Annotated in this window: 52 protein-coding genes (2 of these 52 cut by a window edge); 30 read left to right on the top strand and 22 right to left on the bottom strand. The window is 71.8% G+C overall.

Features of this window, described 5'->3' with window-relative positions; all coding sequences use genetic code 11:
- Positions 1–2408 carry the 3' portion of a PKD domain-containing protein gene (locus ACZ6JT_RS13285; protein ID WP_469209455.1) on the top strand. The gene continues 334 nt to the left of window position 1, outside the view, so the window shows 2408 of its 2742 coding nt (coding positions 335–2742); its start codon lies beyond the left edge, outside the window; the stop codon is at positions 2406–2408.
- A 228-nt stretch (positions 2409–2636) separates the two neighbouring features.
- Positions 2637–4298, top strand: a complete 1662-nt coding sequence (locus ACZ6JT_RS13280; RefSeq protein ID WP_469209454.1) for a lytic transglycosylase domain-containing protein — start codon at positions 2637–2639, stop codon at positions 4296–4298.
- 321 nt (positions 4299–4619) lie between these two features.
- On the opposite strand, the gene ACZ6JT_RS13275 is transcribed toward ACZ6JT_RS13280, so the two are convergent.
- Entirely contained in the window at positions 4620–4823 is a 204-nt protein-coding gene (locus tag ACZ6JT_RS13275) for a cold-shock protein (protein ID WP_030012116.1), read from the bottom strand.
- Between the two features lie 237 nt (positions 4824–5060).
- Between ACZ6JT_RS13275 and ACZ6JT_RS13270 the strand changes: the two genes are divergently transcribed.
- The 4 genes from ACZ6JT_RS13270 to ACZ6JT_RS13255 all read left to right on the top strand — a co-directional run bounded on the left by ACZ6JT_RS13270 (position 5061) and on the right by ACZ6JT_RS13255 (position 9868).
- The gene (locus tag ACZ6JT_RS13270) at positions 5061–5924 is read left to right on the top strand and encodes a menaquinone biosynthetic enzyme MqnA/MqnD family protein (RefSeq protein WP_469209453.1); all 864 of its coding nucleotides are present in this window, start codon (positions 5061–5063) and stop codon (positions 5922–5924) included.
- A gap of 199 nt (positions 5925–6123) precedes the next feature.
- Positions 6124–7932: a serine/threonine-protein kinase gene (locus ACZ6JT_RS13265; protein ID WP_469209452.1), complete on the top strand. Its 1809-nt coding sequence runs from the start codon at positions 6124–6126 to the stop codon at positions 7930–7932.
- Between the two features lie 78 nt (positions 7933–8010).
- Entirely contained in the window at positions 8011–9210 is a 1200-nt protein-coding gene (mqnC, locus tag ACZ6JT_RS13260; RefSeq protein ID WP_376620479.1) for a cyclic dehypoxanthinyl futalosine synthase, read from the top strand.
- Positions 9211–9223: 13 nt separating this feature from the next.
- Positions 9224–9868: an imidazolonepropionase-like domain-containing protein gene (locus ACZ6JT_RS13255; RefSeq protein WP_469209451.1), complete on the top strand. Its 645-nt coding sequence runs from the start codon at positions 9224–9226 to the stop codon at positions 9866–9868.
- Here the strand turns inward: ACZ6JT_RS13255 and ACZ6JT_RS13250 are convergent.
- Both ACZ6JT_RS13250 and ACZ6JT_RS13245 read right to left on the bottom strand, forming a co-directional pair.
- Positions 9834–10199 (bottom strand): response regulator transcription factor, encoded by a 366-nt coding sequence (locus ACZ6JT_RS13250; RefSeq protein ID WP_469209450.1) that lies wholly within the window; start codon positions 10197–10199, stop codon positions 9834–9836. The genes ACZ6JT_RS13255 and ACZ6JT_RS13250 overlap by 35 nt on opposite strands.
- 46 nt (positions 10200–10245) lie before the next feature.
- A complete protein-coding gene (locus ACZ6JT_RS13245) occupies positions 10246–11142 on the bottom strand; it encodes a DUF3152 domain-containing protein (protein ID WP_469209449.1) in 897 nt (298 codons plus the stop codon).
- 265 nt (positions 11143–11407) lie between these two features.
- Here ACZ6JT_RS13245 and ACZ6JT_RS13240 point away from each other — a divergent pair, with 265 nt between their 5' ends.
- Positions 11408–12100, top strand: coding sequence for a demethylmenaquinone methyltransferase (locus tag ACZ6JT_RS13240; protein ID WP_469209448.1), 693 nt, complete (start codon positions 11408–11410; stop codon positions 12098–12100).
- 32 nt (positions 12101–12132) lie between these two features.
- Positions 12133–13029 carry a glutaminase gene (locus tag ACZ6JT_RS13235; RefSeq protein WP_469209664.1) on the top strand — a complete coding sequence of 299 codons (897 nt, stop codon included), beginning with the start codon at positions 12133–12135 and terminating at the stop codon, positions 13027–13029.
- Between the two features lie 110 nt (positions 13030–13139).
- On the opposite strand, the gene ACZ6JT_RS13230 is transcribed toward ACZ6JT_RS13235, so the two are convergent.
- Positions 13140–13670 (bottom strand): GNAT family N-acetyltransferase, encoded by a 531-nt coding sequence (locus tag ACZ6JT_RS13230; protein WP_469209447.1) that lies wholly within the window; start codon positions 13668–13670, stop codon positions 13140–13142.
- 97 nt (positions 13671–13767) lie between these two features.
- On the opposite strand from ACZ6JT_RS13230, the gene ACZ6JT_RS13225 reads away from it, so the two are divergent.
- Positions 13768–15051, top strand: coding sequence for a geranylgeranyl reductase family protein (locus ACZ6JT_RS13225; protein ID WP_469209446.1), 1284 nt, complete (start codon positions 13768–13770; stop codon positions 15049–15051).
- 41 nt (positions 15052–15092) lie between these two features.
- Here the strand turns inward: ACZ6JT_RS13225 and ACZ6JT_RS13220 are convergent, their stop codons facing one another.
- The 5 genes from ACZ6JT_RS13220 to ACZ6JT_RS13200 form a co-directional block, all read right to left on the bottom strand.
- Positions 15093–15374 carry a hypothetical protein gene (locus ACZ6JT_RS13220; protein WP_469209445.1) on the bottom strand — a complete coding sequence of 94 codons (282 nt, stop codon included), beginning with the start codon at positions 15372–15374 and terminating at the stop codon, positions 15093–15095.
- A gap of 49 nt (positions 15375–15423) precedes the next feature.
- Entirely contained in the window at positions 15424–16644 is a 1221-nt protein-coding gene (locus ACZ6JT_RS13215; RefSeq protein WP_469209444.1) for an ABC transporter permease, read from the bottom strand.
- The gene (locus ACZ6JT_RS13210) at positions 16641–17300 is read right to left on the bottom strand and encodes an ABC transporter ATP-binding protein (RefSeq protein ID WP_365482463.1); all 660 of its coding nucleotides are present in this window, start codon (positions 17298–17300) and stop codon (positions 16641–16643) included. The genes ACZ6JT_RS13215 and ACZ6JT_RS13210 overlap by 4 nt, the downstream gene beginning before the upstream one ends.
- A 248-nt stretch (positions 17301–17548) precedes the next feature.
- The gene (locus ACZ6JT_RS13205) at positions 17549–19141 is read right to left on the bottom strand and encodes an efflux RND transporter periplasmic adaptor subunit (protein WP_469209443.1); all 1593 of its coding nucleotides are present in this window, start codon (positions 19139–19141) and stop codon (positions 17549–17551) included.
- A complete protein-coding gene (locus tag ACZ6JT_RS13200) occupies positions 19138–19590 on the bottom strand; it encodes a hypothetical protein (protein ID WP_469209442.1) in 453 nt (150 codons plus the stop codon). Before ACZ6JT_RS13200 ends, ACZ6JT_RS13205 begins: the two co-directional genes overlap by 4 nt.
- A 251-nt stretch (positions 19591–19841) precedes the next feature.
- On the opposite strand from ACZ6JT_RS13200, the gene ACZ6JT_RS13195 reads away from it, so the two are divergent.
- Together ACZ6JT_RS13195 and ACZ6JT_RS13190 are read left to right on the top strand one after the other, a co-directional pair.
- Positions 19842–20252, top strand: coding sequence for a hypothetical protein (locus ACZ6JT_RS13195; protein ID WP_469209441.1), 411 nt, complete (start codon positions 19842–19844; stop codon positions 20250–20252).
- Between the two features lie 23 nt (positions 20253–20275).
- Complete coding sequence (locus ACZ6JT_RS13190) at positions 20276–21235, top strand: hypothetical protein (RefSeq protein WP_469209440.1); 960 nt, start codon at positions 20276–20278, stop codon at positions 21233–21235.
- A 78-nt stretch (positions 21236–21313) separates the two neighbouring features.
- On the opposite strand, the gene ACZ6JT_RS13185 is transcribed toward ACZ6JT_RS13190, so the two are convergent.
- Positions 21314–22153 carry a C40 family peptidase gene (locus ACZ6JT_RS13185; protein ID WP_469209439.1) on the bottom strand — a complete coding sequence of 280 codons (840 nt, stop codon included), beginning with the start codon at positions 22151–22153 and terminating at the stop codon, positions 21314–21316.
- A 779-nt stretch (positions 22154–22932) separates the two neighbouring features.
- Between ACZ6JT_RS13185 and ACZ6JT_RS13180 the strand changes: the two genes are divergently transcribed.
- From ACZ6JT_RS13180 to nuoN, 14 genes are read left to right on the top strand one after another with little or no spacing between them, the layout of a single operon-like run.
- Positions 22933–23292: an NADH-quinone oxidoreductase subunit A gene (locus ACZ6JT_RS13180; protein ID WP_030010013.1), complete on the top strand. Its 360-nt coding sequence runs from the start codon at positions 22933–22935 to the stop codon at positions 23290–23292.
- A gap of 15 nt (positions 23293–23307) precedes the next feature.
- Positions 23308–23862, top strand: coding sequence for a NuoB/complex I 20 kDa subunit family protein (locus ACZ6JT_RS13175; RefSeq protein ID WP_030162005.1), 555 nt, complete (start codon positions 23308–23310; stop codon positions 23860–23862).
- Positions 23859–24611 carry an NADH-quinone oxidoreductase subunit C gene (locus ACZ6JT_RS13170; protein ID WP_469209438.1) on the top strand — a complete coding sequence of 251 codons (753 nt, stop codon included), beginning with the start codon at positions 23859–23861 and terminating at the stop codon, positions 24609–24611. The genes ACZ6JT_RS13175 and ACZ6JT_RS13170 overlap by 4 nt, the downstream gene beginning before the upstream one ends.
- Positions 24611–25951, top strand: a complete 1341-nt coding sequence (locus ACZ6JT_RS13165; RefSeq protein ID WP_469209437.1) for an NADH-quinone oxidoreductase subunit D — start codon at positions 24611–24613, stop codon at positions 25949–25951. The genes ACZ6JT_RS13170 and ACZ6JT_RS13165 overlap by 1 nt, the downstream gene beginning before the upstream one ends.
- A complete protein-coding gene (gene nuoE, locus ACZ6JT_RS13160; protein ID WP_469209436.1) occupies positions 25948–26730 on the top strand; it encodes an NADH-quinone oxidoreductase subunit NuoE in 783 nt (260 codons plus the stop codon). The genes ACZ6JT_RS13165 and nuoE overlap by 4 nt, the downstream gene beginning before the upstream one ends.
- On the top strand, positions 26727–28106 hold the full coding sequence (gene nuoF, locus ACZ6JT_RS13155; protein WP_319722239.1) for an NADH-quinone oxidoreductase subunit NuoF: 1380 nt from the start codon (positions 26727–26729) through the stop codon (positions 28104–28106). Before nuoE ends, nuoF begins: the two co-directional genes overlap by 4 nt.
- On the top strand, positions 28103–30607 hold the full coding sequence (locus ACZ6JT_RS13150; RefSeq protein ID WP_469209435.1) for an NADH-quinone oxidoreductase subunit G: 2505 nt from the start codon (positions 28103–28105) through the stop codon (positions 30605–30607). The genes nuoF and ACZ6JT_RS13150 overlap by 4 nt, the downstream gene beginning before the upstream one ends.
- A complete protein-coding gene (gene nuoH, locus ACZ6JT_RS13145) occupies positions 30604–31971 on the top strand; it encodes an NADH-quinone oxidoreductase subunit NuoH (RefSeq protein ID WP_469209434.1) in 1368 nt (455 codons plus the stop codon). Before ACZ6JT_RS13150 ends, nuoH begins: the two co-directional genes overlap by 4 nt.
- Before the next feature lie 3 nt (positions 31972–31974).
- Positions 31975–32586, top strand: coding sequence for an NADH-quinone oxidoreductase subunit NuoI (gene nuoI, locus ACZ6JT_RS13140; protein WP_469209433.1), 612 nt, complete (start codon positions 31975–31977; stop codon positions 32584–32586).
- Positions 32583–33389, top strand: coding sequence for an NADH-quinone oxidoreductase subunit J (locus ACZ6JT_RS13135; protein WP_365482390.1), 807 nt, complete (start codon positions 32583–32585; stop codon positions 33387–33389). Before nuoI ends, ACZ6JT_RS13135 begins: the two co-directional genes overlap by 4 nt.
- On the top strand, positions 33386–33685 hold the full coding sequence (gene nuoK, locus ACZ6JT_RS13130) for an NADH-quinone oxidoreductase subunit NuoK (RefSeq protein ID WP_008738417.1): 300 nt from the start codon (positions 33386–33388) through the stop codon (positions 33683–33685). The genes ACZ6JT_RS13135 and nuoK overlap by 4 nt, the downstream gene beginning before the upstream one ends.
- Before the next feature lie 9 nt (positions 33686–33694).
- Positions 33695–35614, top strand: a complete 1920-nt coding sequence (nuoL, locus tag ACZ6JT_RS13125) for an NADH-quinone oxidoreductase subunit L (RefSeq protein ID WP_469209432.1) — start codon at positions 33695–33697, stop codon at positions 35612–35614.
- Position 35615: 1 nt separating this feature from the next.
- Positions 35616–37208, top strand: coding sequence for an NADH-quinone oxidoreductase subunit M (locus tag ACZ6JT_RS13120; protein ID WP_469209431.1), 1593 nt, complete (start codon positions 35616–35618; stop codon positions 37206–37208).
- Between the two features lie 5 nt (positions 37209–37213).
- Positions 37214–38860, top strand: coding sequence for an NADH-quinone oxidoreductase subunit NuoN (gene nuoN / locus ACZ6JT_RS13115; protein ID WP_469209663.1), 1647 nt, complete (start codon positions 37214–37216; stop codon positions 38858–38860).
- Positions 38861–38925: 65 nt separating this feature from the next.
- Here nuoN and ACZ6JT_RS13110 read toward each other — a convergent pair whose 3' ends face one another.
- From ACZ6JT_RS13110 to fahA, 9 genes are all read right to left on the bottom strand, one after another.
- On the bottom strand, positions 38926–39546 hold the full coding sequence (locus tag ACZ6JT_RS13110; RefSeq protein ID WP_469209661.1) for a Uma2 family endonuclease: 621 nt from the start codon (positions 39544–39546) through the stop codon (positions 38926–38928).
- 122 nt (positions 39547–39668) lie between these two features.
- Positions 39669–40274 carry a hypothetical protein gene (locus ACZ6JT_RS13105; RefSeq protein WP_469209430.1) on the bottom strand — a complete coding sequence of 202 codons (606 nt, stop codon included), beginning with the start codon at positions 40272–40274 and terminating at the stop codon, positions 39669–39671.
- A 119-nt stretch (positions 40275–40393) separates the two neighbouring features.
- Entirely contained in the window at positions 40394–43153 is a 2760-nt protein-coding gene (locus ACZ6JT_RS13100) for a fumarate reductase/succinate dehydrogenase flavoprotein subunit (protein ID WP_469209429.1), read from the bottom strand.
- 11 nt (positions 43154–43164) lie between these two features.
- Positions 43165–43926, bottom strand: coding sequence for an ABC transporter ATP-binding protein (locus tag ACZ6JT_RS13095; RefSeq protein WP_469209428.1), 762 nt, complete (start codon positions 43924–43926; stop codon positions 43165–43167).
- Positions 43923–44783 (bottom strand): ABC transporter permease, encoded by an 861-nt coding sequence (locus tag ACZ6JT_RS13090; protein WP_469209427.1) that lies wholly within the window; start codon positions 44781–44783, stop codon positions 43923–43925. Before ACZ6JT_RS13090 ends, ACZ6JT_RS13095 begins: the two co-directional genes overlap by 4 nt.
- A complete protein-coding gene (locus tag ACZ6JT_RS13085; RefSeq protein ID WP_469209426.1) occupies positions 44780–46126 on the bottom strand; it encodes an ABC transporter substrate-binding protein in 1347 nt (448 codons plus the stop codon). Before ACZ6JT_RS13085 ends, ACZ6JT_RS13090 begins: the two co-directional genes overlap by 4 nt.
- A gap of 14 nt (positions 46127–46140) precedes the next feature.
- Positions 46141–46368: a 4Fe-4S dicluster domain-containing protein gene (locus ACZ6JT_RS13080; protein ID WP_030710222.1), complete on the bottom strand. Its 228-nt coding sequence runs from the start codon at positions 46366–46368 to the stop codon at positions 46141–46143.
- Between the two features lie 34 nt (positions 46369–46402).
- A complete protein-coding gene (locus tag ACZ6JT_RS13075) occupies positions 46403–47173 on the bottom strand; it encodes a GntR family transcriptional regulator (RefSeq protein WP_469209425.1) in 771 nt (256 codons plus the stop codon).
- Positions 47174–47312: 139 nt separating this feature from the next.
- A complete protein-coding gene (fahA, locus tag ACZ6JT_RS13070) occupies positions 47313–48536 on the bottom strand; it encodes a fumarylacetoacetase (protein WP_469209424.1) in 1224 nt (407 codons plus the stop codon).
- 141 nt (positions 48537–48677) lie between these two features.
- Here fahA and ACZ6JT_RS13065 point away from each other — a divergent pair, with 141 nt between their 5' ends.
- Positions 48678–49496, top strand: a complete 819-nt coding sequence (locus ACZ6JT_RS13065) for an HAD family hydrolase (protein ID WP_469209423.1) — start codon at positions 48678–48680, stop codon at positions 49494–49496.
- A 153-nt stretch (positions 49497–49649) separates the two neighbouring features.
- On the opposite strand, the gene ACZ6JT_RS13060 is transcribed toward ACZ6JT_RS13065, so the two are convergent.
- Positions 49650–51656 (bottom strand): CocE/NonD family hydrolase, encoded by a 2007-nt coding sequence (locus tag ACZ6JT_RS13060; protein ID WP_469209422.1) that lies wholly within the window; start codon positions 51654–51656, stop codon positions 49650–49652.
- A gap of 278 nt (positions 51657–51934) precedes the next feature.
- Between ACZ6JT_RS13060 and ACZ6JT_RS13055 the strand changes: the two genes are divergently transcribed.
- From ACZ6JT_RS13055 to ACZ6JT_RS13040, 4 genes are all read left to right on the top strand, one after another.
- Positions 51935–52945, top strand: a complete 1011-nt coding sequence (locus ACZ6JT_RS13055; protein ID WP_362851907.1) for a polyprenyl synthetase family protein — start codon at positions 51935–51937, stop codon at positions 52943–52945.
- Positions 52946–53188: 243 nt separating this feature from the next.
- On the top strand, positions 53189–54400 hold the full coding sequence (locus tag ACZ6JT_RS13050) for a LolA family protein (RefSeq protein ID WP_469209421.1): 1212 nt from the start codon (positions 53189–53191) through the stop codon (positions 54398–54400).
- Between the two features lie 117 nt (positions 54401–54517).
- Positions 54518–54721: a hypothetical protein gene (locus ACZ6JT_RS13045; protein WP_234323499.1), complete on the top strand. Its 204-nt coding sequence runs from the start codon at positions 54518–54520 to the stop codon at positions 54719–54721.
- Positions 54718–55134: a hypothetical protein gene (locus ACZ6JT_RS13040; protein WP_469209420.1), complete on the top strand. Its 417-nt coding sequence runs from the start codon at positions 54718–54720 to the stop codon at positions 55132–55134. The genes ACZ6JT_RS13045 and ACZ6JT_RS13040 overlap by 4 nt, the downstream gene beginning before the upstream one ends.
- A gap of 97 nt (positions 55135–55231) precedes the next feature.
- Here the strand turns inward: ACZ6JT_RS13040 and ACZ6JT_RS13035 are convergent, their stop codons facing one another.
- Both ACZ6JT_RS13035 and rarD read right to left on the bottom strand, forming a co-directional pair.
- Entirely contained in the window at positions 55232–56548 is a 1317-nt protein-coding gene (locus tag ACZ6JT_RS13035) for a M28 family metallopeptidase (protein WP_469209419.1), read from the bottom strand.
- A 223-nt stretch (positions 56549–56771) separates the two neighbouring features.
- Positions 56772–57671, bottom strand: partial view of an EamA family transporter RarD gene (rarD, locus tag ACZ6JT_RS13030; protein ID WP_376615718.1) — the 3' portion only. The gene runs 45 nt beyond the window's last position; the window shows 900 of its 945 coding nt (coding positions 46–945); its start codon lies off the right edge, out of view; the stop codon is at positions 56772–56774.

The raw sequence follows: 57671 nt of genomic DNA, 5'->3' as shown, positions 1-57671 counted from the left end.
GGCTCACCATCAGCGGTGCCTCGCACGTGGTGCTCCGTGATCTGACCTCCAGCGGCGGCCTCAGGGTCAGCCGCTCCGCCGATGTCGAGCTGGAGCGGATCAAAACGGTCGACCCGACGACCGGGGCGTCCCTCGTGGTCGGCGACGCCAGCACGGACGTGCGCGTCAGCCGGGCGCTGCTGTACGGCACCGTCCGGATCGAGGGCGGCGCCCAGCGCACCGTACTCAGCCGCAACGAGTTCCAGGGCGACAAGCCGGATCCGCTCACCGTGGTGGACGCCCCCGGCACCGTCATCACGAACAACTCCGTCCCGCTCGGCTGCGGCACGGCCGTTTCGCTCAGCGGCGGCTCGTCCGGCTCCGCCGTGTTCAACAACCTGATCAAGGGCAAGGACCTGTCCGGTCCGTGCGACCCGGCTCTGGGACGCGGGGCCATCACGGTGTCGCAGAGCGCCGCGGACGGCACCCGCTCCGACTCCAACCTGATCGCGGGCGATTTCAAGGCCGGGCAGGTCTACAAGTGGGGCGGCGCCGCCCACCAGGACCAGGCGGCCTTCCACGCGGCGACCGGCCAGGGCGGCCGGGACGTCGTGGTCCCCTCGGCCGAGGAAGTCGGCACGAAGGCCGTCGACTCCGCCGACGCGACGGCACCCGGCGTGCTGCTCACCGACTCCAAGGGCTACCCGGTCGTGGACGACCCCCGCGTGCCCAACACCGGCAAGGACGGCGGGTACCTCGACCGCGGCGCGCGCGAGGGCCAGAACTGGCTGGAGAGCACCCGGCTGGAGTTCGACCAGCCCTGGGCGCCGGCCGGCACCACCGTGAAGGCGACGGCCACCACGGTCAGCGCGTGGCCCGGAGCACTCACCCACCACTTCGACTTCGGTGACGGCTCCGCCCCCGTCGTCACCAAGGAGACCACCGCCACGCACGTCTACGGCTCGCCGTGCGAGTGCACGGCGACGGTCACCGTGTACAACGACGCCCAGCAGAAGGTCGCCGCCGGGTCCAAGGCCAAGGTGACCGCGCCCGGTCCGCTGACGGCCGCCTTCACCTCCAAGCCGTTCCTGCCGACCGCCGAGGACCCGCGGGCGTACGTCGCCCCGCTGACGGTCGAGGTCGACCCGGCGACCTCCGTCGCACCGTGGCCGGTCCGGCAGGTGGACGTGGACTTCGGTGACGGGGCCAAGGAGCGGGTGTCGGCGCTGGAGCCCGTCCGGCACGCGTACGCGCAGCCCGGCGACTACAAGGTGACCGTCACCCTCACGGACGCCAAGGGCGTCACCTCCGCCGTCAGCCGGACCGTGCAGGTCGCGTACGCCGCGTCCGGTTACGTGTCCCTGCACCCGTTCCGCGTCCTGGACACCCGTACCGCGGGCACCCCGGTGCAGGCCGGCACCGCCACCCCGGTGGCCCTGCCGGTCGTCTACTACAGCTCGGGCCCCCACCACACGGGCGGGGCCACCGCCGCCGTCCTGAACGTGACCGTGACCGGTGCCGGCGAGGACACCCACCTGAACGTCTGGCCCTCGGGCCAGCCGCGCCCGGCGACCTCGAACGTGAACGTCCGCGCGGGCGGCACCTCGTCCAACACCGTCACCGTGCCCATCGGCGCCGACGGCAAGGTCCTCGCCCAGCTCAACTCCGGCCGGGGGCACGTCGTCGTCGACTTCGTCGGCTACTACCAGCCCAACACCGGGCACCGGTTCGACCCGATCACCCCGACCCGGCTCGCCGACACCCGTACCGCGGGCGGCGCCCTGGGTGCCGGCCAGACCCGGACCGTCAAGGTCGCGGGCGTGCGGACCATCCCGCCGGACGCCACCGCCGTCGCGCTCAACCTGACCAGCACCGGCGCCACGACCAGCACGCACGTGATCGCCTACGCGGACGCGACGAAGCGGCCCGCCACCTCGAACCTGAACCCGGAGCCCGGCAAGGACAAGTCCAACCAGGTCATCGTCCCGGTCGGCCCGGACGGCACCATCACCCTCTACAACAACGCCGGTTCCACCGACCTGGTCGTCGACGCGGTCGGCTACTACCGCGACGGTGGCCTGGGAGTCCTGTTCACCCCCGTCGTCCCCAAGCGCCTGGCCGACACCCGCACCACCGGCAAGCTCGCCCCCGGCGCGACCACCACGGTCCCCGGTCTGCCGGCCGACGCCGTCGGCGCGGCCCTGAACGTCACCGCGACCGACACCAGCGACGCGGGATTCCTCACCGTCCACGGGTACGGGACCGCCCGTACGGACGCGAGCAGCCTCAACACCCGGCCCGGCGACACCGTCCCGAACCACGTCATCACCCCCGTCGGGGACGGCAAGGTCAGCGTCTGGAACAGCTGGGGCGGCAGCAACCACGTGATCACCGACCTGCTCGGCTACTTCACCTACACCCGGCCGTAGTGGTGCACACCGGAGCCCCGATCGGAATTCGCTTCCGATCGGGGCATTCCGGTCAGGGAGTTGGGGTTTCCGGCCGTTCGGCCGCGAGACCCCGGTGAAGCCGAGACGAATGGTGCGTCACATCTGTCGGCGGGACGGCGAGTCGGGTTCGAATACCTGATAGACAGTGGATATTCACGGCTAGACCTGCCGTACACCCTTGACGGCTCCTGGGGGGATCGCCGCACTGTGAAGCCGCTTCACCGTCACCTCGTCAACACCTCGCGCAAGGTCCTGTGCACGGCCGCCCTCGCGGCCAGCCTGACCACCGCCGCGGTCGTGACCAATCCGTCGACCGCCGACGCGGGCGAGTCCGAGCCGACTCCGGACAGCCCGCAGGCCACCGACCGCGGTGACGCCCGGCTGGACCTGCCCGACATCGTCGCAGACCCGCCGCCCACCGGCGCGGGCGCGCAGGAGGGGGCCAGCGGGATACCCGCGACCGCCCTCGACGCCTACCACCGCGCCGAGCTCTCGGTGGCGGCCGCGCTCCCCGGCTGCCACCTGCCCTGGCAGCTGCTCGCCGGCATCGGACGGGTCGAGTCCGTCCACGCGTCCGGCTACGGGCTCAAGGCCGACGGCTACACCGAGAAGCCGATCCGCGGCCCCCGCCTCGACGGCAACGGCTTCGCCGAGATCCGGGACACCGACAAGGGCGAGTTCGACGGGGACGCCGTCTACGACCGCGCCGTCGGCCCGCTCCAGTTCATCCCGTCGACCTGGGCCACCTGGGGCGCCGACGGCAACGGCGACGCCAAGCGCGACCCCAACAACATCTACGACGCCGCGCTGGGCGCCGGGCTCTACCTGTGCGCGGGCGACCGGGACCTGTCGAACCAGGCCAAGCTCGACGCGGCGATCCTCAGCTACAACAACTCCCGCGAGTACGTGAACACCGTGCTCGGCTACATGCGGCAGTACCAGAACGGCGGCGCCGCCGAGGTCCCGAACCCGCCGGCCGGGAACTACCCGCCCGTGCAGCCGGGCACCCTGCCGACCCCGCAGACCCCGATCACGCCGACCCGGACGCCCAGGCCGACCCCGACGCCGACCCCCACCCCGACGCCCAAGCCCACGCCGACCCCCACTCCGACTCCGACCCCGACCCCGGAGAAGCCGGCCCCGCACCTGCAGGACCTGACGCTGCTCGACGGGCCCGGGCTGACGGCCGAGGCGGGCACGGCCTTCGCCGTGGTCCCGAAGGTCAAGCTGCTGCTGAGCGACGGCAAGCCCGCAGCCGACCGCGAGGTGATCTTCGCGGTCGAGGAGGACACCACCGGCGGCACGCTCTTCGGGGCGGAGAAGTCCCTGGTGGTCAAGACGGGCTCGGACGGCATCGCCGCCGCGCCCGGTCTGAAGGCGGGCACCAAGGCGGGCACCTTCACGCTGCGCGCCTCCGCCTACGACACCACCACCAAGCTCACGGTGAACTTCGAGGGCCGCGTCACGGTGACGGTCGCCGACAAGCTGTCGCGCCCCGAGGGCTCGAAGCCGCTGGAGGCGGTCGCTGGTACGAGCCTCAAGGGCGTGGAGGTCCTCGCCACCGCCGCGGGCAAGCCCGTCGCCGGTACGGAGACGGTCGCGGACCTGGTCGTGAAGGGCGCGGACGGCAAGTGGGTCCCGGTGGACCCGGCGACCTCGAAGGGCCCGTACTTCAAGGACGAGGACGGCAAGAAGGTCTTCGGCCGCGTGCTCCCCAAGACGGGCGCCGACGGCAAGATCGTCCTGCCGGAGCTCTTCACCACGGACGCGGCCCCGGGCACGTACTCCCTGCGCCTGACCACCAAGGAAAACGTGACCCTGATCCTGGACATCAAGATCACCGCCCCCACCCCCCAGCCCCCGGCCTAAGGCCAAACCGGCCCGCTCCGGCCCCCGGCCCGGTCCGCCTCCCGGCCCGCTCCGGCTTCCCGACCTGGGCCGGTTGGGGGGCCTTCGGCCCGGGCCCTTGGCCCGGCCCGGCCGGCCCGGGGCCCGTCGGCCCCGGCAGGCCCGGGCCCCGGCCCGTACGGCAAGTGGCCCCCGGCACCGTCAAGGTGCCGGGGGCCACTGCCGTACCCCGCCCCCCACCCCGGGAGGGAAAAGGCAGGAGCCCTGCCGCTCCGCTCGCGCAGAGGTGACAGGGCTCCTTGGGTACTGCTTTTCCAACCCGCGACAGGTTGGCCCAGGCGACTAGGCCGGGGTGACGTTCTCCGCCTGCGGGCCCTTCGGACCCTGCGTGACGTCGAAGTTCACCGTCTGGTTCTCCTCGAGGGAGCGGAAGCCAGAGGCGTTGATCGCGGAGTAGTGGACGAAGACATCCGGGCCGCCGCCGTCCTGGGCGATGAAGCCGAAGCCCTTTTCAGCGTTGAACCACTTCACGGTTCCGGTAGCCATGAGCCCTCCTATGGGCCAAAGGGTCGCCCTGCTCCAGAACCTGCTAAGAAGTCTGAAAACTACAAAAGCCTGCGGGTCACATTCTCCGCAGGCCTCGTACTGCAAGGGAAACCAAACTGCAACTTGCGTCGAGCCTAGCACGCACCCCGCGGCGGAGACCAGAGGGAAAGATCACGTCACCCGGACGTTTGAGACCCGCCCGAAGGCTGACGCTGACGCGGGGGCTAGTCTCGCGATGTGGACGTCTACCGCAGCCGGCCCCGCGTCGGCCACATCCAGTTCCTGAACTGCCTTCCCCTCTACTGGGGCCTGGCCAGAACCGGCACGCTGCTGGACCTGGAGCTGACCAAGGACTCCCCCGAGAAACTCAGTGAACGCCTCGTCCAGGGCGACCTGGACATGGGTCCGATCACCCTCGTGGAGTTCCTCCGCAACGCCGACCAGCTCGTCGCCTTCCCCGACATCGCGGTCGGCTGCGACGGCCCCGTGATGTCCTGCGTGATCGTCTCGCAGGTGCCCCTGGAACAGCTCGACGGAGCCCGCGTCGCCCTCGGCTCCACCTCTCGTACGTCCGTCCGACTCGCTCAGCTGCTGCTTTCCGAGCAGTACGGCGTACGTCCCGACTACTACACCTGCCCGCCCGACCTGAGCGTGATGATGCAGGAGGCGGACGCGGCCGTACTGATCGGCGACGCCGCGCTGCGCGCCTCGCTCCACGACGCTCCCCGGCTCGGGCTGACCGTGCACGACCTGGGGCACATGTGGAAGGAGTGGACCGGACTGCCGTTCGTCTTCGCCGTCTGGGCCGCCCGCAAGGACTACCTCGCCCGGGAGCCCGGCGTCGTGCGCGAGGTCCACGAGGCGTTCCTCGCCTCCCGGGACGTCTCCCTGGAAGAGGTCACCAAGGTCGCCGAGCAGGCGGCCCGCTGGGAGGCCTTCGACGCGGACCTGCTGGAGCGGTACTTCACGACGCTCGACTTCCGTTTCGGCCCCGATCAGCTCGCCGGCGTACGGGAATTCGCGCGCCGTACCGGAGCCACGACGGGGTATGCCGGGGATGTGTCCGTGGAGCTGCTGAGCCCTGTGGTCCAGGAGGGCTGACCGGGTTTGCCGAGCGGTAGCCCATTGGGTCGGGCGGGCGAATGCGAAGTTTCCCGGGAATTCACGCCTTTTTGCATTTCTCATCGCGGAAGGGAAATGCAAAAGGGTGACGGGCCCTTCCCCCGCGCCCGCACGCCCTAGGCTGCTGCTCGGCCGGGTGGCACAAGGCGCCCGCGATCACGGGGAATTGGGGGACGCGATGCAGCCGCTCGAAGCCGGTGAGCCGCGGACCATCGGCGCGTACCGGCTGCTCGGCCGGCTCGGCGCGGGTGGCATGGGCCGGGTCTACCTGGGGCGCAGTGCGGGCGGCCGGACGGTCGCCGTCAAGATCGTGCACCCGCACTTCGCCGCCGACGAGGAGTTCCGGGCCCGGTTCCGCCGCGAGGTGGAGGCGGCCCGGCGGGTGGGCGGCGAGTGGACCGCGCCGGTGCTGGACGCGGACCCGGAGGCACCGGTGCCGTGGGTGGCCACCGGATACGTGGCCGGACCCTCGCTGGACCGGGCGCTGGCCGCGCACGGGCCGCTCCCCGAGTCCTCGGTACGGGCCATCGGCGCGGGTCTGGCCCGCGCCCTGGTGGCCGTGCACGGCCTGGGCCTCGTCCACCGGGACGTGAAACCGTCGAACGTGATGCTCACCCTCGACGGCCCGCGGCTGATCGACTTCGGGATCGCGCGGGCCACGGACGGCACCGCCTCGCTCACCTCCACCGGGGTCTCCGTCGGCTCGCCCGGCTACATGTCGCCCGAGCAGATCCTCGGCAAGGGCGTCACCGGGGCGGCCGACGTGTTCTCGCTCGGCGCGGTCCTGGCCTTCGCGGCGACCGGGCGGCCGCCCTTCACCGGGGACAACTCGGCCACCCTCCTCTACAAGGTGGTGCACGAGCCGCCCGAGCTCGGCGCGCTGCCGGCCGGGGAGCTGCGCGAGCTGATCGCGGCCTGCCTGGCCAAGGCGGCGGCCGAGCGGCCGTCCCCGGAGGCGGTCGCGGCGGCCCTCGGCGGTGCGCTGGGCGCCCCCGGCTGGCTCCCCGCGCCCCTGGTCGAGGAGGCCAGCCGGGCCGCGGTGGCACTGCTGGACCTCGACGCCGATCCCGCCGGGGACGGGTCGGGGCCGGCGGCCGGCTTCGGGGCGCCCGACCCGTCGTACGGGAGCGGAGCCGCGGCGGAGGCGCCGTCGGGGCCGGTGCCGTTCACGGCCGCCTCGTACGGGGGCCCGGCGGGCGCCGGCTTCGCCGCGCCCGGCCCGTACCAGTCGTACGGGAGCCAGGGCTCGGGCCCCGGGGTGTTCGGTGCCCCGACGGAGACCGCGGGCTCGAGCGCCGGCGGCGCCGGCCCGTACGGCACGTCCGGTCCCACCGCCGGCGGTCCATTGCCCGGACAGCGGACCGCCGCGGAGGGGACGCGGGGCCGGCAGGTCAGCGTCAGGGCGGCCGGCCGCCGCTTCAGCTGCACCCTCGTCCTCGCCGCGGCCGCCGGGCTCGCGGTGCTGTCCGGCGGGCTGTACGGGATGGGCCTGCTGCCCGGCCAGGGGGACAAGGGGCGGGACGTCGCCTCGGACGGCGGCCCGCGCACCTCGAGCCCGGCGGCCCCGGACGCCACCGGGCCCTCGGGGGCGCCGAGCGCGAGTTCCGCGGGCCCCTCCGGGACCCGCGCCGACGTGCCCAAGGAGCTCATCGGCACCTGGAAGGGCACCGTCACCACCGCCCGGCTCGGGGCCTCCACCGAGTTCGAGATCACCATCAAGGGCGGGAAGACCGGCGAGGTCGTCGCCCGGGACAAGTCGGTCCTGGCGGTCCTCGGCACCGACTGCAGCGGTGACTGGAAGCTGTCCTCCGCCACCGACCGCTCGCTCGTCCTGGACACGTCGGGCAACCGCAACCCGGCTCCCGGGATCTGCTCCAACGGCTCCGCCGACGAGCGGTTCACCCTCAACGCCAACGGGACACTGCACTACAAGTCCGGCGACAGGCCCGCCGGGAACCCCGAGGGCGACCTCACCCGCAGCCCGTGACGGGGCGCGGGAACCCCTGGCGTAGGCTGGATCGGTCCGGACCTTGACACAGACACACCGCCGAAAGGTGACTCACCGGTGACCGACCAGGCCGTTCTCCAGTCTGTCCTCGACCGCGCCGCCGCGGGGGGCCGGATCACCAGGGAAGAGGCGCTCGACCTCTACCGCCACGCGCCGCTGCACGCGCTCGGCCAGGCGGCCGACGCGGTGCGCCGCCGCCGCTACGCCGGTACCGAGCACATCGCGACGTACATCATCGAGCGGAACATCAACTACACGAACGTGTGTGTCACGGCGTGCAAGTTCTGTGCCTTCTACGCGGCCCCCAAGGACACCAAGAAGGGCTGGTCCCGCGACCTCGACGACATCCTGCGCCGCTGCGCGGAGACCGTGGAGCTCGGCGGCACGCAGATCATGTTCCAGGGCGGCCACCACCCGGACTACGGCGTCGAGTACTACGAGCACCACTTCTCCGCCATCAAGAAGGACTTCCCGCAGCTGGTCATCCACTCCCTCGGCGCGTCCGAGGTCGAGCACATGGCCCGCATCTCGGGCGTCTCGGCGGAGGAGGCCATCAAGCGCATCCACGCGGCCGGCCTCGACTCCTTCGCGGGCGCCGGCGCCGAACTCCTGCCGGAGCGGCCGCGCAAGGCGATCGCCCCGCTCAAGGAGTCCGGCGAGCGCTGGCTGGAGATCATGGAGATCGCGCACAAGCTGGGCGTGGAGTCCACCTCCACCATGCTGATGGGCACCGGCGAGACGAACGCCGAGCGCATCGAGCACATCGCGATGATCCGGGACACGCAGGACCGTACGGGCGGCTTCCGCGCCTTCATCCCGTACACCTACCAGCCCGAGAACAACCACCTCAAGGGCCGCACCCAGGCGACGATCTTCGAGTACCTGCGCATGATCGCCATCGCGCGGCTCTTCCTCGACAACATCGCCCACATCCAGGGCTCCTGGCTGACCGTCGGCAAGGAGGCGGGCCAGCTGTCGCTGCACTACGGCGCCGACGACCTCGGCTCGATCATGCTGGAGGAGAACGTCGTCTCCTCGGCCGGTGCCAAGCACCGCTCCAACCGCCAGGAGATCATCGACCTGATCCGCAAGGCGGGCCGCACCCCGGCGCAGCGCGCGACGACCTACGAGCACCTCCTGGTGCACGACGACCCGGCGAACGACCCGGTCGACGACCGCGTCGTCTCGCACATCTCCTCCACCGCCATCGAAGGCGGCACGGCGCACCCCGAACTGAAGCTCATCTCCACGAACTGACGCGTCCGAGACGATGCTGACGCTCCACACCGCCGAACTGCTCGTACCCGGGCCGGACCGCGCACCGCTGCCCGGCGCTGCGGTCCTCGTCGACGGCGAGCGGATCGCCCGCGTGGGACCGTACGAGGACCTCGCCGCGGCCTTTCCGCACGCCCGCACCCGCCGCTGGCCCGGGGTGCTCACCCCGGGGCTGCGGGTGCGCGGGGCGGAAGCTCTGCTGGAGCGGACGTACTACCCGGACGACCCGTACGAGGTCCCCGAGCTCGGCGCCGAACCGATCAGCGGTGAGGCCGCGCTGGAGGCGCTGAAGATGACCGAGGCGCGCTGGGGCAACAGTGCCCGGCGCGGCACGCAGAAGCTCCTCGCGCGGGGGGTGGTCGCCGTGTGCGGCCGCTTCACGGTCGCCTCGGTGCGCACGGCGGTGAGCCGCTCGGGGCTCGTGATCCTGCCTCCGGCCGCCTACGAGGGACCGCCCGCCCTGGATCCCCTCGCCGGCCGGGACGCGGCCGGGGAGGCCTTCCACGGGCTGCTGGAGCCGGGCGTGGTGGCCCGCTTCGCGGTCTACGCGGTGGCGGACGAGGCGGAATTGCTCGCCCGGGGCGCGACCACCTGCGTGGCCACGGTCATCGGCGGGCGACTGCTCCACCGTCGCCGCTGAGGCGTTCGACCTCGGCGCGCCGGGTGTCCTCGCGGGCGAGGGCCGCGAGGAGGCAGGCCTGCAGGCGGCTGATCCCGCCGAGCTTGGCCCGTATGTTGACGACGTGGAACTTGACCGTGCTGACGGACAGTTGCAGCTCGACGGCGAGCTCCCGGTTGGACGCGCCGGTGGCCAGGCACAGGAACACGGCCGACTCCTGCTCGGTCAGCTGCGCCTCGGCGCAGTGCGGGTCGGCGGGCAGGGCCTCGCCCGTCGTCTGCGGCCCGGCCGGTTCCCCGTACGACTCGTACGAGGGGAACCACGAGGGGACGCTGAAGCTGACGACGCGCACGAATTCCACTCCCCCCGAACCGCCCTCCTGCGGGCGGCTCTCCCCCTTATGGGACGCGTGGACCGGACAGGTAGGTTCCATTCGGGTCGAACGGCCACGCGTTCGCCTTGCAGCCGAGCAGCCCCTTGATCTGCTGCATCATCGCGGGTGCGGGCTTTCCCGGGCCCGGGCACGTCTCGTGTTCGCGGCCGATCTCGTGCCCGACCTCGTGGTTGACGATCAGGGCCCGGTACTCCTCCACCGGGCCGTTGAACTGCGGTGAACCCTCCTGCCAGCGCTTGAGGTTCACCACCACGGTGTGCCCGGCCCGGCAGTTGGTCTCGCCGATGAGCTCGGGGGTGACCACGTCGCACAGCAGGTCGGTGGTCGTGGGTGTCGCGATCTTGACGGTGAAGTCCACCGGCTGGCCCGCTCCGACGAGCTGGAAGCCGTAGGCCGGGTCCCGGGTCCAGCCGCGCGGGTCCGAAAGGATCGCCTCGACCGAGCGGGCGGCCGACTCCGGGTCGACGCCGCTGCCCTCCTCGACCTCGATCCGCCACCGCAGCGCGGGACCCTTGCCCTTCGCCGTGCCGGCGGTGCTGGAGGCGGTGAAGGTGCCCGGCCGGGCGGGCGTCGCGGCGCCCGACGGCGTGCCCGACGGCTTCTGGGAGGGGGCGGCGGAGGACGGGGACGGCGCGGGGGACGGCTTGCCGCCGTTGGGGACCGCGTTCCCGGCTTCGCCGGCGGACTCCCCGTCCGTCGGCTCCGGCTGGACCGCGCTCCGGCCCCCGGCGGCCGTGCCGGCCTCGTCCTGGGGGATCAGCGCGTACGCGGTCGCCGAGACCGCGACGAGCGCGGCCGAGCCGAGGAGTATGGTGCGCCGCAGCCGCTTGCGCCGCTCGGCCCGGCGCCTGGCGCGCGGGCCGTTGCGGCGGGAACGACCGGTGGAATGGCCTGCCGGCATCGTGGAGCCCTCTGTTCGCGGCGGCCACTGCCGGACCGGCCGCGACTGGGCTCTGATCCGGTGGGTGACCCTCACCGGGCCGCACCCTGGCAGTCAATGCGTCCGCGGGGGTGCGGCGCAACTGTCCTTCGGACCAGTTCTACGGTGGGGAGCGGGCCCGCCACTGCGGGGCACGGGCCGGAGCCCCGGCGGTCGGGGGCGGCCCGGCCTGAGAGGATGGGGCCGTACCCGCCGATCCGCATCGCACACCGAGGGGCGAACGCCAGTGACAAGGGCCTCCCTGGACAAGCAGCCGCACGAAGTCGCCTCCATGTTCGACAGGGTCGCGGCGAACTACGACCTGACCAACGACGTCCTGTCCCTCGGCCAGGACCGGGTGTGGCGCAAGGAGGTCGCCAAGGCGGTCGACGCGCGCCCCGGGCAGAAGGTCCTCGACCTGGCCGCCGGCACGGCGACCTCCTCGCTGCCCTTCGCCGCGACCGGCGCGTACGTCGTCCCCTGCGACTTCTCCCTGGGCATGCTCAGGGAGGGCAAGAAGCGGAACTCCTGGCTTCCGCTGACCGCCGGCGACGCGACGAAGCTGCCGTTCAAGGACGACGTCTTCGACACCGTGACGATCTCCTTCGGCCTGCGCAACGTCCAGGACACCGACGCCGCCCTGCGCGAGCTGTACCGGGTGACCAAGCCCGGCGGCCAGGTCGTGATCTGCGAGTTCTCGCAGCCCACCTGGGCGCCCTTCCGGACGGTCTACACCGAGTACCTGATGCGCGCGCTGCCGCCCGTCGCCCGCGCCGTGTCGTCCAACCCCGACGCGTACGTGTACCTCGCCGAGTCCATCCGCGCGTGGCCCGACCAGCCGGCGCTCGCCGGGCTGCTGCAGAAGGCCGGCTGGTCCAAGGTCGCCTGGCGCAACCTGACGGGCGGCATCGTGGCCCTGCACCGGGGCACCAAGGCCTGAGGGTGGACACCAAGCCCTTCGACTACGCCGGGCTGCTGGAGCGGATCGCGGTGGACATCGCCCCGCTGCTCGGCAGCGGCACCCCGGCCGAGTACATCCCGGCGCTCGCCTCCGTGGACCCGGGGCAGTTCGGGATGGCGGTCGCCGACCTCGACGGCAACGTCTTCGGGGTGGGCGACTGGCAGGTGCCCTTCTCCGCGCAGTCCATCACCAAGGTCTTCGCGCTCGCCCTCGCCCTGGCCGAGGGCGGCGACAGCCTGTGGGAGCGGGTCGGCCGGGAGCCCTCGGGCAACCCGTTCAACTCGCTCGTACAGCTGGAGTACGAAAACGGCATTCCACGCAATCCGTTCATCAACGCGGGCGCCCTCGTGGTCACCGACGTGCTCCAGACCCTGACGGGCGACGCGAGCAGCGAACTGCTGGAGTTCCTGCGGCAGGAGAGCCAGAACCCCGACATAGGCTTCGACGCCGAGGTCGCGGCCTCCGAGCAGTCGCACGGCGACCGCAACGCCGCCGTCGCCCACTTCATGGCCTCGTACGGCAACATCGTCAACCCGGTGCCGGCGCTGCTGGAGCACTACTTCTGGCAGTGCTCCATCGAGATGAGCTGCGCCGACCTGGCCCGCGCCGGACGCTTCCTGGCCCGGCACGGGCTGCGGGCGGACGGCTCGCGGCTGCTGACGCGCAGCGAGGCGAAGCAGGTCAACGCGGTGATGCTGACCTGTGGGACGTACGACGCGGCGGGCGAGTTCGCGTACCGCGTCGGCCTGCCGGGGAAGAGTGGCGTCGGCGGCGGGATCGTCGCGGTGGTCCCGGGCCGGTGCGTCCTGGCCGTCTGGAGCCCCGGCCTCGACTCCCGCGGCAACTCGGTCGCGGGCGTGGCCGCCCTCGACCGCTTCACCACCCTGACGGGCCTGTCGGTCTTCTGACGCCCGCGTCCGAACACGTCGGGCAAATCCAGCCCCGCCGGCGTTTGAGGCGCGGGGTCTGGGGCGGAGCCCCAGGGCCGGGCGGAGCCCCAGGGCCGGGCGGAGCCCGGTCAGTCGGCCCCCAGGGAGAGCTCGTAGCGGCGGCCATGGCGGGAGCCACCCGGCAGCGGCAACCGCTCGGCAAGCGTCATGCCCAGCCGCTCCGCCACCGCGATCGAACGGGCGTTGGCGTCGTCGATCATCGCCACCACGTGCGGAACACCGGCCGCCCGGACCCGTTCCAGCGTGGCCAGCGCAGCGGCATACGCGTAGCCCCGCCCCCACGCGGAGCGCCCCAGCCGCCAGCCGATCTCGATCTCGCCGACCGGCCCCCACGACTTCTCCGCGGGCCACGGCTGCGCGCCGGTGAAGCCGATCACCGCGCCCTCCCCGTCCAGCAGGGTCCACAGGCAGTAGCCGAGCTGTGCGTCGTGCATGCGCTGGCGCGCGGACAGCTCCTCGTACGCGGAACGTTCCGCGGGACCACCGAGGAACTCCATGACGTCGGGGTCGGCGAAGACCGCGTGCCAGGCGTGCGCGTCCTCGTCCGTGGGCACGCGGAGCTGTACGGCGGGAAGCGGCCGGGTCGGCGAGGTGGTCATCGGAGGCACCCTTCGGATCGCGATCTCTCTCGCTGCATAGACTGCACATGTCCGGTGCCGTTGGGCACCCTTTATCGAGCCTTCGGGAGACCCCGCAGTGACCGAGCTCCTCTCCGAACACACCGCGGACGTGATCGTCGTCGGGGCCGGGCCCGCCGGCTCGACCACCGCCTACTACCTCGCCAAGGCCGGATTGGACGTCCTGCTGCTGGAGAAGACGGCGTTCCCGCGCGAGAAGGTCTGCGGTGACGGCCTCACTCCGCGCGCCACGAAGCAGCTGGTGGCGATGGGCATCGACATCTCCGAAGAGGCCGGCTGGCTGCGCAACAAGGGTCTGCGCATCATCGGCGGCGGCCAGCGGCTGCAGTTGGACTGGCCGGAACTCGCCTCCTTCCCGGACTACGGACTCGTACGCAAGCGCGACGACTTCGACGAGACCCTGGCCCGCCAGGCGCAGAAGGCCGGTGCCCGGCTGTACGAGCGCTGCAACGTCGGCGAGCCCGTACGCGACCCCCGCACCGGCCACATCACCGGCGTACAGGCGAAGCTGGGCGAGGAGAAGACCCCGGTCACCTTCCACGCCCCGCTCGTCGTCGCGGCCGACGGCAACTCCTCCCGGCTGTCCCTCGCGATGGGCCTGCACCGGCGCGAGGACCGCCCGATGGGCGTCGCCGTCCGCACGTACTTCACCTCGCCCCGGCACGACGACGACTACCTGGAGTCCTGGCTGGAGCTGTGGGACCGGCGCGGTGCCCAGGACCGGCTGCTGCCCGGCTACGGCTGGATCTTCGGCATGGGCGACGGCACCTCCAACGTCGGCCTCGGCATCCTCAACTCCTCCTCCGCCTTCAAGGAGCTGGACTGGCGCGAGGTCCTCAAGGCCTGGTGCGCGTCCATGCCCGAGGACTGGGGCTACACCCCCGAGAACATGACGCAGCCGATCCGCGGCGCGGCCCTGCCGATGGCCTTCAACCGGCAGCCGCACTACACCAAGGGCCTGCTGCTGGTCGGCGACGCGGGCGGGCTCGTCAACCCGTTCAACGGCGAGGGCATCGCGTACGCGATGGAGTCGGGGCAGATCGCGGCCGACGTCATCGTGCAGGCGCACGCCCGGGCCACCCCGGCCCAGCGCGAGCTGGCGCTGCACAACTACCCGAAGGTGCTCAAGGAGACCTACGGCGGCTACTACACCCTGGGCCGCGCCTTCGTGAAGCTGATCGGCAACCCGAAGGTGATGAAGATCGCCGCACAGCGCGGCCTGACCCACCCGGTCCTGATGCGGTTCACGCTGAAGATGCTGGCCAACCTGACCGACCCGACGGGCGGCGACGCGATGGACCGCATCATCAACGGCCTCTCGAAGGTGGCCCCGAAGGCCTGAACCGGGCGGTGGACGGCGGCGCCCGTGCGGGCGCCGCTCGGTCAGTCCCCCGTGGCCCCGGCTTCGGCGACAGCCGTGTCGGGGTCGGTGTCCGGGCGGCCGTGCACCGTACGGACGCACCTCGCCAGCAGCACCAGCCCGCACACCAGCAGCGCGGCCGAGGCGGTCCAGCCGAGCCCCAGCGTGAGCGGGTGCCCCGGCTTCTGCCAGGGGCGGGCGGTCGTCAGCAGCCAGCCCCCCACGGCGAGCAGGCCGAGCCCGAGCGCGGCCGCGACGGCGGTGGGGTCGCCGGTGCCGTGGGACTCGTACGGCTTCGGGTTCACGGGACCACCACCTCCGGGGCGGGTCGTTCTGACGGTCAGGGCGCCCCCGCTATCTTCGCAGGGCCTCGGCCGGTTCGACACGGGCCGCCCGCCAGGCGGGATAGAGGCCGGCCAGCAGCCCGGTGACCAGGCCGACGAGCGGGGCGGCGGCGACGGTGACCGGATGGATCACCGGGGTCCAGTCCCGGGCCAGGGAGACGGCGACGACGGTCAGTTCGCCCAGCGAGGTGCCGACCAGCCCGCCGAGGGCCCCGAGGGCCGCGGACTCGGTGAGGAACTGCGCCGAGACGTGCCGGCCGCGGGCGCCCAGCGCCCGCCGCAGCCCGATCTCACCGGTCCGCTCCAGCACGGCGACGAGCGTGGTGTTCGCGATCCCGACGGCCCCGATGACCAGGCAGATCCCGGCGAGCAGCAGGAACAGCGCGCTCAGGTCCGAGGTGACGCCGGAGCGCAGGGTGCGCGGGTCCGGCGGCGGGACGGCCTTGAGGTACTCGGGGTGGTCGGGCCGCAGCGCGAGCGGGGCCAGGTCGGCCACCTGCCGGGCGGCCCCGAGCTCGGTGGAGATCAGCATGCTCGCGGAGCCGGGCGGCGGCTGTCCCCACAGCTGCTCCGCGGTGCCCCGCGGGACGAGGACCGACATCAGGTGCTCGGGCCGGCGTTCCAGGTCGGCGACGATGCCGCCCACGGTGAAGGGCTCCTGGCCGATGTAGAGGGCGGGGCGGGTGGCCAGGGTGGTGATCCCGAGGCGGGCGGCGAGGCCGCTGCCGATGACGACGACGCGCTCGTGGCCGCGCTCGGCGAAGTCGTCGTAGAGCCGCCCCTGTTGGAGGGTCGGGACGAGGGCGGCGACGGCCCCGGGGGACGCGGCGACGACGGCCGCGCCGGTGGTGGCCTCGCCGGCGCCGGACGGCAGGGGGCCGACGGAGGTCCGCGAGTCCAGCCGTACCGTCCACATCACCCCGGCGTGCTCGATGCCCTCGACCGCGTGCAGCCGCCGTTCGGCATCGGCGGGGAAGCCGGGCCCGGCGAACTCGTCCTGCTGCCCGGCGACGTCCTCGATGCTCACCTCGGTGGCGGTCAGGACGTTGAACCGGCCGTCGATCTGCGAGGAGATGGTGGCGGTGAGGCCCAGTACGGCCACGAAGCTGCCGACGCCGAGGACCGTGCCGAGGGCGGTGAGCGCGGCCCGGCCGGGGCGGCGCAGCATGCCGGCGACGGCCTCGGACAGGGCGTCGCGCAGGGACAGCCGGGTCGGTGCGACGGTGCTCACAGGTGCAGCCGCCCGTCGCGGATGGTGACGGTCCGGCGGCCGCGCCGGGCCACTTCGAGGTCGTGCGTGATGACGAGGACGGTCATCCCGGAGCGGTGGAGATCGTCCAGCAGCCCGAGGACGGAGGCCGCGTTGGCCGAGTCGAGGTTGCCGGTCGGCTCGTCGCACAGCAGCAGCGAGGGCCGGCCGACGAGGGCGCGGGCGATGGCCACGCGCTGGCGTTCGCCGCCCGACAGCCGCCCGGGCACGGCGCCGGCCCGGTGCCCGAGACCGACCTGGTCCAGGGCCTCGCGGGCGCGTACGAGGCGCTGGGCGCGCGGAATTCCGGTGTAGAGCATGGCGAGGGTGACGTTCTCCAGGGCGGACCGGTGGGGCAGCAGGTGGAAGGACTGGAAGACGAAGCCGATGCGGCGGCCGCGCAGGGCGGTGCGCTCCCGGTCGGGGAGGGCCGCGGTGTCGATCCCGTCGAGGAGGTACCGGCCGCTGGTGGGGGAGTCGAGCAGTCCGGCGACGTTGAGGAAGGTGGACTTCCCGGAGCCGGAGGGGCCGACGACGGTGATGAACTCGCCGCGCCGCACGACCAGCTCGCAGGGGTGGAGGGCCTCGACGGGCGGCGGCCCGGGGTAGGTGAGGCCGACCCCGCGGAACTCGATCACGGGCGCCGCCTCGCGCGCCCCGGCTCCGGGCGCCTCGGCCTCGCGCGCCCCGGCTCCGGACGCCCCGGCTCCGGACGCCCCGGCTCCGGACGCCCCGGCTCCGGACGCCCCGGCTCCGGACGCCCAGTCTCCGGGCGCCTCGGCTCCGGACGCCCCGGCTCCGGGCGCCTCGGTTTCGGCCCCGGGCGGTCCCGGCTCGGGCGCCTCGGTCTCCGGGGAGCCGGCCCGGGAGCGGCGCGGCAGGAGCCTCACTTGGCCGTCCCGCGCTTCTCGCGGGTCCCGCCGGGCGCGACTCCGATCACCACGCGGGTGCCGGCCACCAGGGAGCCCGCCTGGGCCGGGGTGACGGCCACGAAGCCGTCACCGCTGGTGCCGGTGCGTACCTCGATGCGCCGCTGGGTGCCCTCGGCGGACACGGCGGTGACGACCGTACGCCCATCCGCGCCGGCCGACACGGCGGTGACCGGGACCACGAGCGCCTCGCCGTCGGTGGCGGCGGACTCGATGGTCAGCCGGACGTCCTGACCGGCGAAGCCGGCGGGCAGCGGCTGGTCCGCGCGGACCACCATCCGGTAGCCGAGATCGGCTCCGCCGCCGCCCCCGCCTGCGGAATCCCCGCCTCCCTTGGCGCTCTGGCCCTGGTCCTGCTGCCGGGACCGGCCGGCGGGCTGTGCGGCGGACCGCTCGGCGGCGACCAGCGCCACCTTCCCGCGGACGTCGGTGCCGGAGACCTCGGAGGAGACCACCACCGCCATCCCGGCGCGCAGCAGCTGCTTCTTGTCGTCCTTGAGGTAGGCCTCGACGACGAGTTCCCCGGCGGAGAGCGTGAGCACCGGGCCCGAGACGGGGGAGCCGACGCGGGCGCCGACGGAGCTGACGCGGGCCGGGAAGGAGCCCAGGAACACGGTCTCGGCGGCGGGCAGCATCGGCCCGTCGGCGGCCTCGGCGGCCGCGAGGGCGGCCTGCGCCTCCGTGAGGGCCTGCCGGGCCCGCACCAGCTCCCGTCCGGAGCCGGCGCCGCCGACGGCTCCGGTACCTGTCGTCGTCCCGCCCTTGCCGGAGCCGGTGCCGGCGGGCGCGGGGGCGCCCGAGGGGGCCGGCCCGGCGGTGGCCGCGCCGCCCCGACCCGCGGCACCGGCGGAGCCGCTCGCGTCCTCGACGGCCCAGGTCGCCGACCGGACGGCCTCCCGCGCCGACTTGAGCGCCGCGCCGCCGTCGGCGACCGCGGGCAGCGGCTCGTACCCGATGGCCCGGTAGCGGGCGGCGAGCGCGGCCTTCGTACCCGCCCCGAAGACGCCCCTCGGGTCGGCGCCGGTGCCGTGCCCGAGCTCGCGCAGCGCCTGCTGCACCTGCGCGACGTCGTCCCCGGTGGCCCCCGGCTTGAGGTCCCGGTACATCGGCTGCGTGCCGTGCAGGGTGAACACCGGCCGCCCGGAGACCTCGGCGATCAGCTGGCCCGCCGTGACCGGGTCCCCCGCCTTCGGCGGCAGCTTGGTCACCATGGCCGCCCCGGACCCCGCGCCGTCACCGGAGCGGATCCCCTGCGGGGACACCTCGACGCTCTGGTCGGCGACGACGGAGCCGCGCATCACCAGCGTCTGCGCGAGGACCCGCCGTTCGACCTCCGCGGTCAGGGCCCCCTGCGCGGGCGGGCCGGTCTCCGCGGCCACCTGCGCGGGAGACTTCACGAGCGTGGTGGCCAGCAGCCCCCCGACCGCCATCAGCGCGGCGCCGCCGACGACCCCGAGCACCACGCGCCGCCCCCGCGCGAGGCCGCTGCGGTCGTCGTCCGGGACCACGGTGTGCTCGGTGTGCTCCACGACGTGATCGAGCTCGCTCATCTCTGCGGCCGGCACTTCTTCAGCGCGTCCGCGTGGTCGTGCTTGAGCGCGGACCACTGCTCCGGAGTGCCCTTGGTCTGGTCGGTCTCACCGGTGACCGGGTCCGGGTCCGGGTACCAGGTCACGCCCTCCGCCCGCAGGCACGCCGCCTCCTTCTGCGCGGCGGCGAGCTGCTCCGGCTCGGCCGGCCGGGGCTTCGCCGCGGGTGGCAGCTTCGACTCGCAGGCCTTGTGCGCCTCCTCGTTCCAGGGCTTCGACTTGTCCTCGCGGGGCGCGCCGTAATCGGTGTGGACGATGGCCACGCCGTGGTCCTTCAGGCAGTCGTAGTAGGCGATTTCCGCGGCGGTGGGCGGCGGACTGTCGCTCGCCCCGGGTTCCTTGTCCCCGCCGCCGCATCCCGTCAGTGAAATGCATATGAGGAGCAGTGGAGCGAAATAGCGTGCGTGCACGACGGGAGTTCCCTTGCGGCGGTAGAAGTGGGATCGGCGCGCCCGTGCGAGAAGTGCGAGGAGTGCGCGCCGGGCGATAGTAGAGAGGGGAAAGTGCGCGCACAAGTTCCTGGACAGTAACCAGACATGACTGTCCATCAGGTGAGAAGGACTTGGTTTTCGGGCGCCGTGGCCTGTTGAATCCCGGCCGACGGAGAGTCGTGATCATGTTCCGGCTCGACGTCACCATTTCACCTGCAGAGGGGCAGATCATGAACAAGGCATTCCGCGCGCTGACCACGGGCGGCGTCGCCGCCGTATCGGTGTGCGCGATTCTCCTGGGTACGGCCGGACAGGCCGCGGCCATGGGGAAGGACGGAAATCTGGAGGTCGACGAGTTCGGTCTTTTCTACTACCAGAATCAGACCGGTTGTGTCTTTGACCTGTACGGCGAGGACCTGAACTTCAACGACAACTACTTCAAGAGCGGGTGCACGGGTGCCGGGGCCCTCGTGAACGACAACACCGAGTCGTACCGGAACCGCGACGTCTACGCCTGGAAGGTCGCCACGGACGCGAACATCGACGGCAATGTCGGCGAGGTCCCGTCGAACTACTCCGGCAACGCCTCGGCCACCTTCAAGAACAAGATCAGCTCGGCCACCTACACCCTCCACCCCTGATCCGGACGAAGGAGTCCCGCGCTATGCGCACCGCCCGGCGCCTGCGTCTCGTCGCCCCGCTCGTCCTGCTGGCCACGGCGCTGGCCGGATGCTCCGGCGCCGGCGGTGCGCAGGGCGGCGAACCGGAGCTCGGCCCCGTCGAGTCCAATCCGGCGACGGCCGCGCTGTCCTTCCCGATGGACGCGTACACGGACACCGAAGCCGAGCGGATCCGCATGGGCCAGGTCCAGCAGATGCTGGTCTCCCGGTGCATGGCCCGGTACGGGTTCACGTACGAGGGGGTGAAGGCGGCCGCGCCGTCCGGCGGCGGGGCGGCCGAGGACCGGCACCGGTACCTCTTCGGCCTGGCCGATCCGGTGTACGCGGCGGCCCACGGGTACGACAAGTCCGCGGGGGAGGGGATGCCGGCCAAGCCCCCGGCGCCGCAGCTGAGCGACAGCGCCTACGTCGTGATGAACGGTGAACAGCCGGGAGCCCAGGGCGGCAGGATCCCCGACGCGAACACCGAGGAGGAGGCCGCGCAGCTGGACAGCGGCCTGATGGCGGGCGGGCAGAAGGTACCGGCCGGCGGATGCGCGCGGGAGGGGTACCGGAAGCTGTACGCGCCGACGAAGGACAGCGTGGACCTGCTCTTCACGTTCGGGCTGGCCTCGGAGGCGCACGAGCGGTCCCGGCAGGACTCCCGGGTCGTCAGCATGCTGAAGAACTGGGCGGCATGCATGGACAAATCGGGATACGGCGGGGTCGCCACCCCGTACGAGGTCATCGAGAAGCTGGGCCTGCAGGACGACAAGGGCGGCGCGAAGGCCGTCCTGGCCGCCAAGGCCGACGTCGCCTGCAAGCGCGAGGTGAACCTCGTAGGGATCTGGGCCGCGGTCGAGAAGGCCTACCAGGAGCGGCTCGTCGAGGAGCACGCCGAGACGCTGGCGCTCTACAAGAAGCAGCGCGACGCACGCTTCAAGCTGGCGGCGAGCCTGGTCTGAGGCGGACCGAAGGGCCGGTACTCCACCCCCGAGCGGGGGAGTACCGGCCCTTTCGTGCCCTGGTGACGATCCGGAGGATCAGAGGACGCGGACGGCGCCCGTCGGCTTGTCGTAGCTCAGGTTGCGCTCGACGATGCCCGTGCTGGGGTTCTGCGCGCCGACGAACTTGCCGCCGCCGACGTAGATGGCGACGTGGTACGCGTTGCCCTTGGAGCCCCAGAAGAGGATGTCGCCCGGCTGAAGGGCGTTCAGGGACACCGAGGTGCCGGCCGAGGACTGCGCCTGGGACATGCGCGGCAGGGAGATCCCGGCCTGGCGGTAGGCGGCCTGGACGAGGCCGGAGCAGTCGAACGAGGACGGGCCGGTGCCGCCCATGACGTACGCCTTGCCGACCTGCGCGCGGGCGAAGTTGACGATCGCGGCGGCGGAGCCGGTGGCCGGGGCGGTGACGGTACCGGTGCCCTGCGAGCTGCCGGAGCCGGAGGCCGAGGTGCTGTTGAGGGAAGCACGGGCGGAGGAGCGGGTGGCGCGCTCGGCCGCGGCCTTGCGGTCCGCCTCCTCCTTCTCCTTCTTCTCCTCGTCGGCCTTCTTCTGGGCCTCTTCCTTGGCCTGCTTCGCCTCGGCGGCGGCGCCGGTGCGGGCGCTCTCCTCCTGCGCGGTCAGTTCGCCCTCGACGGCGGCGAGACGGGTGTTCTCGGCTGCCGTGGTGACGGCGGAGGCGACCTCGGCGGCCAGATCCAGCTTGAGGACCGGCATTTCGAGCGTCGTCTCGGCCACGGGCTCGGACGGCGACGCGCTCGCGGTGCCGGCCATGGCCAGGGTGCTGAGGACGCCACCGGCAACTCCGGCGCGGACCGCGAGCTTCGAGGCGCTACGACGGGGCTTCCGGTGGCTGGGTATGTGAGCGGTGTGGGACATGAGGACAACCGCTATCAGGGCGTCCGGGGTCCCTTCAAGAAACGTGGGGTGCGCCACAGTTGCGCGCGAACGGCGCTAACCGGGCGCGTCCGGCTCCTTATTGACGCCGTAACGGGCGAAACGGACAGGCCTTCACAAGGCTGTGATCATGGGGTTTCTGAAATAAGTCCGAAATGATCCACGACCTACCATCCCCGCGCACAGATGGCCAAGCCCTCTTTCGGAAGCACGGATTCATAGTGGCGCAGGTCACAGGAGTGTCACGCGATGCGGACGCCGTACCCCGTCCGTGACCTTCCCGTGAAGAGCCCGAGGGGTTCGTGAACGGATGCACGCGCTCGGGCGCCCTCCGCCCCCCTCGTCTGCCCCGCGTCCACCTCCGTACGCACCGGCTCCCTCGACCGGGCGACGCCGATCCCTTTACCACCCCCGCGCGCCTGGTGCGAATTTGCCTGCACTAGCCATCGTTTGATAATGCTACGCGCCCTCTACCTGCGGTAACGGGGTCGGATGTCACCTTTGGTGATCATGTGGATGCTTCACGTACGAAGATCACCACTCGGTGAGCTTCATGATCGTTCGTCAGGTGGTGGAGATCACAAACTCGGTGTTGTAACCCGTGTCGCAGATCACAGACGAGCGGGCATAAGATGCGCACCAGTCCGGCTTGTGAACTGCCTCACATACGAGCGCTCGATTGAAGCGTGATCTTCGCGAGGCGGCGCACGCGGTGCCGGCGGCGGTCCAACGGTCAAGGACGACTGGAAGGAGCGAGGAGCGTGAATGCGTACGCACCCATCCTCGTGCTCGGCGCCCTCGGCGCAGGGTTTGCGATCTTCTCCGTGGTCATGGCCACGCTGATCGGCCCAAAACGGTACAACCGGGCGAAGCTCGAAGCTTACGAGTGCGGCATCGAGCCGACACCGATGCCGGCCGGCGGCGGCCGCTTCCCCATCAAGTACTACCTGACGGCGATGCTCTTCATCGTCTTCGACATCGAGGTTGTCTTCCTCTACCCCTGGGCCGTCACCTTCGACTCCCTGGGGATCTTCGGGCTCGTCGAGATGCTGCTCTTCGTGCTCACCGTCTTCGTCGCCTACGCCTACGTGTGGCGCCGCGGCGGCCTGGAATGGGACTGAGGGGCTGAGTTTTCCATGGGACTGGAAGAGAAGCTGCCGAGCGGCTTCCTGCTGACCACCGTCGAACAGGCCGCGGGCTGGGTGCGCAAGTCGTCCGTCTTCCCGGCGACCTTCGGCCTGGCCTGCTGCGCCATCGAGATGATGACCACCGGAGCGGGCCGGTACGACCTGGCCCGCTTCGGCATGGAGGTCTTCCGCGGCTCCCCGCGCCAGGCCGACCTGATGATCGTGGCCGGCCGGGTCAGCCAGAAGATGGCGCCGGTGCTGCGGCAGGTGTACGACCAGATGCCCGCTCCGAAATGGGTCATCTCCATGGGGGTCTGCGCCTCTTCGGGCGGCATGTTCAACAACTACGCGATCGTCCAGGGCGTCGACCACATCGTCCCGGTGGACATCTACCTGCCCGGCTGCCCGCCGCGCCCCGAGATGCTGATGGACGCGATCCTCAAGCTCCACCAGAAGATCCAGGGCGGAAAGCTCGGCGTGAACCGGGAAGAGGCGGCACGTGAGGCGGAGGAGGCGGCCCTCAAGGCCCTCCCCACCATCGAGATGAAGGGGCTGCTCCGGTGAGCGAGACCCATGAGCCGGAGAACGGCACCACCGGCGAGAACGGCGGCAACGGCGACGGCAGCAACGTCCCTGCGCCGCGCGACCAGGGACCCGAGGTCATCGGCGTCCGCAAGGGCATGTTCGGCGCCAGGAACGGCGGCGACACCAGCGGCTACGGCGGCCTGGTGCGCACCGTGGCCCTGCCCGGCGCGACCAGCCGCCCCTACGGCTCCTACTTCGACGAGGTGGCCGACGAGCTCGAAGGCGCACTGGAGGAGCAGGACCTGCTCCCCGAGAACGCCATCGAGAAGACGGTGGTCGACCGGGGGGAGCTCACCTTCCACATCGCCCGCGAGCACCTCGTCCGGGTGGCGCGCACGCTGCGTGACGACCCGGCCCTGCGCTTCGAGCTCTGCACCGGCGTCTCCGGGGTGCACTTCCCGCAGGACAAGGGCCGCGAGCTGCACGCCGTCTACCACCTGCGTTCGCTCACCCACGGCCGGATCGTGCGGCTGGAGGTGTCCGTCCCGGACAGCGACCCGCACGTCCCGTCGCTCGTCACGGTCTACCCGACCAACGACTGGCACGAGCGCGAGACGTACGACTTCTTCGGCCTGGTCTTCGACGGGCACCCGGCCCTCACCCGGATCATGATGCCGGACGACTGGCAGGGCTTCCCGCAGCGCAAGGACTACCCGCTCGGCGGCATCCCCATCGAGTACAAGGGCGCCCAGATCCCGGCTCCCGACCAGCGGAGGTCGTACAGCTGATGTCCACTTCGAATCACGCCTCCGCCGACCGGGCATCCGCGCGCGAGACGACCGAGGGCACCGTCTACACCGTCACCGGCGGCGACTGGGACGAGATCGTCCAGTCCGCGGCCAGGGCCGACGACGAGCGGATCGTCGTCAACATGGGTCCGCAGCACCCCTCCACCCACGGGGTGCTCCGCCTGATCCTGGAGATCGACGGCGAGACGGTCACCGAGGCCCGCTGCGGCATCGGCTACCTGCACACCGGCATCGAGAAGAACCTCGAATACCGGAACTGGACGCAGGGCACCACCTTCGTGACGCGCATGGACTACCTGACGCCGTTCTTCAACGAGACGGCGTACTGCCTCGGCGTCGAGAAGCTGCTCGGCATCACCGACCAGATCCCGGACCGCGCCACCGTCATCCGCGTCCTGCTCATGGAGCTCAACCGGCTCTCCTCCCACCTGGTGTGCATCGCCACCGGCGGCATGGAGCTGGGCGCGACCACGATCATGATCTACGGCTTCCGCGACCGCGAGCTGATCCTCGACATCTTCGAGCTGATCACCGGACTGCGCATGAACCACGCGTTCATCCGCCCCGGCGGCCTCGCGCAGGACCTGCCCCCGGGCGCCGTCGACCAGCTGCGCGAGTTCGTCAAGACGATGAAGAAGAACCTGCCGGAATACGACAAGCTCGCCACCGGCAACCCCATCTTCAAGGCCCGCATGCAGGACGTCGGCTACCTCGACCTCACCGGCTGCATGGCGCTCGGCGCCACCGGCCCGATCCTGCGCTCCGCCGGCCTGCCGCACGACCTGCGCAAGTCCGAACCGTACTGCGGCTACGAGAACTACGAGTTCGACGTGCCGACCACCGAGAGCTGCGACTCCTACGGACGCTTCCTGATCCGCCTGGAGGAGATGCGCCAGTCGCTGCGGATCATCGAACAGTGCCTGGAGCGCCTGGAACCGGGCCCGGTGATGGTCGCCGACAAGAAGATCGCCTGGCCGGCGCAGCTGGCGATGGGCCCGGACGGCCTCGGCAACTCGCTCGACCACATCAGGAACATCATGGGCACCTCCATGGAGGCCCTCATCCACCACTTCAAGCTGGTGACCGAGGGCTTCCGGGTACCGGCCGGACAGGCGTACGCGGCCGTCGAATCGCCCAAGGGCGAGCTCGGCGTACACGTCGTCTCCGACGGCGGCACCCGCCCCTACCGGGTCCACTTCCGCGACCCGTCCTTCACCAACCTGCAGGCCATGGCCGCGATGTGCGAGGGCGGCCAGGTCGCCGACGTCATCGTCGCCGTCGCCTCCATCGACCCCGTGATGGGAGGCGTCGACCGATGACCGCCAGTCCTCAGAACCAAGGGGTCTCCCTGGGCATGCCCCAGCTGCCGGCCCCCGACTTTCCGGCGGAGGTACGCGAGCGCCTCGAAGCGGACGCGCAGGAGGTGATCGCGCGCTACCCCGACAGCCGCTCGGCCCTGCTGCCGCTGCTGCACCTGTGCCAGGCGCAGGAGGGCCACGTCTCGCGCACCGGAGTCCGCTTCTGCGCCGAGGTGCTGGGCCTGACCACCGCCGAGGTCACGGCCGTCGCGACCTTCTACACGATGTACCGGCGCAAGCCCTCGGGCGACTACCAGGTCGGCGTGTGCACGAACACGCTGTGCGCGGTGATGGGCGGCGACGCGATCTTCGAGGAACTCAAGGAGCACCTCGGGGTCGGCAACAACGAAACCACCCCCGACGGCAAGGTCACCCTCGAACACATCGAGTGCAACGCGGCCTGCGACTTCGCCCCCGTGGTGATGGTCAACTGGGAGTTCTTCGACAACCAGACCCCCGAGTCCGCCAAGGCGCTGGTGGACGACCTGCTGGCCGGCCGCGAGGTCTCGCCGACCCGGGGCGCGCCGCTGTGCACGTACAAGGAGACCGCCCGGATCCTGGCCGGGTTCCCGGACGAGCGCGAGGGCGCGGTCGAAGCGACCGGCGGCGCCGGTCCCGCCTCCCTGATCGGGCTGCGCATCGCCCGCGGCGAGTCCCCGCACGCCTCGATCGTGCACCCGAGGTCCGAGGCGCAGGGCCAGACCCGTGGCGACACCACCACCGAGGGAGGGGAGGGATGACCGTGTCCTCCGAACTGAGCAATGGGGGCAGCACCTCCCGGCCCGAGGCCGGCGGCGGCACGAGCCCGGAGAAGCTCCTCGCGCCCGTGCTGTCGGCCTTCTGGGACGAGCCGCAGTCGTGGACGCTGGAGACCTACCGGCGCCACGAGGGCTACGAGGGCCTGCGCAAGGCGCTCGCGATGACCCCGGACGACCTCATCGCCTACGTCAAGGACTCGGGCCTGCGCGGACGCGGCGGCGCCGGCTTCCCCACCGGGATGAAGTGGCAGTTCATCCCGCAGGGCGACGGGAAGCCGCACTACCTCGTGGTGAACGCGGACGAGTCGGAGCCGGGGACCTGCAAGGACATCCCCCTCCTCTTCGCCAACCCGCACTCCCTCATCGAGGGAATGATCATCGCGTGCTACGCGATCCGCTCGCAGCACGCCTTCATCTACCTGCGCGGCGAGGTGGTGCCGGTCCTGCGGCGCCTGCACGAGGCGGTGCGCGAGGCGTACGAGGCCGGTTACCTCGGCAAGGACATCCTGGGGAGCGGGCTCGACCTCGACATCACGGTGCACGCGGGCGCGGGCGCGTACATCTGCGGCGAGGAGACGGCGCTGCTCGACTCCCTCGAAGGCCGGCGCGGTCAGCCCCGGCTGCGTCCCCCCTTCCCTGCCGTCGAGGGGCTCTACGCCTGCCCCACCGTCGTGAACAACGTCGAGTCCATCGCCTCGGTTCCCGCGATCCTGAACAAGGGCAAGGACTGGTTCAAGTCGATGGGGACCGAGAAGTCCCCCGGTTTCACCCTGTACTCGCTCTCCGGGCACGTCGCCGGCCCCGGCCAGTACGAGGCCCCGCTCGGCATCACCCTGCGCCAGCTCCTCGACATGAGCGGCGGCATGCGGCCCGGGCACCGGCTGAAGTTCTGGACCCCGGGCGGCTCCTCCACCCCGATGTTCACCGACGAGCACCTCGACGTCCCGCTCGACTACGAGGGTGTCGGCGCGGCCGGCTCCATGCTCGGCACCAAGGCGCTCCAGTGCTTCGACGAGACCACCTGCGTGGTGCGGGCCGTGACCCGGTGGACGGAGTTCTACGCCCACGAGTCCTGCGGCAAGTGCACGCCGTGCCGCGAGGGCACGTACTGGCTGGTCCAGCTGCTGCGCGACATCGAGGCCGGCAAGGGCGTCATGTCCGACCTCGACAAGCTGAACGACATCGCCGACAACATCAACGGCAAGTCCTTCTGCGCGCTCGGCGACGGCGCGGCCAGCCCGATCTTCTCCTCGCTCAAGTACTTCCGCGAGGAGTACGAGCAGCACATCACGGGCAAGGGCTGCCCCTTCGACCCCAGGAAGTCGACCCTCTGGGCCGACACGGAGGTGAACGCATGACCGTCACCACTACGGCCGCCTCCGGAGGAGACGCGGCCGTTCCGCCCGCGGACCTGGTGTCGCTGACCATCGACGGTGCCGAACTGTCCGTGCCCAAGGGCACCCTCGTCATCCGGGCCGCCGAACAGCTCGGCATCGAGATCCCCCGGTTCTGCGACCACCCCCTCCTCTCGCCGGCCGGCGCCTGCCGCCAGTGCATCGTCGAGGTCGAGGGCCAGCGCAAGCCGATGGCCTCCTGCACCATCACCTGCACCGACGGCATGGTCGTCAAGACCCAGCTGACCTCCGAGGTCGCCGACAAGGCCCAGCGCGGGGTGATGGAGCTGCTGCTCATCAACCACCCGCTGGACTGCCCGGTCTGCGACAAGGGCGGCGAGTGCCCGCTGCAGAACCAGGCGATGTCGCACGGCAACGCCGAATCGCGGTTCGAGGGCAGGAAGCGCACCTACGAGAAGCCGGTCCCGATCTCCACGCAGGTGCTGCTGGACCGCGAGCGCTGCGTGCTGTGCGCCCGCTGCACCCGCTTCTCCAACGAGATCGCCGGCGACCCGATGATCGAGCTGCTGGAACGCGGCGCGCTCCAGCAGGTCGGCACCGGCGAGGGCGACCCCTTCGAGTCGTACTTCTCCGGCAACACCATCCAGATCTGCCCCGTCGGCGCCCTCACCTCGGCCGCGTACCGGTTCCGCTCCCGCCCGTTCGACCTCGTCTCCTCCCCGAGCGTGTGCGAGCACTGCGCGGGCGGCTGCGCGACCCGTACCGACCACCGCCGCGGCAAGGTGCTGCGCCGCCTCGCCGCGGAGGACCCCGAGGTCAACGAGGAGTGGGTCTGCGACAAGGGGCGGTTCGGCTTCCGCTACGCCCAGCAGCGCGACCGCCTGGAAACCCCGCTGGTCCGCAACTCCGCCGGGGTCCTGGAGCCGGCCGGCTGGCCCGAGGCCCTGGAGGCCGCGGCCGACGGGCTCGCCGCCGCGCGCGGCCGGGCCGGGGTGCTCACCGGCGGCCGGCTCACCGTCGAGGACGCCTACGCGTACGCCAAGTTCGCCCGGGTCGTGCTCGACACCAACGACATCGACTTCCGGGCCCGCGTGCACAGTGCGGAGGAGGCCGATTTCCTGGCCGCCACCGTCGCCGGCACCGGCAGGGACCTCGACGGCAAGGGCGTCACCAACGCCTCGCTGGAGGCGGCCCCGGCCGTCCTCCTCGTCGGCATCGAGGCGGAGGAGGAGGCCCCCGGCGTCTTCCTGCGGCTGCGCAAGGCCCACCGCAAGCACAAGCAGCGGACCTTCGCCCTCGCCCCGTTCGCCACCCGCGGCCTGGAGAAGGCGGGCGGCACCCTGCTGGCCGCCGCCCCCGGCACCGAGCCGGAGTGGCTGGACGCACTGGCCTCCCGGACCGGTCTGGAGGCCGGCGGGGCCGCGGCCGCCGACGCGCTGCGCGCGCCCGGCGCCGTCATCGTGGTCGGGGAGCGGCTCGCCGGAGTGCCCGGTGCGCTGACCGCCGCCGTCCGGGCGGCCGCCGCGACCGGCGCGCAGCTGGTGTGGATCCCGCGCCGGGCCGGTGAGCGGGCCGCCGTCGAGGCGGGCGCGCTGCCGTCCCTGCTGCCGGGCGGCCGCCCGGCCACCGACCCGCGGGCCCGCGACGAGGTCGCCACCGCCTGGGGCCTGGACGAGCTGCCGCACCGCTACGGCCGCGACACCGGCCAGATCGTCGAGGCCGCGGCCTCCCGCGAGCTGTCGGCCCTGCTGGTCGCGGGCGTCGAGGTGAGCGACCTGCCGGACCCGGTCCGCGCGCGGATCGCCCTCCAGGAGGCGTTCGTGGTCTCCCTGGAGCTGCGGCCCGGCGAGGTCACCGCCCACGCGGACGTGGTCCTCCCGGTCGCCGCGGTGGCCGAGAAGGCCGGCGCGTTCATCAACTGGGAGGGCAGGGTCCGCCCGTTCGAGGCGGCGCTCAAGCCCGACCAGATGACCCGCCGGCTCGCCCCGGCCGACGCCCGCGTGCTCCACATGCTGGCCGACGCCGCCGACCGGCCGATCGCGCTGCCCGACGTGCACGCCGTACGCCGGGAGCTCGACGCGCTCGGCCCGTGGACCGGGGAACGCGCCGCCGAACAGTCCGCGGACACCGCGCCGCTGCCCCGGCCGGGCGTCGGCGAGGCGGTCCTCGCGGGCCACCGGCTCCTCCTCGACCTGGGCCGGCTCCAGGAGGGCGACGAGGCCCTGGCCGGCACCCGGCACGAGGCGAGCGCCCGGCTGTCGGCCGCCACGGCCGCCGAGACGGGCGTCAAGGACGGCGACGTCCTCGCGGTCACCGGCCCGGCCGGCTCCGTGGAACTCCCGCTGCGGATCACCGAGATGCCCGACCGCGTGGTCTGGCTCCCGCTGAACTCCACCGGCTCCGGCGTCCTCGCCGACGCCGGCGCCCGCCCGGGCAGCCTCGTACGCATCGGCCCGGCGACCCCGGCCGGCGCCGGCGACACCACTGCGGAGGTGGACGCGTGAACGCCGTACACGGTGACTTCGTACAACTGGCCGCGGAGGACCTGTCCCTCTTCGGCCGGGACGTCTGGTGGCTCGTCGTCCTCAAGGCGGTGTTCTGCTTCGCCTTCCTGATGGTGACCGTGCTCTTCTCCATCGTGTGGGAGCGCAAGGTCGTCGCCTGGATGCAGCTGCGCATCGGCCCCAACCGGCACGGCCCCTGGGGCATGCTCCAGTCGCTCGCCGACGGCGTGAAGCTGATGCTCAAGGAAGACCTCATCGTCAAGCGCGCCGACAAGGTGGTCTACGTCCTGGCCCCGATCATCGCGGCGATCCCGGCCTTCATGGCCATCGCGGTGATCCCCTTCGGGCCCGCGGACGACCAGGTCTCCATCTTCGGGCAGCGCACCAGCATGCAGCTGACCGACCTGCCCATCGCGATGCTCTACATCCTCGCGGTGGCCTCGGTCGGCATCTACGGCATCGTGCTGGCGGGCTGGTCCTCCGGCTCCACCTACCCGCTCCTCGGCGGACTGCGCTCCTGCGCGCAGATGATCTCCTACGAGATCGCGATGGGCGCGGCCTTCGCCTCGGTCTTCCTCTACTCCGGGTCGATGTCGACCTCGGCGATCGTCGAGGCGCAGCAGGACCGCTGGTTCATCGTCCTGCTGCCGGTGTCCTTCATCATCTACGTCATCACGATGGTCGGCGAGACGAACCGCGCCCCCTTCGACATGCCGGAGTCCGAGGGCGACCTCGTCGGCGGCTTCAACACCGAGTACTCGTCGATCAAGTTCGCGCTGTTCATGCTGGCCGAGTACGTCAACATGGTCACCGTCTCGGCGGTCTCGGTCACCCTCTTCCTGGGCGGCTGGCGGGCCCCGTACCCGATCAGCACCTTCTGGGAGGGCGCGAACCACGGCTGGTGGCCGATGCTCTGGTTCGTCCTCAAGGTGCAGCTGCTGCTCTTCTTCTTCATCTGGCTGCGCGGCACGCTGCCGCGCGTGCGCTACGACCAGCTGATGAAGCTCGGCTGGAAGGTGCTGATCCCGGTCTCCGTGGTCTGGCTGATGCTGGTCGCGACCGTCCGCGCGCTGCGCAACGAGGCGTACGACTTCAGCGAGATCGTCCTCTACGTCGGCGGCGGAGTCGTGGCGATCCTGCTGCTCTCGTTCGTCGCGGACGTCTTCCGTGACAAGCGCGAGAAGGCGCAGGCCGCCGAGGCCGTCGACCAGGCCGCGCCCTTCGACCCGCTGGCGGGCGGATTCCCCGTACCGCCCAAGCCCGGCCAGCACCTGGCACCCGTACCCCGCAGGCGTCCGCGCGGCGAGCGGGAGCTGATTGTCAGTGGCGGGACGAATACTGAGAGTGACCGAGAGGAGGCTTGAGAGATGTCCGACGACGACAAGTGGCAGAACCCGGTGGCGGGCTTCGGCGTGACCTTCAAGGCCATGTTCAAGAAGCGCCTCACCGAGCAGTACCCGGAGCAGCAGAAGACGACCGCCCCGCGCTTCCACGGACGGCATCAGCTCAACCGGCACCCCGACGGTCTGGAGAAGTGCATCGGGTGCGAGCTGTGCGCCTGGGCCTGTCCCGCCGACGCGATCTACGTGGAGGGCGCGGACAACACCGAGGAGGAGCGCTACTCCCCGGGCGAGCGGTACGGCGCCGTCTACCAGATCAACTACGCCCGCTGCATCCTGTGCGGGCTGTGCGTCGAGGCGTGCCCGACCCGGGCCCTGACCATGACGAACGAGTTCGAACTGGCCGACGCCAGCCGTGAGTCGCTCATCTACACCAAGGAGCAGCTGCTCGTCGGCCTCACCGAGGGCATGGTCGAGGCGCCGCACGCGATGTACCCCGGCACGGAGGACACCGACTACTACCGCGGGCAGGTGACGGGGGCCGCCCCCGGCACGGTCCGGCAGGTCGCGGTCACCAAGGGCGAGAAGCCCGAGGACGAGCCGGTGACGGCGCCCGAGGCCGAGGAGGTGCAGGCGTGAGCACCACCGCGGCAACCCTCACCTCCACCGGCGAGGCCGTGCAGTTCTGGGTCCTCGGCACGGTCGCCGTCATCGGCGCCCTGGCCACGATCCTGATGAAGAAGGCCGTGCACAGCGCCCTCAGCCTGGCCGGGACGATGATCATCCTGGCGGTCTTCTACCTCGCCAACGGGGCGTACTTCCTGGGCGTCGTCCAGGTCATCGTCTACACCGGCGCGATCATGATGCTGTTCCTCTTCGTGGTCATGCTCGTCGGCGTCACCGCCGCCGACTCCCTGAAGGAGACCATCAAGGGGCAGCGCTGGCTGGCCGCCCTGTGCGGGCTCGGCTTCGGCATCCTGCTGATCGCCGGCATCGCCCACGCCAAGCTCACCCACTTCAACGGGCTCGGCCGGATCAACTCCGCCGGACACGTCGAGGGCCTGGCCCAGCTGATCTTCACCAAGTACGTCTTCGCCTTCGAGATCACCGGCGCGCTGCTGATCACCGCGGCCGTCGGCGCGATGGTGCTCACCCACCGCGAGCGCACCGAACGGGCCGCCACCCAGCGCGAGCTGGCCGAGAAGCGCGTCCGCGAGGGCGTGCAGCTTCCGCCGCTGCCCGCGCCCGGCGTCTACGCCCGGCACAACGCGGTGGACGTGGCCGGTCTGCTGCCGGACGGCACCCCGTCCGAGCTGACGGTCAGCAAGACACTGCGCGCCCGCGGCCAGATCCGTGACGTGTCGAGCGAGGCGCTGAACGACCTGAAGGCGCTGGAGCAGGCGTCGGCGGAGCGCCTCGGCCGCGAGGAGGCATCCAAGTGAATCCGGTCAACTACCTGTACCTGGCGGCCCTGCTGTTCACCATCGGCGCGAGCGGCGTGCTGATCCGCAAGAACGCGATCGTGCTGTTCATGTGCGTCGAGCTGATGCTCAACGCCTGCAACCTCGCCTTCGTCGCCTTCTCGCGGATGCACGGCAACCTCGACGGCCAGATCATCGCGTTCTTCACGATGGTCGTCGCCGCCGCGGAGGTCGTGGTCGGCCTGGCGATCATCGTGTCGCTGTTCCGTACCCGCCACTCGGCCTCGGTCGACGACGCCAGCCTGATGAAGCTGTAAGGGGTCGCTGTGGAGAACCTGATTGCGCTGCTGGTGGCAGCGCCCCTGCTCGGAGCGGTGGTGCTGCTGTGCGGCGGCCGGCGCCTCGACAAGGTCGGTCACTGGATCGGCACCCTGCTCGCGGCCGTCTCCTTCGGGCTCGGCGTCGCCCTGTTCGCCGACATGCTGTCGCGCAGCGGCGAGGACCGGACCCTGTACCAGCGCCTGTACACCTGGATCCCCGTCGAGGGCTTCCAGGCGGACATGGCCTTCCAGCTGGACCAGCTGTCGATGACGTTCGTCCTGCTGATCTCCGGGGTGGGCACGCTCATCCACGTGTACTCGATCGGGTACATGGAGCACGACGAGCGCCGCCGCCGCTTCTTCGGCTACCTCAACCTGTTCGTCGCGGCCATGCTGCTGCTGGTCCTCGCCGACAACTACCTGCTGCTGTACTTCGGCTGGGAGGGCGTGGGCCTCGCCTCGTACCTCCTGATCGGCTTCTGGCAGCACAAGCCCAGCGCGGCCACCGCCGCGAAGAAGGCCTTCCTCGTCAACCGCGTCGGCGACATGGGCCTGTCGATCGCGATCATGCTGATGTTCACCACCTTCGGGACCTTCGCCTTCGGGCCGGTGCTCGCGTCGGTGGGCGAGACCTCCGAGGGCACGCTGACGGCGATCGGCCTGATGCTGCTGCTGGCCGCCTGCGGCAAGTCCGCCCAGGTCCCGCTGCAGTCCTGGCTCGGTGACGCGATGGAGGGCCCGACGCCGGTCTCGGCCCTGATCCACGCCGCCACCATGGTGACCGCGGGCGTGTACCTGATCGTCCGCTCGGGCGCCATCTTCAACGGGGCGCCGGACGCGCAGCTGGTGGTCACCGTCGTGGGCGCGGTCACGCTGCTCTTCGGTGCGATCGTCGGTTGTGCGAAGGACGACATCAAGAAGGCCCTGGCGGGCTCGACGATGTCGCAGATCGGCTACATGATCCTCGCCGCCGGCCTCGGCCCGATCGGCTACGTCTTCGCGATCATGCACCTGGTGACGCACGGCTTCTTCAAGGCGGGCCTCTTCCTCGGCGCGGGTTCCGTGATGCACGGGATGAACGACGAGGTGGACATGCGCAAGTACGGCGCCCTGCGCACGTACATGCCGGTCACCTTCGTCACCTTCGGACTCGGATACCTGGCCATCATCGGCTTCCCGGGCCTGTCCGGCTTCTTCTCCAAGGACATGATCATCGAGGCCGCCTTCGCGAAGGGCGGCACCGAGGGGTGGATCCTCGGCGGCGTGACCCTGCTGGGCGCCGGCATCACGGCGTTCTACATGACCCGCGTCATGCTCCTCACCTTCTTCGGCGAGAAGCGCTGGCAGCCGACGGTGTCCGACAGCGGCTCCGCCGCGGGCGAGGGCCACATGCCGCACCCGCACGAGTCCCCGAAGTCGATGACCATCCCGATGGTCATCCTGGCGTTCGGCTCGGTCTTCGCCGGCGCCTTCTTCGAGATCGGCGAGCGCTTCCTCAAGTGGCTGGAGCCCGTCACCGGTTACGAGCACGGCAACCCGCCGGTCAGCGCCATGACGGTGACCGCCTCGACCATGGTGGTCCTGGTCGTCGGCGTCGGCATCGCCTGGGCGATGTACGGCCGCAGGCCCGTCCCGGTCGTCGCCCCGCGCGGCTCGCTCCTCACCCGGGCGGCCCGCCGGGACCTGTACCAGGACGACTTCAACCACGTCGTGTTGGTGCGCGGCGGGGAGCACCTGACCCGCTCCCTCGTGTACGTCGACCACAGCCTGGTCGACGGTGTGGTCAACGGGACGGCCGCCTCGGTCGGCGGGCTCTCGGGCCGGCTCCGCAAGCTGCAGAACGGCTACGCCCGCAGCTACGCGGTCTCGATGTTCGGGGGCACGGTGGTCCTGATCGCCGCGACCCTGCTGATGAGGGCGGTGTGAAATGAGTTTCCCGCTTCTGACGGTGACGGCCGCGGTCCCCGCGGCCGGTGCGATCCTGACGGCGGCCGTCCCGGCCGCCCGCAGGACCGCCGCCAAGTGGCTCGCGCTGTTCTTCTCGCTGGCGACACTGGCCCTGGCCGTGCTCGTCGCGGTCCGCTTCGACCCCGGCGGCGACCGCTACCAGCTCACCGAATCCCGCCCCTGGATCGCCGACTTCGGCGTCCGCTACGAACTGGGCGTCGACGGGATCGGGGTGGTCCTCATCGGGCTCACCGCGCTCCTGATCCCCTTCGTGATCGCGGCCGGCTGGCACGACGCCGACCCCCTGGAGACCAAGAGCTCCCGGTGGCGGCCGACCCAGGGCTTCTTCGCCCTGATCCTGCTGGTCGAGGCGATGGTGATCATCTCCTTCGAGGCCACCGACGTCTTCCTCTTCTACATCTTCTTCGAAGCCATGCTCATCCCGATGTACTTCCTCATCGGCGGCTTCGGGGACCGGGCGCACTCCGGTACCGACGAGAACGCGGCCGCGCAGCGCTCGTACGCGGCGGTCAAGTTCCTCCTCTACAACCTAGTCGGCGGCCTGATCATGCTGGCCGCCGTCATCGGGCTGTACGTGGTCGCCGGGAACTTCTCGCTCCAGGAGATCACCGCCGCCCGCGCCGCGGGCACGCTCGACATGACGACCAACACCGAGCGGCTGCTCTTCCTCGGCTTCTTCTTCGCCTTCGCGGTGAAGGCCCCGCTGTGGCCGCTGCACACCTGGCTGCCGAACGCGATGGGCGAGTCCACCGCACCGGTGGCCGTCCTGATCACCGCGGTCGTCGACAAGGTCGGCACCTTCGCGATGCTCCGCTTCTGCCTCGGGCTCTTCCCGGACGCCAGCAAGTGGGCCACGCCGGTGATCCTGGTCCTGGCCCTGATCAGCATCGTCTACGGCGCATTGGTCGCGGTCGGCCAGCGGGACATCAAGCGGCTGGTCGCCTACGCCTCGATCTCGCACTTCGGCTTCATCATCCTGGGCATCTTCGCGATGACCTCCCAGGGTCAGTCCGGCGCCACCCTCTACATGGTCAACCACGGCCTGTCGACGGCGGCGCTGATGCTGGTGGCCGGCTTCCTGATCTCGCGGCGCGGCTCGCGGCTCATCGCCGACTACGGCGGCGTCCAGAAGGTGGCCCCGGTCCTCGCCGGCACCTTCCTGATCGGCGGCCTCGCCACCCTCTCGCTGCCGGGCCTCGCGCCCTTCGTCAGCGAGTTCCTGGTCCTGGTCGGCACCTTCGCCCGGTACCCGGTGGTCGGCATCATCGCCACCGTGGGCATCGTGCTCGCCGCGCTCTACACGCTGGTGCTCTACCAGCGCACGATGACCGGCCCCGTGAAGGAGGAGGTCCGCACGATGCCGGACCTGCGCCTGCGGGAGCTGCTGGTGGTCGCCCCGTTGATCGCACTGCTGATCGGGCTGGGCGTCTACCCGAAGGTGCTCACCGACATCGTCAACCCGGCGGTGGAGCACACCATGTCGGACGTGAAGCAGACGGACCCGAAGCCCGAGGTGGCTGTCGAGGCCAAGAACGGGGAGGCGGCGAAGTGAGCACAGTGACTTCCGCCCACAGCCTGTGGACACTGGCGGCCGAGGCACCGGTCGACCGGATCCCGGCACCGACCATCGAGTACGCACAGCTCGCGCCCACGCTGATCGTGGTGGGCGCGGCGGTCCTCGGGATCCTCGTGGAGGCCTTCGTGCCCCGCAAGTCCCGGTACTACGTGCAGGTGTTCCTCGCCGTCGCGGCGCTGGCCTCGGCCTTCGCGGCGGTCGTCGGCCTCGCGGCCGGCGGGTACGGCTCGACCAAGGCCCACATCGCGGCGATGGGCGCCATCGCCGTCGACGGTCCGGCGCTGTTCCTGCAGGGCACCATCCTGCTGGCCTCGGTCGTCGCGGTCTTCACCTTCGCCGAGCGGCGCCTCGACCCGGCGGCGCACGGCAACCGGGTGGACTCCTTCGCCGCCCAGGCGGCGTCCGTACCGGGCAGCGACAGCGAGAAGGCCGCCGTCAAGGCGGGCTTCACCACCACCGAGGTCTTCCCGCTGGCGCTGTTCGCGATCGCCGGAATGCTGATCTTCCCGGCGGCCAACGACCTGCTGACGCTGTTCGTCGCGCTGGAGGTCTTCTCCCTCCCGCTGTACCTGCTCTGCGCCGTCGCCCGCCGCCAGCGGCTGATGTCGCAGGAGGCCGCGGTGAAGTACTTCCTGCTGGGTGCCTTCTCCTCCGCCTTCCTCCTCTTCGGCATCGCGCTGCTCTACGGGTACGCGGGCTCGGTCTCGTACGCGGTGATCGCCGACGTGGTCGACGGCACGGTCACGAAGATCGACCCGGCGCTGGCCTCCACCATGGGCAATGACGCGCTGCTGCTGATCGGCGGCGCGCTGATCCTGATGGGTCTGCTCTTCAAGGTCGGCGCGGTCCCGTTCCACATGTGGACCCCGGACGTCTACCAGGGCGCCCCGACCCCGGTCACCGGCTTCATGGCCGCCGCCACGAAGGTCGCCGCGTTCGGCGCCCTGCTGCGGCTGCTGTACGTGGTGCTGCCGGGCCTGCGGTGGGACTGGCGGCCGGTGATGTGGGCGATCGCCATCGTCACGATGCTGGCGGGCGCGGTCATCGCCGTGACCCAGACCGACGTCAAGCGGCTCCTCGCCTACTCCTCGATCGCGCACGCGGGCTTCATCCTGGCCGGTGTGATCGCGACCTCGGCGCAGGGCGTCCAGTCCGTCCTCTTCTACCTGGGCGCGTACTCGTTCGTGACGATCGGCGCCTTCGCGGTGGTCACGCTGGTGCGCGACGCGGGCGGCGAGGCGACGCACCTGTCCAAGTGGGCCGGGCTGGGCAGGCGTTCGCCGCTGACGGCGGCCGTCTTCGCGGTGTTCCTCCTGGCCTTCGCCGGCATCCCGCTGACGTCGGGCTTCACGGGCAAGTTCGCCGTGTTCCGGGCGGCGGCGGAGGGCGGCGCGGGGGCGCTGGTCGTGGTCGGTGTCCTCTCGTCCGCGATCGCCGCGTTCTTCTACATCCGGGTGATCGTCCTGATGTTCTTCAGCGAGCCGAAGGCCGACGGCCCGACGGTGGCGGTGCCCTCGCCGCTGACGATGACCACCATCGCGGTGGGTGTCGCGGTCACCGTGATCCTCGGCGTGGCCCCGCAGTACTTCCTGGACCTGGCCGGGCAGGCGAGCACGTTCGTCCGCTGACCGGTCCGCCGCACGGAAAGGGCCCGGCCCCCTTCGGGGAGCCGGGCCCTTCGCCGTTGCGTGGGCTACCTCTTCGGACGGTGCCGGGGCGTGATCGCCGTGAGATCGACATCGATGGCGAAGGGTACGGAGACCTTCAGACGGTCGTGGAAGATCCCCGTCGCGACGTAGGCGCCCGTGGCCGGATCCAACTCGTAGACGTAGACCACAGCACGTCCGTCCTTGTTCTCGACCCGCCAGAAGTGGATGATCCCGGCCCTGGCGTACTTCAACGGCTTGGTTTCGCGGTCGCGTCCGACAGAGTCGGGGGAGACCACCTCGATGGCCAGCACCACTGCCTCGGCAGGGAACCGGGTCTGTTCCAGATCGTCTACGACGTCAGTGCGTACGACCACCACATCCGGCTCAGGCCGATTGCGTTTGTCGATGTCGATCGTGAACTCGCGAAAGATCTCGAAGTCGGCGGGGGCCGCCGACCGCAGCTGCCACTTGAACAAGTCGATGGCTCGCTCGTGGAAGATGCTCTGCGGACTCACGAAGATCAAGCTCCCGTCGATCAGCTCCGTGTGCGGAGGCAGATTCGGAAGCGTGTCCAGGTCGTCCGCGGTCCAGCCGCCCGCAGGCGGGATGGGCCAGCGGGGGCCCGGCTCCGGCTCAGGCTGCGGCGCGGCGGGTTCGACGCTCATCAGTGCTCCCATGGGGCAGAGTCTCGCGAGTGCGTTCAGCGTATCGCCGGAGTTCTCGCGAAAAGCCGTCCTTATGGGTGAGTCATATGCTGCTGGCACTTGACCATGCAGGCCGGCGCGGACTAGCGGCCGTGAGCGTGCCCGGCGGCCCCTGCGGCCGTGTTCTTCTTGGGGCAGGTCAGGGCCGGGTTCCAGTTGTGGAAGCGGCCGGCCGGGTTCTCCTTGTACGCCCACATGTGCAGGTCGTAGTGCTTGGGCATGCCCGCCCAGTGGCCCGGCATCGGGCCGTCGAAGGGCAGCCCGAACATGCTCGGACGGTCGTCGGCGGTCTTCAGGTCCTGGTCCCGGTCGGTGTACATCCACTCCACGGTCTGGAGCCTGCGGCGGCCCTTGTGGTCCTTCTCGGTGCTGTAGAGGAGCGCGGTCGGCCTGGCGGGGTCCATCGAGCCCCAGTTGGCCTGCTTGACGTAGTGGTAGCCCATGGAGCCCACCCCGAACGGGTTGGTCATGCAGGACTCGCCCTTCGGGACGTACCCGTCCTTGAGGGCCTCCCGCTCGTCGACGTACTTGGCCGTCACCGCGATGGCCGTCGCCATGTCCTTCATGGCCCCGGCATCGCGCGGGTCGGGGGCGGGCCCCTCGACCCCGTGCGCCGGGGCCACGGCGACGAGGCCGAGCGACAGGGCGGCCGCACAGGTGAGGACGGTCTTCAGACGGCGTACGGACATGGCGGCGGCTCCTGGGCGGTGGGGGTACGGGGTACGGGTTCCCGGTTCGGTTCGTCCGTCCACCATCCCGGCCCGCCCGGCCCGCCGCACGCGGCGCGCCTCCGAACGGGGCCCGGCCCTCAGGCCCGGCCGGCGTACGCGCGCACGTCCGCGTCCGGGTCCGTGACCGCCGTGGCGAGCGCCGCCCGGGCCGCCGCGGTGTCCCGGTGGGCCAGCAGGGCGAGGACCGCGGCCTTGCGCACATCGGCGTTGGCGTCGGCCAGCGCCCCCGCCAGGGCCGGTACGGCCGCCCTCGGCGCGGCGGCCGACAGCGCGGCGGCCGCTCCGGCCCGGACCTGCCAGGCGGCGTCCGCCAGGGCCGACACCGCCCTCCCGGCGTACCCGGCGGGGCAGCCGGTCGAGGCCAGCGCCGCCAGGGCGGCGCCCCGCACCAGCGGATCCGGATCGCCCAGCAGCGGGTCCAGCGGGGCCGGGGCCGGGGCGTGCACCGAGGCCAGCCCCTTGGCCACCGCCACCCGGACCTCACGGGCCGGATCCGCCGCGGCCGCGGCCAGCGCCGGCACCGCGTCCACCGAGACCAGGGCCCGCACCGCGTGGATGCGGACCTCCGGGTCGGCATCGGCCAGCGAGGCCGCGTACAGCCCGGCGTCGCCCAACCGCAGGGCCCGCAGGGCTTCGAGCGCGGCCGAGCGCACCGCCGCGTCGGGCACGGCCAGCGCGGTGCGCAGCCCGGCCGCCAGCTCCGGCCCGCCCGGCAGCACCTCCACCAGCTCGCGCAGCGCGGCCGCGGCGGCCGCCCGTACGGTGGGGGCCGCGTCCGCGAGCCGCGCGGCCAGCGCGGGCCCGGCCCCCGCGGGGACGGTCTCGCCGAGCGCGGCGACGGCCGCCGCCCGGACCCCGGGATCGGGGTCGTCGAGATAGGGGCCCAGCAGGTCCAGGCCGGGTGACTCCTCCGCCAGGGCGAGCAGTTCCAGGATCCGGGGCGAGGCGCTCCCCGCCGGCTCGACGGGCGGGTCCTCCGGTCCGGGGGCCGCTTCCGCCGGTGCGGCCGCCCCCGCGGGCGCGGCCCCCGCGCCCGCGGGCCCGGACCCGTGCGCCGGCGCGGCTTCCGCCCGCCCCGCCGTGGCCACCGGCACGAGGGCGACCTCGCCCAGGTGCCGCGAGGGGCCGCCGGCCGGGGCGAACCCGTCCACCGGCACCAGGTACGGCTCCACCGGCCGGGCCGTGAACTCCATCGCCCCCGAGGCGGACTTCCGCAGGTCCAGGTGGTGCAGCCAGCCCGCGTCGTCGCGCTCCGGGTGGTCGAGCCGCTCGTGGTAGAGGCCCCAGCGGGACTCCGTACGGGCCAGCGAGGAGCGGGCCGCCATCTCCGCGCAGTCGCGGATGAAGGACACCTCCGCGCACCGCATCAGCTCGTGCGGGGTGGTCGCGCCCATCTCCTCGATCTCGCCGGACATGCGGTCGAAGGCGGCCACGGCCAGGGAGAGCTTCGCGCCCGTCTTCGGCGGCGCCACGTAGTCGTTCACGAACCGCCGCAGCTTGTACTCCACCTGCGGCTGCGGCGGCCCGTCCGGACGGCGCAGCGGCCGGTAGATCAGCTCGTGGGCCGCCGCCACCTGGCCGGCCGGCAACTCGCCCTCGTACGCCGTGTACCGGGCCGCGTCCGCGCCCGCCAGATCGCCGAAGACGAACGCCCCGATCATGTAGTTGTGCGGGACGGACGCCAGGTCCCCGGCCGCGTACAGCCGCGGGACCGTGGTGCGGGCGTGGTCGTCGACGCGGACGCCCGAGGCCGAGTGGCCCCCGCACAGCCCGATCTCCGAGATGTGCATCTCGATGTCGTGGGTGCGGTAGTCGTGGCCGCGGCCCGCGTGGAAGGTGCCGCGCGTCGGCCGCTCGGTGGTGTGCAGGATCGACTCCAGCGAGGCCACCGACTCCTCCGGGAGGTGGCTGAGCTTCAGGTACACCGGGCCGCGGTCCGAGGCGAGTTCGGCCGCGAACTCCGCCATCATCTGCCCCGACCAGTAGTCGGAGTCCACGAAGCGCTCGCCGTGCCGGTTGACCTGGTAGCCGCCGAAGGGGTTCGCGACGTACGCGCACGCCGGCCCGTTGTAGTCCTTGATCAGCGGGTTGATCTGGAAGCACTCGATCCCCGTGAGGGCCGCTCCCGCGTGGTACGCCATCGCGTACCCGTCCCCGGCGTTGGTGGGGTTCTCGTACGTCCCGTACAGGTACCCGGAGGCGGGCAGTCCGAGGCGTCCGCACGGGCCGGTCGCCAGGATCACCGCGCCCGCGCGGACCGTCACGAAGGCGCCCGTACGGGTGTTGAAGGCGGCCGCGCCGATGGCCCGGCCGTCCTCGGGCGAGGTGAGGACGCGCACCGGCATCACCCGGTTCTCGATCCGGATCCGCTCCCGCATCTCGCGGCGCCGCAGCTGCCGGTAGAGGACCTTCTTGACGTCCTTGCCCTCGGGCATGGGCAGCACGTACGAGCCCGAGCGGTGGACCTGGCGCACCGCGTACTCGCCGTGCTCGTCCTTCTCGAACTTCACCCCGTAGGACTCCAGGCGCTGGACCATCGCGAACCCGCGGGTGGCGGTCTGGCGGACCGTGGACTGGTCCACGATGCCGTCGTTGGCGCGGGTGATCTCGGCGACGTAGTCGTCGGGCTCGGCGCGGCCCGGGACGACGGCGTTGTTGACGCCGTCCATGCCCATGGCGAGGGCGCCGGAGTGGCGTACGTGGGCCTTCTCCAGCAGCAGGACGCGGGCCCCGTGCTCGGCGGCGGTCAGCGCCGCCATCGTGCCGGCGGTGCCGCCGCCGATGACGAGGACGTCGCAGGAGAGTTCCTCGGCGTCGCCGATCGCGGGGATGTCCACGGTGCTGCCTTTCAGAGAGAGTCGATGATCTGCTGCCGCAGGGCGGCATGGGCCGGCGCGCGCCCGCGGTCGCGGGGATGCGGTACGGAGACCACCTCGCCGCTGCCGAGCAGGGCGACGCGGTCCCCGACGAACAGGGCCTCGTCCACGTCGTGGGTGACGAACACGACGCTCGCGCCGGTGCCGGCGAGGACGTCCACGAGGAGGTCCTGCATCTCGGCCCGGGTCTGGGCGTCGAGCGCCCCGAAGGGCTCGTCCATCAGGACGGCGCGCGGGCGCGCGGCGAGGGCGCGGGCCAGTTGCACGCGCTGGCGCTGCCCGCCGGAGAGCTGGTGCGGGAGCCGGTCGGCGTGGCCGCCCAGCCCGACGCGCTCCAGCCACTCCTCGGCGACCCGCCGCCGCTCGGCGCGCGGCAGCCGGCGGGGGCGCCCGATGGCGAGGGGGAGTTCGACGTTGGCGCGGACGGTGCGCCAGGGGAGCAGGGCGTCGTCCTGGAAGATCAGGGCGCGGTCGGCGGCCGGGCCGGTCAGCGGCCGCCCGTCCTGTTCGACCGTGCCGCCCAGCGGCGGCAGCAGGCCGGCCAGGGTGCGCAGCAGCGTGGACTTCCCGCATCCGGAGGGGCCGACGACGGCCAGCACCTCCCCGGCCTCGACCGTCAGGTCGACCCCGTCGAGCACCACGTGCCCGCGGTGGCCGAGCCGTACCCCGCGCAGGGCGAGGGCGGCGCCGGGTTTCCGGCCGGCGTCCGGTTTCCGGGTGGTCAGGGTGGTCACTTCCGCATCCCTCCGGTGGTCGTGCCCTGCGGGGTCGTACGCCGCACGGCCTGAAAAGAGGGGCGGGGCCGGGGCGGGGCGGCGGGGGACACGGCGGTGCGGGGGAGCCAGGAGGTCAGGCGGCGGCCCGCGCGTTCCACGGCCGTGGACGTCAGCCAGCCCAGCGCGCCGATGGTGACCATGCCGACGAAGACACCCGGGTAGTCGACCACCGTGTAGTCCTGCCAGGTGCGGTAGCCGACCCCGTACTCGCCGGAGATCATCTCGGCCGAGATCACGCAGATCCACGCCACCCCTATGCCGACCGACAGGCCCCCGAAGATGCCCGGCAGGGCCCCCGGCAGGACCACGGAGAACAGCACCCGCGCCCGCCCGCCGCCCATCGTCAGGACGGCCTCCTCCCACACCGGGGCCAGTGCCCGCACCGCGTGCCGCGTCGAGACCAGCACCGGGAAGAAGGCGGCCGCGCAGGTGATGAAGACGATCCCCTGCTCGTTGGAGGGGAACATCAGGATCGCCACCGGGACCAGCGCGATCGCCGGGATCGGACGCAGCACCTCCAGCAGCGGGCCCAGCACGTCGGCCGCGGTCCGGGACCGGGCGACGGCCGTGCCCACCACCACGCCCAGGGCGGCGGCGAGCACGAAGCCCGTCACGATCCGGCGCAGGCTGGAGGCCAGGTCCTGCCAGTAGTCCGGGGTCCGGGCCCGCTCCGCGAACGTCGAGGCGATCTCGCCGACCGTCGGGAACTGCTCGAAACGCAGCCACAGGTTCACGTCGAGCGAGGTCAGCCCCTGCCACAGCAGGAGCGCCGCCCCGAGCGAGGCCGCCCGCAGCAGCCAGCGGCCCCCCGTCATGACGCCAGGGCCCCGGCCTCGGCGAAGCTCAGGATCCGCGCCCCGGATCCCCGGTGCTGGTCGACGTAGGCCGTGGCGCCCGCCTGCGTGACGAAGGCGCGCAGCTCCGGCCCCTCGGCCACCCACACCGCCTTGTCCGCGAACCACAGCGTGCCCGTCACCGCGTCCGGCACGTACGCCGCCCGGACGTCCGCACCGCGCGCCGCCTTCAGCAGCTCGCGCGGGGAGTCGAAGGACTGCGTGCGGCTCTGGCCCTTCAGCCACAGCTCGGACCTGGGGGCCGCCGCCTTCGGGTACTCCGGCGCGCCGGCCGCCGCCCGCTTCAGGGGCTCCGGGTCCACGAAGGCGTCGACGTCCACGTCGCCGACCAGCTTGCCCGCCTGCAGCACCGGCGCGTCCTGCTTCAGGGCGTCGATCAGCTCGGGGCGCAGGGCCGGATCGAAGGTGGCGATGCCGTTCGCGCCGTTGTAGAGGTACACGACCTCCGCCGGCAGGCCCGTCTCCTTCGCCACCGACTCGGCGGCCGCCACCGGCTCCGCGCGCAGCTGGTCGGTGGCCTTGCGCTGCGCCTTCAGGAAGTCCTCCAGTACGCCCGGCCGTTCCTTCGCGAACTTCTCGCGCACGGTGACCCCGTGGAAGGTCGGCAGGTTCAGCTCGGCGCCGTCGTACAGGGCCTTCGCCCTGCCCTCGTACGTCAGCTGCCCCGGCCACGCCACGAACTGCGACAGCGCGTCCGCGCTGCCCGCCTGAAGGGCCGAAGCTCCCACACTGGGCTGCTGGTTGAGCTTCTGGATGCCGCTCTCCGGGTCGATCCCGGCACGCTGCAGGGCCCGTACCAGGGTGCCGTCGGCGGCGGAGCCCACGCTGGTCGACACCTTCTTGCCGCGCAGGTCGGCGAGGGACCCGAGCTTCGAATCCGGGGCGGTGACCACGGTGTTGAGGCCGCCGCGCAGGTTGTAGCCGGTCACGGAGACGAGGTGGGTGGGCTGCCCCAGTTCCTTGCCGCGCGCCGCGTTGATGAGGAGCGGGAAATCACCCATCGAACCGATGTCGATCTTCCCGGCGGTCATCTGGGCGGTGATCGGGGCGCCGGTGGCGTAGTCCTGCCAGTCCACCTTGTACGTGACGCCGTCCTGCTTGCCGCGCGCGGCGAGTTCCTGCTCGAAGTAGCCGAGGGAGCGCAGCAGGGTGCCGGCGGTGACGGTGTTGATGGTCTTGGACTGGTAGCCGACGGTCACGGTGACCGTCCTGGAGCCGGACGCCCCGGAGGCGTCGCCGCCGCAGGCCGTGGCGAGCGGGGCGAGCAGCAGGACGAGCGCGGGCGCGAGGGCCTTCGTACGCATGGGAGTGGAGCCTTTCACCGGAGCAGATAGGGCATGTTGACGGTGACCGCGCCGGTGGGACAGCGGGCGGCGCACGGGCCGCAGTACCAGCACTCGTCCACGTGCATGTAGGCCTTGCCGTTGTCCTCGCGGATCGCGAGCGAGTCGAGCGGACACATGTCGACGCAGAGGGTGCAGCCGTCGATGCACAGGGACTCGTCGATGGTCACGGGCACGTCGCCGCGCTGGGGGACCAGAGGCATGGCTGTCTCCAGGGAAGGGGGGTGTGGCGGTGGCTTAGAGGGAGCGGCGCAGCAGGCCGCTCATGGTGATGCGGTCGCCGCGGAAGCGGATGAACTCCAGGTCCACGGGCCGGCCGTCGCGCAGGTGGGTGAGCCGTTCCAGCATCAGGACGGCGGCCCCGCGCGGGGCCTGGAGGACGGCGGCGGAGTGCGCGTCGGCGTTGACGGCCTCAAGGGTGATCTCGGCGTGGCCGAGCGGCTGCCCGGTCAGCTGTTCCAGGAGCCGGAAGACGTCCGTGTTCTCCAGGTCGCTGCCCAGCAGTTCGGCGCCGATGTCCATCGGTACGTAGGTGAGGTCGAGGGAGAGCGGCAGTCCGTTCAGGCGCCGCAGCCGTTCGATGTACAGCACGTCGGCGTGCTCGGGCAGGCCGAGGCGTCCGGCGACCGGGGCGGGGGCGCGCACGGGCCCGACGTTGCGGACCTCGTTGGTGACCCGGCCGTGCTCGTGCAGGGTCTCGGCCAGGCCCTGCAGGCGGTCCAGGCCGTGCGGGTACTTCTCGCAGACGACGACCGTGCCGACACCCGGCCGGCGCTCCACCAGCTGCTCGCCGCGCAGCAGGTCGAGGGCCTGGCGGACGGTGTTGCGGCCGGCGCCGTAGTCGGCGGCGAGGGTGCTCTCCAGGGGGAGGACCCCGCCGGGGTAGCCGCCCGCCAGGATCTGGTGGCGGAGCAGGTCGGCGAGCTGTCGCGCCTGGTCCGCGCGCAGCCGCCGGCGGCGCGCGGCGGCGACCGGGACGGTGTGCGTGGCGGTGCGTTCGGCTGGCATGGCAGGGAACGTACCGGCGGCCCGCGGGCCGTGGTGTTGCCGCAGTGTTGCGCCACCTGATGGCGCATTCACAAGGCTCTGAGCTGCGGTTTCGGCGGGGCGGCGGAAAGATCCGCCACCCCGCCGACCGAGGGGTGGACTAGCGCTGTCCCACGATGCGGCCGGTGACCTCGCCGAGGCCGACGCGCGTCCCGTCCGGGCCGGGGGCCCAGGCGGTGAGGGTGACGGTGTCCCCGTCCTCCAGGAAGGTGCGCTTGCCGTCGGCGAGCTCGATCGCGTCGCGGCCGTTCCAGGTCAGCTCCAGCAGCGAGCCGCGCTGGCCGGTCTCGGGACCGCTGACGGTGCCGGAGCCGTACACGTCGCCGGTCCGCAGGGAGGCGCCGTTGACGGTCATGTGGGCGAGCTGCTGGGCGGCGGTCCAGTACATCGACGCGAACGGCGGCCGCGCCACCTCCTGCCCGTTGATGGAGACGGTGATGTGCAGGTCGAAGCCGCCGGGGCGGTCGAGCTCGGCGTCGTCCAGGTAGGGCAGGAGCGGGAAGTCCCGGGCCGGCGGGGCGACGCGGGCCGCGTCCAGGGCCTCCAGCGGGGTCACCCACGCGGAGACGGAGGTGGCGAAGGACTTGCCGAGGAAGGGACCCAGCGGCACGTATTCCCAGGCCTGGATGTCGCGCGCGGACCAGTCGTTGAGCAGGAACAGCCCGAAGACGTGGTCCTCGAAGTCGGCCAGCGGCACCGGGCGGCCCAGCTCGGAGGGGGCGCCGACGACGAAGCCGACCTCCGCCTCGATGTCGAGCTTGACGGACGGGCCGAAGACGGGCGCCGGGTCGGTGGGCGCCTTGCGCTGCCCCGAGGGGCGTACGACGTCGGTCCCGGAGACCACGATCGTGCCGGAGCGGCCGTGGTAACCGATCGGCAGGTGCTTCCAGTTGGGGGTGAGCGCGTCACCGTCGGGTCGGAAGATCCGGCCCACGTTGGTGGCGTGGTGCTCGCTCGCGTAGAAGTCGACGTAGTCGGCGACCTCGTACGGCAGGTGCAGCGTGACCTCGTCGAGCGGCAGCAGGTGCGCCTCGACCGTGACCCGGTGGCCGGGGTCGGTCACCCAGGCGGTGAGCGCGCGGCGCACGTCGCGCCAGGCGGTGCGCCCGGCGGCCAGTAGCGGGTTGAGGGAGGACTGCCCGAGCAGCCCGGCGTACGGGGAACCGAGCGCGGCGGCGGCCGCCCCCGCGTCGAGCACGTGCCCGCCGATGCGCACACCGATGCGGCGGCGGTCCTCGCCGGAGGTGGAGAAGACGCCGTACGGGAGGTTGTGCGGCCCGAACGGGTCGCCCTCGGGGAGATCGAGGGGGCTCTGCTGGGGCATGGGGTGCTGCCTCGCTTTCGACGCGGTCCGGGGGTGTCCCGGGAGCTGGTTGACACGTTACGTGGCTGAAGGGGCGCATGGGAGGCCGGATTCGCGCTCTATTTGTAGGACTTGTCCAAAGGGGTCCGTATCCTTGGCGCCGTGACTTCCGCGCCGCCTCCGGCCCTCCCCTATGCCTTGATCGCCACCGACCTGGACGGGACTCTGCTGCGCGCCGGTGACACCGTCTCGGCCCGTTCCCACAGGGCCCTCGCGACCGCCCGCGCGGCCGGCGCCCGGCACATCATCGTCACCGGCCGCCCGGTCCCACAGGTCCGTCACGTCCTCGACGACCTCGGGTACGCGGGGCTCGCGGTGTGCGGGCAGGGCGCGCAGGTGTACGACGCGGCGCGCGGGCGCCTGCTGCACTCCGTGTCCATGGACCGGGAACTGGCCGAGGTCGCCCTCGGCAAGATCGAGGCGGAGATCGGCGAGGTCTACGCGGCGGTCAACCAGGAGGGACTGGACGCCGAGATGCTGATAGGGCCCGGCTACCGGATGTGGCACCCGCACCTGCCGACGGTGTCGGTGCCGCGGCGGTCGGACCTGTGGGCCGCCCCGATCAACAAGGTGCTGCTCCAGCACCCCGAGCTGGACGACGACGAGCTGACGCGGGTGGCGCGGGCGGTGGTCGGGGACCTGGTGAACGTCACGATGGCGGGGGAGCACACGGTGGAACTCCAGCCGCCGGGCATCGACAAGGCCAGTGGGCTCGCGCGGGCCGCCGAAGTCCTGGGCGCGTCCCCCGCGGGGACGATCGCCTTCGGGGACATGCCGAACGACGTCCCGATGTTCGCGTGGGCCGCCCACGGGGTGGCCATGGCCAACTCCCACCCCGAGCTGGTGGCGGTGGCGGACGAGATCACCTTGTCCAACGAGGACGACGGCGTCGCGGTGGTGCTGGAGCAGCTCTACGGCTGACCGCCGCCTCCGGGGGCGCCGCCCCCGCACCCCGCGCCTCGAACGCCGGCGAGGCCGAACAGTGCGGCCTCGGCCACATCCAGCCCCTCCGGCGTGGGGAGCGGGGGTCCGGGGCGGAGCCCCCGGGGCCGCCCGCCAGGGCGGTCGGACCGCTCAGCCCGCCGCCCGAGGCAGCCGGCGTTCCCACGTCCGGTGGAAGACCACCTCGCCCCCCTCCCGGCACACCACCTCGTTCGACGTCAGGAAGCCGCCCTCGTCGCACGAGGTCTCCGAGCGGGTCTCCACCCGTACGTCCCAGCCCAGTTCGGGCCGGTGGAGCCGGATCCGCCACTGGGACCGGGCCCGCGCGGACAGCGCGTCGGCGTCCTGGATCTCGTACACCTCCTCCGCGTCCTCGCTGGACTCCAGGCCGTCCGGGTACACCCGCGTGCCCCCGTACCGCGGGTCCACCTCCAGCCGCCACGTCCCGCGCGCGACGTCCCGTACGACCACCCGCTCGGGGCGCGGTTCGTCCAGCGTGGCCGGGAAGGCGACCCCCAGCGGCGGCGCCTGCTCCGGCGGCTCGAAGACGATCCCCCCGTCCACGGCCGGCGAGGCCGACCGCACCGGCAGGGTCAGCGCGCTGCCCGCCGGGTCCAGGGTCCAGCCGGCCTCCGACCCGGCCCGCGGCCAGATCCACGGCCAGTACGCGGAGGACACGGCGAGCCGGATCCGGTGCCCGGGCGCAAAGGCGTGGCCGATGCCGTTCAGCTCGAAGGTGACGTCCTCGTACGAGCCCACCGGCCACGGCACGGCCCGGTCCCGGCCCTGGCGGGCCGACAGGTTCAGCGCGCCCCGCGTGACCAGCGTCGAGGTCCCGTCCGGGGCGACGTCGCACAGCCGGGCCACGACCTGCCCGTACGGCACGTCGAGCCGCAGCCGCAGGGTCACCGAGGGCCGGCCCAGGATCTCCACCGGTTCCCCGGCCCCTACCGGGAACTCGAAGCAGGCCGACTTCGCGTCCTCCTCCCGCTGGTCCGGCGGCAGGTCGGCGTCGTTGCCGAAGGGGAAGAAGCGGCCGGCGTCCATCCCGGTGTGCTGCGGCGAGGCGACGTCCACCGGCGCGCCCTGGAAGACGTACGGGACGGGGATCACGGACGCCGAGGGCCAGGCCTTCTCGCCGACCCAACGGCCCGGGAGCTCCTCGTACACCGTCGCCGGCGGGTGCGAGTCGCTGATCCAGGCGCGCAGCAGCGGCTCGTCCGTCACCCCGTTGTCGATGTCCCGCAGCCAGTGGTCCCACCAGCGCAGGGTCTCCTGGAGGAAGCCGATCGCCGGGCCCGGGGGCAGTCCGCGGTCCGGGTACTGGTGCGACCAGGGCCCGATCAGGCCCCGGACCCGCCCGGACGGCAGGTGCTCGACCAGCCGCAGCACGGTGTCGCGGTACGGGTCGTGCCAGCCGCCCACCGCGAGGACCGCCGCGCCGATCGCCCCGTAGTCCTCGCAGACGCTGCCGTGGCGCCAGTAGGCGTCGCGGGTCTGGTGCGAGAGCCAGGTGTGGATCAGCGGTTCGACGGCCTCCAGCCGGTCCAGCCACTGCCGGCGCCAGCCGTCGCCGACGAACAGCGGGTCCGGCGGCCGGGAGGCGAAGGCCAGCATCGTCGCCGCCCAGGCGTGCATGTCCACGGCCAGCACCGAGCCGCCCATGTAGTGCACGTCGTTGTCGTAGCGGTCGTCCGTCGAGCAGACGGTGACGACCGCCTTCAGCGCCTCCGGGGCGAGGGCGGCGATCTGGAGGGAGTTGCAGCCGCCCCAGGAGATCCCGAACATCCCCACCGAGCCCGTGCACCACGGCTGCGCCGCCAGCCACTCCACCACCGCGACGCCGTCGGCCAGCTCCCGGGTGTCGTACTCGTCGCCGGGACGGCCTCCGCTGCAGCCGTGGCCGCGCACGTCCACCCGCACCGACGCGTAGCCGTGGCCCGCGTACCAGGGATGGCGCTGCCAGTCGCGCGGCGCGGTCCAGTCGGTGAGGCGGTACGGGAGGTACTCCAGGAGCGCCGGAACCGGCTCGTCCGTCACCGGCCGCCAGACGCGCGCGTACAGCTCCACCCCGTCGGCCATCGGGATCCGGACATCCTCGCGGGTGGTCTCGTACGGGAACGCGGTACGGACGATCATGCGGGAACCACCTCCATGGACCTCATAGCACCACGTACGGGCGCAGCCGCCCGCGCTCCTCGCCGGTGTCGGTGGCAGTTCTGGGCAAAACGGACGCTCCGGCTTTTTCGGCTCCTTCGGAACATACAGGTGTGTCTCAGGCAGTGCTCGGGTGGTGGCCGGGAAGGCGCTCTCGGTGATCGAAAACAGACCCGATACGCTGGCTTGAGTGATGGCAGCGACACATCGACAATCCAGGTGATCGTCAGCGTGATCGTCAGCAGACAGGAGTACCCCTCGTGACCGTCGTCGGGCCGTTCGGACTGAGCGTGCGGGACCAGGCTCTTGAGACCGATGTCCAGGCCGGACTGGCCGCCGTCGAGGCGGGTCTGCTGGAGGCCACCAAGAGCGAAGTCCCCTTCATCACCGAGGCCGCACAGCACCTGGTCCGGGCCGGAGGCAAGCGGTTCCGGCCGCTGCTGGTGATGCTCGCGTCCCGCTTCGGGGATCCCTACGCGCCCGGAATCGTTCCTTCCGCCGTGGTGGTCGAGCTCACCCACCTGGCGACCCTCTACCACGACGACGTCATGGACGAGGCCGACGTGCGCCGCGGCGTCGAGAGCGCCAACACCCGCTGGGGCAACTCGGTCGCCGTACTGACCGGTGACTTCCTCTTCGCCCGCGCCTCGCACATCCTGGCCGACCTCGGCCCCGAGGCCGTGCGCATCCAGGCCGAGGCCTTCGAGCGGCTGGTGACGGGGCAGATCCTGGAGACGGCCGGTCCGCGCGACGGCCGCGACCCCGTCGCCCACTACCTCGACGTCATCGCCGGCAAGACCGGCTCCCTGATCGCCGTCTCCGGCCGCTTCGGCGCGCTGATGGCCGGCGCCGACGAGTCGGTCGTCGACATCCTCACCCAGTACGGCGAGCGGCTCGGCACCGCCTTCCAGCTCGCCGACGACGTCCTCGACATCGCCTCCGACGCGCACGAGTCCGGCAAGACCCCGGGCACCGACCTGCGCGAGGGCATTCCCACGCTGCCCGTGCTGCGGTTGCGCGAGATGGCCGAGCGGGACGGGCGCCCCGAGGACCTGGAACTCGTACGCCTCCTGGACGGCGACCTGACGGACGACGCCCGCCACGCCGAGGTGCTGACCCGGCTGCGGGCGCACCCCGCCCTGGAGCAGGCCCGCCGCGACACCGTCCGGTACGCGGAGGAGGCGCGGGCCACGCTCGCGCCGCTGCCCGAGTGCTTCGCCAAGTCGGCGCTCGAAGAGCTCTGCGACGCCGTGGTGCACCGCGCCGGCTAGCCCTGCCGGGAGGGTGTCCGGCACCCCGAGAACGGAACGGGCCCTTCCGCCCAGGTGACCCCTACGGGTCCGGGCGGGAGGGCCCTCGTCGTGTCATCCCACGGTCGTACGCGCAGTTGCGTCCGGGGACTGACGCCCCAGCGCCGGTGATTTGGTCAGATGGAGTCATCAAACCCCACCAGATCGGGTGAGCGCGGCGACACGGCGGTCGCCGCCGTCGACACAAGAGGGCAGGGCACTGACATGGCAGCGAACACGAAGACTTCTCGCAAGGTCGCCCGGTACGCCGTACCGGTGGCGGTGGCGGGTGTGGCCGCGGCGACCGTGGCGATGGTCCCGGCCTTCGCCAACGCCGGCGGGCCCGACCTGCCGAAGGTGACGGCGCAGCAGCTCATCGAGAAGGTCGCGGCCTCCGACGTACAGCAGCTGTCGGGCACGGCCAAGATCAGCACCGACCTGGGTCTTCCGAAGATCGCGACCGGACTGCTCGGCGGCGGCGGGATCGCCGGCGGCTCCGCCAACCCGGAGGACAAGGTCGCGCAGCTGGCCAGCGGCACGCACACCTTCCGGGTCGCGGCCGACGGCCCGGACCGCCAGAAGCTCACGTTCCTGGACGGCAAGGACGAGTACAGCCTCATCCACAACGGCGACGACGTCTGGGGCTACGACTCCAAGGCGAACGAGGTCTTCCACGAGAAGGACCCGCAGGGCGGCAAGGACGCCGGCAAGGACCACAAGACGGCCGACCGGCTGGCCGCCTCCCCCCAGAAGATGGCCGAGGAGCTCCTGAAGGCCGCCGGCCCGACCACCGACGTCAGCGTGGGCGACACCGCGCAGGTGGCCGGCCGGGACGCCTACCAGCTGGTGCTCAAGCCCAAGCAGAGCGGCTCCACCGTCGGCTCGGTCCAGATCGCGGTGGACGCCAAGAACGGCGTGCCGCTGCGCGTGCAGCTGCTCTCCTCCCAGGGCGGCAAGCCGATCGTGGACGCCGGCTTCACCAAGGTGGACTTCGCCAAGCCGGCGGCCGACACCTTCGCCTTCACCCCGCCCAAGGGCGCCAAGCTGACCGAGGGCGTCGACGAGGCGGGCAAGGGCGACAAGGGCGAGGGATTCAAGGCGCTGGAGTCCTTCCCCGGCCTGGACGGCCTGCTGGGCGGCCCGAACGGCCAGGGCGACGTGAAGGTGCTCGGCGAGGGCTGGGCGACCGTCGCGCGGATCGACTCGGGCGCCGGCAAGGGCCTCAAGGACTTCGAGAACTCGGCGAACGACAAGAACGCCCCGAAGGAGGCCAAGCAGTTCCTCGACTCCCTCGGGGACAAGGTCACCGGGAAGTTCGGCGAGGGCCGGATCCTGTCGACCCGCCTGGTCAACGCCCTGGTCACGGACGACGGCAAGGTCTACGTCGGCGCGGTCACCAAGGACGCGCTGGTGAAGGCGGCCGACGCCGGCAAGTAGTCGCTCGGGCGGGCACCGCGCACGAGGGCGCCGCGAGGGTGGGCCGGGACTGTGTCCCTGCCCACCCTTGCGGCATTCCGGCTGCCCGTACAGCACGGCCGCTGTACGGTGTTGGACATGTCGAGACACGTCACCATCCGCCTGGACGAGGAGTTCCACGAACGCCTGAAGGCGCGCGCGGCGGCGCTGGGGACGACGGTCACCGCGCTGATCACCGAGGTAACGGAACGCGAACTCGACGAGGACCGCAAGAAGTTCCTGTCGGGCATAGAGGAGTTCGCCGACCACTGGAGCTACTTCCAGGAGCGGTTCGGGCATTGAAGATCACCATGGAGTGGGCCTGGACCGCTCTGGCCCACCATCTCCCGTCCGACCCCGCGGTGTGGGACCCCTCGGGGGTGGCCGCCGCGGTCGCCCGGCACCAGAACGACCTCGTCCTCGTGCCCGAACAGCCCGCCCCGGACACCGCGTGGCGGGCCGCCGCGTTTCTGCACACCCTCGCGGTGTGCCCGGCGCTGGAATCCCCGATGAACGAGTTCTACGCGGCCGCCGCGACCCGCTCGTACCTGCGCGTGGCCGGGGCCCGGCAGCTGCCCTCGCCGGAGGAGCTCGGCGACCTCGTGGAGGCGGCGAAGCTGGGGCGCGCGGACATCGCGGCCGTCGCCGAGGAGCTGCGCGCCCGGATCCAGGAACCGCTGCCGGCGTCGCTGCAGGGCCACGCCGAGGAGGCGTAGGCCCGCTCCGGGACGGCGGTGAGCCCCGGCGCGATCGGGTCGGATCGTGCCGGGGCCCTCGGTGCTCGGGCCGTGTGCCGCGTGGCCGGCGGTGCGCCTAGAAGGTGATCTTCCAGCTGTTGATGTAACCGACGTCCTGCGCGGCCGCGTCCTTCACCCGGAGGTTCCAGACGCCGTTCGCGACCTCGCTCGAGGCGTTGACGGTGTACGACTGCACGAGGTTGTCGGCGCTGCCGCCGGTGCGGTTGTGCAGGTTGTAGACCGTGCCGTCCGGGGCGACCAGGTCCACGATCAGGTCACCGCGGTAGGTGTGGACGATGTTCACGTCCACCTTGGTGGTGGCCGGGGCGTTGCCCGCGACGCCCGAGACCGTGATCGGCGAGCTGACCGCGGCGGCGGGGGAGTCCGGGATGTTCACGTCCGTCGTGCTCTCGAAGGACTGGCCCGGCGGGACCGGGGTGCCCGCCCCGAGGTTCCAGATCGCGTACGCGATGGCGTCGGCGTTGCGGTCCAGGGCCGTGTCGTTGATGTTCGACAGGCTGTCGCAGGAGGAGTGGTAGCAGCGGTCGAAGGCCTGACCGGAGGTGCCGCCCCACTTCTGCGCCTGGGCCGCCGTCTTGGTGTAGTCGGCGCCGGAGAACAGGCCGCCGACCGGGATGCCCGCGTTCTTGAACGGCGCGTGGTCGGAGCGGCCGTCGCCCTCGGTCTCGATCTCGGTCGGGATGCCAAGGCCCGCGTAGTAGTTCTTGAAGGTCTGCTCGATGGTCGGGTCGTCGTCGTAGACGAAGTAGCCCGGGTTCGGCGAGCCGATCATGTCGAAGTTCAGGTAGCCGGAGATCTTCGCCTTCTCGGCGGCCGGCAGGTTGTTGACGTAGTACTTCGAGCCGATCAGGCCCAGCTCCTCCGCGCCCCACCAGCCGAAGCGCAGGTGCTTCGTCGGCTGCAGGCCCGCACGGGAGACGGCGAGAGCGGCCTCCAGGACGGCGGCGCTGCCGGAGCCGTTGTCGTTGATGCCGGCGCCCGCGGTCACCGAGTCCAGGTGCGAGCCGGACATCAGCACCGAGTTGGGGTCACCGCCCGGCCAGTCGGCGATCAGGTTGTAGCCGGTGGCGCCGCTGGAGGTGAAGGTCTGCAGCGTGGTCGTGAAGCCGGCCGCGTCCAGCTTGCCCTTCACGTAGTCGATCGAGGCCTTGTAGCCGGCCCTGCCGTGGGCGCGGTTGCCGCCGTTGTTCGCGGCGATCGTGGAGAGCTGCGACAGGTGGGCCTTGACGTTGGCCAGCGGTATGTCGGGCGGGGTCGGCGCAGCGGTGACCGCCGTGGGGGCGGCGAGGGCGGCGGGTGCGGTGGAGGCGATCAGGCCCGCGACCGCGAAAGCGGTCACGGCAGCAAGGCGCCGGGAGACGGACAGGCTCATGTGGGGGCTCCGGGATTCCGCGGGGATATGACGGAACGAGCGGGATAGAGCAGGTGAGCGTTAGTGCGTCAGTGCGAGCCTGATGTTCAGCGAGAGTATGACTGTCCGTCAAGACCATAATTCGGTCAGGGCAGTTCGGAAAACGGACGATCCCCGGTACGGGTGGTCCGTACCGGGGATCGTGAGCGTGGAGCGTTTGCCGGTGCGTACCCGGCGGCGGCTGTTACGCGGGCTCGCGCGCCGGCGCCGCCACGACGGCGGGGGCCGCCGCGAGGGCCGCCCGGGAGCGGCGGGCCGTGCGCAGCGCGTCCCAGGTCAGAAGCGCGAGCGCGGCCCACACCAGGGAGAAGCCCGCCCAGCGCTCGGGCGGCATGGCCTCGTGGAAGTACAGGACGCCCAGCCCGAACTGGAAGACGGGGGCCATGTACTGGAGCAGCCCCAGGGTGGACAGCGGGACGCGGATGGCGGCCGCCCCGAAGAGCACCAGCGGGATCGCGGTGACCAGTCCGGTCGCGGCCAGCAGGAGCGCGTGCCCGACGCCCTGCGCGGCGAAGGTGGACCGGCCCTGCGCGGTCAGCCACAGCAGGTAGCCCAGGGCCGGCAGGAACAGCATGGCCGTCTCGGCGGCCAGCGACTCCAGCCCGCCCATGTTGAGCTTCTTCTTGATCAGCCCGTACGTGGCGAAGGAGCAGGCCAGGACCAGCGAGATCCACGGCGGCCGCCCGTAGCCGATGGCGAGCACGAGGACGGCGACGAAGCTGAGGCCGACCGCCACCCACTGCACGCGGCGCAGCCGCTCGCCCAGGACGAGCACGCCCATCGCGATGCTGACCAGCGGGTTGATGAAGTAGCCGAGGCTGGACTCGACGACGTGGCCGTTGTTGACCGACCAGATGTACAGGCCCCAGTTCACGCTGATCACCGACGCGGCCAGCGCGGTCAGGCCGAGCTTGCGCGGCTGGCGCAGCAGCTCCCGTATCCAGCCCCAGCGGCGCACCGCGAGCAGCGCCACCCCGACCACGGCCAGGGACCACGTCATGCGGTGGGCGAGGATCTCGACGGCCCCGGCGGGCATCAGGAGCGGCCAGAAGAGGGGGACCAGCCCCCACATCCCGTACGCGCC

Source organism: Streptomyces sp. NPDC046308 (assembly GCF_055588065.1).
This window is presented reverse-complemented; position numbering and strand designations above follow the sequence as displayed.

Bases quoted from the DNA above. Each gene is read 5' to 3' on its own strand.
- ACZ6JT_RS13035 (WP_469209419.1), bottom strand. From the start codon at position 56,548: ATGAGCCTGTCCGTCTCCCGGCGCCTTGCTGCCGTGACCGCTTTCGCG.
- ACZ6JT_RS13060 (WP_469209422.1), bottom strand. From the start codon at position 51,656: ATGATCGTCCGTACCGCGTTCCCGTACGAGACCACCCGCGAGGATGTC.
- ACZ6JT_RS13045 (WP_234323499.1), top strand. From the start codon at position 54,518: ATGTCGAGACACGTCACCATCCGCCTGGACGAGGAGTTCCACGAACGC.
- ACZ6JT_RS13105 (WP_469209430.1), bottom strand. From the start codon at position 40,274: ATGTCCGTACGCCGTCTGAAGACCGTCCTCACCTGTGCGGCCGCCCTG.
- ACZ6JT_RS13245 (WP_469209449.1), bottom strand. From the start codon at position 11,142: ATGCCGGCAGGCCATTCCACCGGTCGTTCCCGCCGCAACGGCCCGCGC.
- ACZ6JT_RS13255 (WP_469209451.1), top strand. From the start codon at position 9,224: ATGCTGACGCTCCACACCGCCGAACTGCTCGTACCCGGGCCGGACCGC.
- ACZ6JT_RS13190 (WP_469209440.1), top strand. From the start codon at position 20,276: ATGCGCACCGCCCGGCGCCTGCGTCTCGTCGCCCCGCTCGTCCTGCTG.
- fahA (WP_469209424.1), bottom strand. From the start codon at position 48,536: ATGCCCCAGCAGAGCCCCCTCGATCTCCCCGAGGGCGACCCGTTCGGG.
- ACZ6JT_RS13275 (WP_030012116.1), bottom strand. From the start codon at position 4,823: ATGGCTACCGGAACCGTGAAGTGGTTCAACGCTGAAAAGGGCTTCGGC.
- ACZ6JT_RS13185 (WP_469209439.1), bottom strand. From the start codon at position 22,153: ATGTCCCACACCGCTCACATACCCAGCCACCGGAAGCCCCGTCGTAGC.
- ACZ6JT_RS13165 (WP_469209437.1), top strand. From the start codon at position 24,611: ATGTCCACTTCGAATCACGCCTCCGCCGACCGGGCATCCGCGCGCGAG.
- ACZ6JT_RS13080 (WP_030710222.1), bottom strand. From the start codon at position 46,368: ATGCCTCTGGTCCCCCAGCGCGGCGACGTGCCCGTGACCATCGACGAG.
- nuoF (WP_319722239.1), top strand. From the start codon at position 26,727: ATGACCGTGTCCTCCGAACTGAGCAATGGGGGCAGCACCTCCCGGCCC.
- ACZ6JT_RS13205 (WP_469209443.1), bottom strand. From the start codon at position 19,141: ATGAGCGAGCTCGATCACGTCGTGGAGCACACCGAGCACACCGTGGTC.
- ACZ6JT_RS13150 (WP_469209435.1), top strand. From the start codon at position 28,103: ATGACCGTCACCACTACGGCCGCCTCCGGAGGAGACGCGGCCGTTCCG.
- ACZ6JT_RS13110 (WP_469209661.1), bottom strand. From the start codon at position 39,546: ATGAGCGTCGAACCCGCCGCGCCGCAGCCTGAGCCGGAGCCGGGCCCC.
- ACZ6JT_RS13265 (WP_469209452.1), top strand. From the start codon at position 6,124: ATGCAGCCGCTCGAAGCCGGTGAGCCGCGGACCATCGGCGCGTACCGG.
- ACZ6JT_RS13085 (WP_469209426.1), bottom strand. From the start codon at position 46,126: ATGCGTACGAAGGCCCTCGCGCCCGCGCTCGTCCTGCTGCTCGCCCCG.
- ACZ6JT_RS13075 (WP_469209425.1), bottom strand. From the start codon at position 47,173: ATGCCAGCCGAACGCACCGCCACGCACACCGTCCCGGTCGCCGCCGCG.
- nuoI (WP_469209433.1), top strand. From the start codon at position 31,975: ATGTCCGACGACGACAAGTGGCAGAACCCGGTGGCGGGCTTCGGCGTG.
- ACZ6JT_RS13195 (WP_469209441.1), top strand. From the start codon at position 19,842: ATGAACAAGGCATTCCGCGCGCTGACCACGGGCGGCGTCGCCGCCGTA.
- ACZ6JT_RS13050 (WP_469209421.1), top strand. From the start codon at position 53,189: ATGGCAGCGAACACGAAGACTTCTCGCAAGGTCGCCCGGTACGCCGTA.
- nuoE (WP_469209436.1), top strand. From the start codon at position 25,948: ATGACCGCCAGTCCTCAGAACCAAGGGGTCTCCCTGGGCATGCCCCAG.
- ACZ6JT_RS13230 (WP_469209447.1), bottom strand. From the start codon at position 13,670: ATGACCACCTCGCCGACCCGGCCGCTTCCCGCCGTACAGCTCCGCGTG.
- ACZ6JT_RS13175 (WP_030162005.1), top strand. From the start codon at position 23,308: ATGGGACTGGAAGAGAAGCTGCCGAGCGGCTTCCTGCTGACCACCGTC.
- ACZ6JT_RS13090 (WP_469209427.1), bottom strand. From the start codon at position 44,783: ATGACGGGGGGCCGCTGGCTGCTGCGGGCGGCCTCGCTCGGGGCGGCG.
- ACZ6JT_RS13120 (WP_469209431.1), top strand. From the start codon at position 35,616: ATGAGTTTCCCGCTTCTGACGGTGACGGCCGCGGTCCCCGCGGCCGGT.